The following is a 57671-nucleotide window of genomic DNA, read 5'->3' as shown; positions in this document are numbered from 1 at the left end:
GTCAATACAAAACCAGATGTACGATGCCCTGTTTCGCAAAATATTTTATAAAAATCCGGAATATTTCTTCAATCCATGGTTGATAAATTTTGTATTTTATGACGTTATTTACCTTACTAAAGCATACGCTTTTGTCGTTGCTTATAAATCAATCCCCAGCCCTCATGCCACCGTAGTTTGAAAAAGAGATTAGAGAATTATTAAAATCCTTAGTTTCAGCTTTTGTGTAGCAAATTGAAAAAAATATTCCTACCGTTTGATTTATTCTTGAAACGCAAATACAATCTAATTTAGGATGAATATGAAGGCGTAAAGAAATCAATCATTAATCTTACTATATTCTTTAATGAAAGCATTTCTTCTAATGTATCAGGTAAAATAGAACGCCCAAAAATACTATAGCTGTTGCTCTTTCATGCATTTTTTTAAAGATATCGCTCAATGCACGCCATTCCATTTCACAATGGTACCTGTAAAACGTATAAAAATCCCTGTGAAGTACATAAAATCCTTTTTTCACCACCATTTTAATGTTTATACAGATGACAAACCGACACCGTCATTTTACTTGCCATGTTCTAATATTGAAACAACACTTGAGATGATTCATTAGAAGTATCTTTAATAATTTTTATCCACATATTAATCTACTTGTGACAAGTAAACGCATATTTTTAATTAATTCAATACAAAAATAAATTATTCATATAAACCAATTTATTATCTTTATAATCAGATTATTCTTTCAGTTTAAATGACAGCCACAAACAAGCACAATAACATTTTTTTCAATCTTAGACTTTCAAAGTTATAATTCCAAAAATCATTTCTTGCATATAAAAAACAGAATTGATATGTGAGAAAATAAAAGGCTTAAATATCTCTACTGAACAGCTTCAAGTACCTAGAGCTGTCTCAACATTGGGGGGTGTAATGATGATCGGCTTCCTCCTTCATAAACGTAAAAATGGGGATGTGCACAATGGCTTTATCGTTACACTATTTACGGTCACCGTCGCGAATTAGACTTGGGAGTTTTAAGAGAGATCTCTTTAAAACAAGCGCGTGAATATATAACAGCAATCGTGTTTTTTTGGGCGTTCTATTTTACCTGACACATCAGGGAAATGCTTTCATTAAAAAATGAGAAAAATAAAGGTGTGAGATAATCTCCATTATTTAAAAGATATTGCTTTAGATAGCGTAAAACTGAATTTAAAAATGATTGTAGAAATGGGAACTAGTTTTCATCTTTAAAATTTCATCTTCTTCCCAAAACAGATTGTCTTCTTGTTTTAAAGAATTACAAAAACAGAGATACACAATATCCCTGCCCCGATATTCTTAGCTTATACGTTATATAAATAAGATGCTTCTACCTAATGAGTCTTGTATTATTCTGTTTGCAAATATCATTGTGAGATGAATTTAAGAGACAATAAAAATATCTTGTTCATTACATTACACAAACATGTGTAAGTGGAAACGGATAATTTATCTTCAAAGAGATAGCTCTTAGACAAAAGCAAAAACTTTTATATTTCAGCCATGTTTCATAAAGAATCGAATGATATGAATCTATAATTTGCTGGAATATGACTGCCTTATACAACCATCAATACAATCTATTTTATATGTCTATCATAGCATGTTTCTATTTTTTATGATTTGAATTATTAAAAAACAGGATATTATTGTATTTCGTCCTTGAGGGCGCGGCTTAATAATGTGTTTGCTGCTTCAGTTATGTTTTTACCACAATAGAGAATTTGATAAATTTGTTCTACAATGGGCATTTCTACCCCAATACGCTGCGCCAACGTATGTACTTCCTTGGTATTCAAGTATCCTTCCACAACCTGACCAATTTGTTTTTCCGCTTCTTTTATATCTATTCCTTTACCAAGAAGTATTCCAAAACGACGATTACGTGACTGATTATCAGTACATGTCAAAACCAGATCACCTAAGCCTGTCATTCCCATAAATGTGGAAAGCTCAGCACCCATAGCCCCCCCTAAACGACTGATTTCAGCTAGTCCTCGTGTGATAAGAGCTATTCGTGCATTTGCCCCAAAACCTATGCCATCTGATATTCCTGCACCAATAGCAATAACATTTTTGACTGCTCCCCCTAATTGAACACCAATCATATCTGAACTTTTATAAACTCTAAAACTTTTGTCACAATGAAAAAGTTGCTGCAATTCTTTACCAAACTCAACATCAGAAGCTGCTATCGTCATTGCAGTAGGCCAACCAATAGCTAGTTCTTGAGCAAAAGTTGGTCCAGAAAAAACAGCTAAAGGAATTTTTTCACCTAAAATCTCACGAGCAACCTCTTGTAAGAAACGTCCGGTACCATGTTCTAAACCTTTTGTCGCCCAAATAACGCGTGAATGCTGATCTAAATAAGGCTGAATATTATACAAAACTTGATGAAATACATGGCTTGGAACAGCGATTAATATATTGTGACTTGCTATTATAGCAGTTTCAAGCGAAGCTTCAAGTAATAAATTGTCAGGAAATCGAATATCGGGTAAATATACTTGATTACAACGTTGTTCCTGTAATTCTTTGATATGTTGAGGACTATATCCCCAAAGTAAAACATTATGACCATTACGGGCAAGAGCTATCGCTAATGCAGTACCAAAAGAACCAGCACCTATAACTGTCATTGCAACGGTTTTCATTAAATTTTCTGATTATTCTCTAAATTTTTGATTTCAATTACATATTATTATTACAAATAATTTTAATGCTATCTTTAATATAAATTCTTTAAATCTAAAAATATTACTGCTTCGTAGCTTTTTTATCTCACACAATATAAAAACTTGTTTCGCACATTCTCTTTCTTTGTAGTAAATTTTACAAACATAACTTTTTGTATATTCTACAAATAGCTATTTGTCTCAAAAATTAAAGATTGACTAAATACCCCACGGACTTTCTCTTTTAAATTAAAAGTATATTCAAAATAATGATACTCATTCCACTGATATCTTGTACTTATCTCCTGCTTTATATCCTACGAATTTCTTCTACGAAGCTGATACATGCCGCATCAGAGCTCCGTAGATATTTCTAACAACTACTCCACAGGAAACTGCGTATTTGGATCTTGCTCCATGGGCATTTCTGAACCAGGTGCTTGATCTACAGGAATTTGCGTACCTAGACCCTGCCCCATGGGCATTTCTGAACCAGGTGCCTGATCTACAGGAGTTTGCGTACCTAGACCCTGCCCCATGGGCATTTCTGAACCAGGTGCTTGATCTACAGGAGTTTGCGTACCTAGACCCTGCCCCATAGGCATTTCTGAACTAGGTGCCTGTTCTACAAGAGTTTGCGTACTTGCACCTTGCTCCATCGAAACCTCTGAGCCCTGTATCTTTTCTGGCTGTTTTCTTACGGATATATCTTTGGTTGATAACTGCTCAGACACTGAAGAATCATCTCTACTTGATATTTCCGGTTCAATAACACGTCCTGAACCACCCATCATATTATAATTCAAATGAGAAATAGCCCACCAAGTTCCCCCAATAATAACAAAAACGCAAATAGCAGCAAACCACAACGCGCTTAAATTCCACTTGGCGTCTGGACCAGAATTCAAGTGCAAAAAGAAAACAATTTGTACTATAATCTGAATAATCGCCATCCCAATAAGATACGCAACCTTTGTACTAACTGCCCAACTTTCCATCATTCCATACATCACAGGAATAAAAGAACCCAAAGTGAAAAATACAGCCAGAATAAAACCAACCAAATAGGAACCAGTACTGGGACCATGTGTTTCATTTTGCACGCTCATCACAACGCTCCTAATAGATAAACCATGGTGAAAACACCAATCCATACAATATCAAGTAAATGCCAAAAAATGGAAAGGCATGCTAAACGTGTCTTATTGTTCTGATCCAAGCCATTACGACGAAGATGAAAAAACATCACAACCATCCAAAGAAGGCCAACACTTACGTGAAGTCCATGGGTGCCAACCAAAGCAAAAAATGCTGACCAATAAGCAGAGAGAATTTCCCGTCCAAAAAGCTGTAAACCTGTTGCAGGATCAATACCCGCATAAGCATTTGGATCGAAATAAAAAACCTCACTCAAAAGTTCATGAAATTCGTAAAGTTCCATACCAATGAAGCAACACCCCAATACAAAGGTAATAGCCATCCATAAACGCACACCACTGATGTTATTTTTATGTGCTTGTACCATTGCAAAGCCATAAGTGACGGATGAAAACAACAAGAAAGCAGTCTCAACCAAAACAAACTTTAAATCTATAAACTCACTGCCCGCTTTACCACCACCATAAGAAGCAGAAAATACAGCAAAACTTGAAAACAGTGTCGAAAACAGGATTAAGTCTGAAAGAATATAGACCCAAAAACCAAACGTCATTACCGAGCTACTATCGTGGTGAAGTTCATCTATAGTGCTCGCGTTATTCATTGTTACAGCACTCATACTATTACTCCTCGTTCTTTAAGAACAGCCGTAAAGGCATCTTCAGTTTTTTGCACTTCTTCAGCTGGAATATAGTAACCATGATGATCACCTGTTAATGAATGACACACAAGCGTTGCGATAAAACCAACCAGTCCAACCGCAACAAGCCACCAAATATGCCAAACAAGCGCAAAACCAACAACTAATGAGAAGAAGCCAGCAATAATTCCAGCCGATGTATTCGAAGGCATATGAATTTTTGTAAATCCACTTGTCGGCCGTTGATAACCACTTTTCTTCATATTCCAATAAGCATCATCAGACTGTATCTTTGGAAGGAGGGCAAAATTATAGGAAGGAGGCGGTGAAGAGGTAAACCATTCAAGTGTACGTGCATCACCCCAAGAATCATTTAATGTTACCGGTAAGTGCCCTTTATGCTTAATACCGTACCAAATCGCCAAAACAACCTGTAGCACGAAACAAAGGATACCAAGTAAGATAATACAAGCACCCAATGCAGCAATAATAAACATCGGCTGCCAACTAGGTTCCATGTAATGCTGAAGACGACGCGTCGCCCCCATTAAACCAAGCGCATAAACGGGAAAAAAGGCAAGGTAAAAACCAATAAACCAACACCAAAAAGATGTAATACCTAGTATGCGATTTGGTTTATAACCAAAAACTTTTGGAAACCAAAATGCAATCCCCGCTAAGTACGCAAAAACCACACCTCCAATAATTGTATGATGGAAATGTGCTATCAAAAAGAGCGAATTATGAAACTGCCAATCAGCAGGAACAATAGATAATAAAACACCTGTTAATCCACCACCAACAAATGTAAAGATCATACCCATGCACCAAAGCATAGGAGGCTCAAAGCGAATCCGACCTCTATACATCGTAAGCAGCCAATTAAAAACTTTTACACCGGTTGGAACTGCAATAATCATCGTAGCAATACTAAAAAAGGTATTTACAGCTTCACCCCCACCCATTGTGAAGAAATGATGTCCCCAAACAAGAAGCGAAAGAATCAAAATAACCAACATGGCCCATATCATTGAAGTATAACCAAAGAGGCGTTTTGAAGAAAAAGTTGATACAACTTCAGAAACAATTCCAAAAGCAGGAACAACCAAAACATAAACCTCAGGATGACCAAAAACCCAAACATAGTTAATCCATACCATCGGATTTCCGCCACCAACATTGGTAAAGAAATTCATGTTCAAATAACGATCACATGCCAAGAGTGCAAATGCTACAGCCAAAACAGGATAAATGACTACAATAAGAACATTGCTGACAAAAGCACTCCAACAAAAAATAGGCATTCTCATCATTGTCATTCCAGGAGCACGCATTTTAATCATCGTTGCAATGAAATTCACTGATCCCATTGTTGTTGCAATACCAGAAAGCTGAAGTGACCATAAATAATAATCTACCCCTGTATCTGGACTCGTTTGCAATTCTGTAAAAGGTGGATACATCAACCAACCACCACGACCAAAATTCCCAACACCTAGGGATATGTTAATCAATATCGCCCCTGCAGCCGTAATCCAAAAACCTAGATTATTTGCAAAGGGAAAAGCAACATCACGCGCACCAATTTGAAGTGGTATAAGATAATTAAAAAGACCAAATAAAATAGGCGTGGCCATGAAAAAAATCATGATCGTACCATGCGCCGAAAAAATTTGATCAAAATGCTCAGGGGGCAAATAACCTGCTGTTTCACTCCCAAGAGCTAAAGCTTGATGCGTTCGCATCATAAGTGCGTCCGCAAAACCGCGAACAAGCATAATAATTCCAAGAACGATGTACATAATACCTATGCGTTTATGGTCAACCGTTGTAATCCAATTTCGCCATAGAATCCCCCACCACCCAAGTACTGTTAGAGCAATAACAGCAATTAAACCAACCAAAACAATCGCAATACATGTATACAAAACGATCGGTTCATGTGCAAGCGCATGAAAAGCACCTGCCGTAGGATCTGTAAGTCTTCCAAACATTTCTCAACCCATTTCAAATGAAATTCAAGTTTAAAAGAAACCTTTGTTAAAAGGGCTCTTTACTTTATTGACTCTGTTAAATAACATCAGGATCAAATACTGAACATAGTGCACCCCATAGCGTCTGAACAGCAGCACGTTTCATTAAATCTTCATTACATACCGTCTTTTCATCGACACATCGATTAACAACACGATAGTAAAGCCGCTTCTCAACAGGTGCAAAATAACGAACTTCAGCATCTTTTTCCTTCGCAGCAATATCACCCATACGAGGCGCAATAGAAAGTTGACGATAAGATGAACGATCAAGTACTCGACCATTAGCCCGAGCTTTTACAATCCAATCCTCAAAATCCTGCAAAGACACAGAATGCCACTTAAACCGCATACCCGAAAAACCATCACCACTATAATTTGCTGAGGCTCCTTTGAATACTCCTTGCTCTTCAGCGACCAAATGCAACTTAGCATTCATCTGCGGCATAGCGTAAAGAACAGTACCCAATTTGGGAACCCAAAAAGCATTGACAGAATTCTCTGACGTCAATTGCAATAAAACTTGACGTCCTTCAGGCGCATAAATCTCATTAATCGATGCAACACCGTATTCAGGATAAATAAAAAGCCATTTCCAATCAAGAGCAACAGCATCAATCTGTAATGGCTTTCCTTCACCTACAACTTCCACTGGAAGAGGATTTGTAGGTTCAAGCTTATAGGTATAATAAGCTGTTAATGAACCTAAAACCATTACAATTACAACTGGAATACCCCACATCAATGCTTCAATTTTATTTGAATGTGCCCAATCAGGAGAATAGTCCGCTTTCATATTCGATGCACGATATTTTATAGCTAAAAATACCACACTCACCATAACTGGGATAACAATACAAAGCATCACCACCACACAAACAACGATCAAAATGAGCTGTTGACGTGCAACATAACCTGATGGCTGCATAACATCAATTTTACAACCAGACAAAAGCAGTGCTCCCCCTAAAATCACAAGCATTTCTAATTGTCTAACAAAGCTTTTCATCTCTATTTACCCCCGTCATACGCACTAAAAACTGTCATAAATATATACCTCACATTGTACAGATTTGAAAATAATTATCAAGAGAATTAAATGCCTATATTACTCTTATTAAACGCTTACTCTTTACCTATCACAATTTAATTGTTTTGCTTAATTGTTTTGCAATATACTCAAGTGCAAACCGATATCCATCACCTCCACACCCAGTTATGATAGCGTCTACACCTGCAGATGTATAAGAATGGTGACGAAAAGCTTCACGCTGATAAATATGAGATAAATGAACTTCTACTTTCGGCCCTGAAAACATTTTTAGGGCATCAAGAAGTGCAACAGATGTATGACTGTAAGCCGCTGGGTTAATGATCAATCCAGAACTTGCCTCTATTGCTTCTTGTATCCATGCTACTAATTGCCCTTCACAATTACTTTGATAAAAATTTATTATGATATCATTTTTTTTTGCCCATTCTCTGCATCTTTTTTCAATATCTTCTAGAGTTTCAGTTCCATAAATTTCTGGCTCACGTTGACCTAGAAAATTTAAATTAGGACCATTTAAAATCGTTATTATCTCTGACATAGCAAGCCTTTTCTTTCAGATCTATCACTTATTAAAAAAATATTTAGCATGTTTTTACGGCAATAAAGCGCCATCCTTAATCTCAAAGAATTCTGCGCGTCCTTTTAAGTCATCAAATAAAAGACGATCTGTTCCTGTCATAAATGTTTGTACAGCTAAATCATCAAGAATATCAAATAGAGCAGCACGTCGATGCGAATCAAGATGGGCAGCCATTTCATCAAGAAGAAGAATGGGAGATCTTTCCGACATCATACCTGTTAGACGTGCATGACACAAAACTAAACCTGTTAGCAGCGCTTTTTGTTCACCTGTTGAACAAGATGTTGCTGCTCTATTTTTATCAGCATAAAAAACCTGCAAATCTGCACGATGTGGTCCTTCTAACGTCCGACCAGCAGCACGATCCATTGCGCGATTATGCCGCAATCGATCACAAAATTGTTCTTCAACTTCAGTTGCTGATATTTCACTAAGAGCTGTTTCTAAAAAACCATCAATTTGCAAAAAAGCTCGTGGAAAAGGTATCTGTGAGGGCATTTGTGTAAACATGTCATTTAAAAGACGAATAACATCAACACGCGCCGCAGAAATAGCTGTCGCCAATTCTGCCATTTGCTTTTCTAAAGCATCAAACCAAGCACAATCTTCATTTCCATCTAAAAACAAACGATTACGTGCGCGCATAGCTCTATCATAATCGGCTATGCGGCGCCTATGCAAGGGATCAATCGCCAAAACCATACGGTCCAAAAAACTACGGCGCTCAAGTGAAGGACCTGTAAAAAGACCATCCATAGACGGTGTTAGGACACTAATATGACAATAATCTGTTAGGCAATCACTCGACTCATTCACACCATTAATATGGACCTTTCGACTGTTATCGCTAACCTCAAAAGCTGTACCAATCTTTACTTCACCATAAAGAGCGCATTCAAGACGCGCAAATACAACAAATCCTCCACCACCACCATCTACAAAGCTAACGTCAGAATAAACAGCACGCCGCAAACCACGACCAGGAGAAAGAAAAGATAACGCCTCTAAAAGGTTCGTCTTACCAGCACCATTATGGCCAGTAAAAACCACATGCTGACCAGAAAAATGAATATTGAAAAAAGAATAATTGCGATAACGTAAAAGCTTCAGCTGCCTCACTGCCACTTTGTGCACATGACTGGCCATGCATTGCAAAACAACTGCCCCTAAACGCGAATAGGCATCAGTACATAGAGCACATTCGCATCATCATTATCACGAATCAGAGCTGGTGCTCCAGCCTCAGCCAACATAAAAACCATCTCATCACTTGAAAGCTGCCCAGCAATATCCAAAAGATAACGTGAATTAAATCCTATCTCAAGCGGTTCAGATGCATAAGTTACTGATAATTGATCTTCTGCACTGCCCGAATCTGGGCTATTAACAACAAGCCTTAACTGTCCATGCTCAATCGTTAATTTAACTGCACGCCCCCGATCACTTGAAATCGTTGAAACACGATCAACTGCAGAAGAAAAGTCCTGCCTATTAACAATTAATTCTTTATCATTTCCAAGAGGGATAACACGTTGATAATCTGGAAATGTTCCATCAATTAATTTTGATGTAAAAATCACAGAGCCTATAGAAAAACGAATTTTTGTCTCCGAAAGCTCTATACATACATCGCTATCATTTTCTTCTGAAAGAAGTTTTTGCAATTCTCCTACAGCTTTACGGGGAACAATAACACCAGGCATTCCCTCAACTCCCGAAGGAGCTTCCATCTCAACTTGTGCCAAACGATGACCATCAGTTGCAACCAAACGCAATTTCAAAACACCATCATTAATAATATGGAAATAAATACCATTAAGATAATAACGGGTTTCTTCAGTAGAAATAGCAAATTGTGTACAATCAAGTAAATGTTTTAAGCCTGATGCCGATAGAGAAAAACGATAACCAAATTGCCCAGGAAGCGACTCTGGAAAGTCTGCCTTCGGAAGACATTGAAGCTGAAAATGTGCACAACCCGAAACAACGGACATTGTACCTGCTTGATTCTCATCGAGGGATAATACAACTTCATTGCTATCAGGAAGTTTTCGAATGATATCATAGAGCAAATGTGCCGGAACAGTTGTTGCTCCAGCTTGTTTAACATTAACTGCAAAAGATTCCATAACCTCTAAATCAAGGTCTGTTGCTTTTAACTGTACACGGACATTTTCTGCATCAATCAACACATTCGATAAAATAGGAACAGTATTACGGCGCTCTACCACACGGTGAACCCGACCAAGAGACTTGAGAAATTGACTGCGATCAACTGTAATACGCATAAAAGCCCCGTATGATTTACTAAAAACTATAAGAATTCCTTAGAATTAAAGAATAGATCCCTTTAGAGAATCGCCTGCTAGAGTTTATTAAACCTCTCTTAAAATGGCAAGTCACTCCTGCATAAGAAAAAATAAATCTTTTCATTAAATTCTTTAAAGTCTCTCCAAAGAAAGAAACGATAAACACTATACAGCCTGTTCTCCAATCAACCGCTTAAGCAACTCAAGTTCCTTAGCCAAGGTCTGATCACCACAAACCAAATCTTCAATTTTACGCACAGCGTGTAAAACTGTTGTATGATCACGCCCACCAAAACGGCGCCCAATTTCTGGCAATGAGCGAGGAGTTAATACTTTTGCTAAATACATTGCAACTTGCCGTGGCTTCACAACCGTACGTGTTCGACGATTAGATAACAAGTCCTGTTTAGAAACATTATAATGGCGTGCTACCGTACGCTGAATTTCTTCAATCCGAATACGCTTAGGTTCACCAGGACGTGTCAAGTGACCTAATAACTCATCAATCCGCTCTAAAGATAAATCAGACTCAAAAGATTGACGAAACAAGAGCTGATTAAATGCACCTTCAATATCACGCCCAGACCCTAAAACCGTTTTCGCAATATATTCCAAGATATCATCAGAAATTGATACCATGCCATCATCTTGTTGTGCCACCTTCAACCGCTGGCGCAACATTTGCAAACGCATTTCATAATCTGGTGCTTCAATTTCAAGAGCGACCCCTCCCTGAAGACGAGAGCGAACGCGAAGATCAAGCGATTCTAATTCTGCTGGTGGACGATCTGCAGCGACAACAACCTGTTTTGCACTATCAAGCAACATATTAAGCAAATGGCAAAACTCATGTTGTATCGACTTACCCTGCAAAAACTGCATATCATCAATAATCAAAAGGTCGATATCACGAAGCTGTTCTTTAAAAGAAAGAGCATCATTATCACGAATAGCTGTTGCAAAACGCCACATAAAATATTCAGCAGTTAAATAAATAACGCGCGCAGACGTTAAACGCTTCAATGCAGAAGCAGCAATCGCTTGAAGCAAATGTGTTTTTCCTAAGCCAACAGATGCGTGAATAAAAAGAGGATTAAAACGTAAGGCACTTTTATGCCCTTCTGCAATGGAACGCGCTGCTGCTAAAGCAACACGATTAGAAGCCCCCTCAACAAAACTTTCAAAAGTATAGCGAGAATCAAGTGGAGATCCAAAAACTCCCGTTTGAGAATTCTTAACTGAATGCTCTGCGCAACTTTCAACAAAAGATGAAGTCGCCTGCTCCTCTAGCACAACAGGAGGAACACTTCTTTTACAAACGACATCTCTTGAAACGCGTTCCATACCACGAACAATAACTTCAACACGAAGAATTGCTGAATTCTCTTGTTTCCATAAATGTGTCAGAAGAGAACCATAGTGATTATTAATCCATGAACGTAAAAAAGCAGTAGGAACAGAAAGCTTTACAAGAGTATGACTATATTCAGCAAGCTTCACACGTCCAAACCAACTGGTATAAGCCTCAACACCAACCTGCACCTTTAATTGCGCCATAACACGTATAAAAGCCGCCGCACTTTCCTCCTCTGAAACAATAGAATGCCCTATAGAAGCATTTCTACAAACGTTCTCATCACTTTCCGTCATCCTATTCTTTATTATGTTCTCTGCCGACAGGATATTTACCGAAACCCTTTTAAAGGAACTAGCTTTAGAGTTCAATTTATCCACCATCTTCCATCCTGATAAAAATAAAATTTTGTCCTGCCAAACAACTAAAATAAATCTAGCGAAGGCAAAACGCCCTACCCCAAATAAGATTACTCACCCTCCCCTAGGATAGCCTCATCACAACCCCACTAACAAAGATGACCAATAAGATTTACTTGCACTCATGATATGACCCACCCTTCTAAAATGGTAAACATATCCATTAAGAAAACTAAAAAACCGTCAGAAAACCTCTCCAACACAAAAGTTTCGAAAAGCCTAAATCAAAACATCTTGTATTCAACAAAATACAGAATAATGCGCTGATGTGACCCCTTCATGCTTCTTAGTCTTCATAAGAACCATACAAAACAGCAGAGGTAAAATGCAAGAGGTCAAAATAAAATCAAAAAACCCGAAAAAAATGCTTATATTAATGAGGACTGAAAAAAATATTGATTCAATTCATTTTTTTTCTCTAAATTTACCAATAATTAAAGAATCTCTTCAGATTTAAAAAAAAAAAATAAAATACTTGACAAAAAAGACTCTGTACAAATCCACAAAGCTTGTGGATAACCATACCTCCCCCTATAAACTTTCTCTCCTTTTTCAAGTGGAGAATCATTATCGATTCTTATTTTCAATAGAAACTTTTTGAAATAATAAACAAAAAGCCAGCATCCTCATGGATACTGGCTTTGTTCTCAATTAAAGGAGAAAAGCTTAAACGCTGAGAGCCTTCAAACGTTTAGCTAAACGCGATACTTTCCTCGCAGCAGCATTTTTATGAAAAACCCCTTTAGAAACTGCACGCATAATTTCAGGCTCAAAATTCTTAAATGCAATCTCTGCAGATGCCTTATCGCCACCCGCTAAAGCATCATCAAACTTACGTATAAAAGTACGAACGCGTGAACGGCGGGCCTTATTAACCTGTGTGCGCGCCGCAACCTTGCGCACCGCTTTTCGAGCAGAAGGTGTATTCGCCATAAATATAATCTCTCTTTCAACACCTTGGTAAAATGAGTCTCAATAACAACTCTACCAATATAAATAAATCCAACCCAAGCAAAACTATAAAGCTGCCTATAACTGTGTGGTTTATAGCGCAATCCTAAAGCTAACGTCAATTAGATTTTCAAAGATAGCCATAAAAAAACGAAGCCAAACTCTTTGATCCGCAACTTTATAGCTTAATAATAGATATTCCTTAACAAACAAAAGAATTTAAACGGCTAACTTACGCAAGACATATTGCAAAATTCCACCATGATGCAAATAATCTAGCTCATCTTCAGTATCAACACGGCATAATAATGGAACGGTTTTTACCGTACCATCAGAAAAAGTAATTTTCGCTACAGTCTTTTGACGAGGTTTCAAGTTATGAATCCCTTCAATTGTCACCTTTTCATCTCCCTTTAAGCCTAAAGATTTCCAACTTAGTCCCTCTTCAAAGACAAAAGGGACAATGCCCATACCAACAAGATTAGAGCGATGAATCCTTTCAAAAGACTGCACAATCACTGCTTTGACACCAAGAAGATTGGTCCCCTTGGCAGCCCAATCGCGGGATGATCCATTACCATATTCAATACCTGCAAAAACAACGAGTGGAATACCTTCTTGTTTATACGCCATTGCTGCATCGTAAATGGTTTGTTCTACCGCTGACGGATAATGAACCGTATAACCTCCTTCTCGACCATTTTCCCCTAACATGAAATTACGAATGCGAATATTGGCAAAGGTCCCACGCACCATAACTTCATGATTCCCACGACGCGTTCCATACTGATTAAAATCAGCCACTTTAACACCATGATCCATTAAATATTTTCCGGCAGGAGAAGCTGCTTTAATAGAACCAGCAGGAGAAATATGATCCGTCGTGATTTTATCACCAAATAAACCTAAAATCCGTGCATCTTTAATATCTGGTAAGATATCAGGTGTTTTCTGCATATCATCGAAATAAGGTGGATTGCGTACATAGGTGGATTGCTCATCCCAAGAATAGGTAGAACCCGTAGGAATCTGAACTTTTTGCCAATTTTCATCTCCCTTAAAAACATCTGCATACTTTTCGGCAAAAACCTTCCGCGTGACATTTTTTTCGATAAACTCCTGTATTTCTTGAGAAGTTGGCCAAATATCTCTCAAATAAATGGGGTGGCCATTTGAATCTTCACCTAGAGGCTCCTTGGTTAAATCTTTACACACCGTCCCGATGAGCGCATGTGCAACAACTAACGGTGGTGAAGCTAAATAATTCGCTTGCACATCAGGGGAAACACGCCCTTCAAAATTACGATTTCCTGAAAGAACCGCAGATGCAATTATACCATTGTCATTAATCGTTTTGGAAATAGCTGGATGCAAAGGACCAGAATTCCCAATACATGTTGTGCACCCAAATCCTACTAAGTTAAATCCTAATGCATCTAAATCTTTTTGCAGACCCGAATTTTGAAGGTAAGCTTCAACGACTTGTGAACCAGGTGCAAGAGAAGTTTTTACCCATGGTTTACTCTTAAGACCCTTTGCCACAGCATTTCGTGCCAAAAGACCCGCTGCAATAAGAACACTTGGATTCGATGTATTCGTACACGACGTAATCGCAGCGATCACCACATCACCGTGACCAAGCGTATATTCTTCACCCTCAACCTGATAACGCTTATCTTGTCCAGAAGTCTTCTTATAGTCTTCGACCAATGCCTTCTCAAAACCCTGCCCAACATTTTCCAACGCAATACGTCCTTCAGGACGTTTAGGACCAGCCATAGAAGGGACAACGGTTCCCATATCTAATTCAATTGTATCACTAAAAATGGGATGAGCCACCATTTCATCATGCCACATCCCTTGTGCTTTGGTATAAGCCTCCACTAAGGCAATCCGACTTTCATCACGCCCTGTCATATTGAGATAACGCACTGTCTCCTTATCAATTGGGAAAAAACCACACGTTGCTCCATATTCAGGTGCCATATTTCCAATCGTTGCCCGATCAGCAAGCGTCATATGCTCCAAACCAGGACCAAAAAACTCAACAAATTTACCGACAACACCCTTCCGACGTAGCATTTGGGTCACTGTTAATACGAGATCGGTGGCTGTTACACCTTCCTTAAGTTTACCTGTTAGACGAAAACCAATCACTTCAGGTAACAACATAGAAACAGGTTGGCCTAACATTGCTGCTTCTGCTTCAATACCACCAACACCCCAACCTAAAACCCCTAAACCATTTACCATAGTCGTATGCGAATCAGTTCCCACACAGGTGTCAGGATAAATCGTCTCACAGCCCTCTTCATTCTTCATCCATACACATTGTGCTAAATATTCTAAGTTAACCTGATGACAAATCCCTGTTCCTGGAGGAACAACGCGAAAATTTTGAAAGGCTTGTTGCCCCCATTTAAGGAAACGATAACGTTCACCATTGCGTTCATATTCATGCTCAACGTTTTCCTTAAAAGCCATGGAATTGCCAAAAGCATCAACAATAACTGAGTGATCAATGATGAGATCAACGGGAATGAGAGGATTGATTTTTTCAGCGTTACCGCCAAGTTTAACCATAGCATCACGCATTGCAGAAAGATCAACAACTGCTGGAACACCTGTAAAATCCTGCATAAGAACACGTGCAGGACGGTAAGCAATTTCTGCCCCAGCGCTCCCTTTGTCGTTTAACCACTTAGCAACATTGAAGATATCCTCTTTTTTAACTGTGCGACCATCTTCGAATCGCAATAAATTTTCGAGAATAACTTTCATCGAAAACGGTAAACGAGAAACACCTTCAAGTCCGTTCTTCTCCGCTTCAATCAAGCTATAATAAATATATTCTTTGCCACCAACATTTAATACTCTACGACAATTAAAGCTATCAATTTGAGTCATGACTGTCCACCCTCATACTATAACCACCCAATTTCCAGGAATGAACAACACAAACTACGAGTCAAGGTCGCAGCTTGAGCGCAGACGCAATTACCTCCGCCATCCATTTCCCCTCCACCCTCTAGGCATAATGCGGAAATCAGCGCCAGAAACCATTTTACACCAGATATTGATGTAAGGTATCCCTTATAGAACTATTTCTAGAACTATTCTAGGTACAATTGCATAAAAAATGTGTTTTTTATTCTATAATGCAATAAAGAATATGAAAATAAAAACAAAATAGGCAATCACATGGTGTTATCAGGCAAAGATTTAGCCGCTTACAGAAACGAGGAAATTCTGTTTAAAGGTCTTTCTTTTTGTTTATTTTCACAGCAACTTATGACAATCACCGGTCCTAATGGTATCGGAAAGTCTACATTACTCCGAATCATTGTCGGTCTTCTTGAAGCTGCTGAAGGTCATATAATACTTAAAGACCATGATCAAATATACCCTGTTGCAACTGCTTGTCATTATCTTGGTCCTCAAAATGCTATGAAACCTCTCTTATCTGTCATTGATAATTTGCAATTTTGGGCAGATTTTTACGGTCAACATTTACGTTTTGCGCATGAAGCTCTTGCCGATATTGGTCTTTCTAACCTTGAACATTTACCCTTTAACGCTCTATCAACTGGACAACAAAGACGCGTAGCTATTGCTCGCCTTTTGCTCTCCTATCGTCCTCTTTGGATTTTAGATGAACCAATATCTGGGCTTGATAACCATGCCCAAAAACTCCTTGCCCGTATTTTCCAACGTCATCTCAATCAAGGTGGTATGATTATCGCTGCAACTCATAATTCCATAGGCATTCCAGAAAACCATAACATCGCTCTGGAAAAATTTTTACCTCTCTAGGAGAGAATAAAATGAAAGCACTGTTCTGGCGTGATCTTAAACTATTATTAGCGCTACAAGCCACTTCACTAACAGGATTATTGTTTTTTATCGCTGTTGTTGTCATAACCCCCTTTACCATTGGACCAGATCCCAAAATTCTTGCACAAATAGGACCAGGTATATTGTGGTTTGGAGCCCTTCTTGCAGGACTCCTCAATCTGAACAAACTTTTCCAAATCGATCGTGATGATGGTAATCTCGACCAATTTATCCTTTCAGGAAAAAGACAAAGTTTTACACTAATTGTCTTTACAAAATGTCTTGCCCATTGGGTAGGAACAATGCTTCCTCTTATTTTTGCCACACCTATTTTAGCCCTCATGCTCCATTTAGATATAACAATAACTTTTACAACAATACTTACCCTTTTATGCGGAACACCAGCTATTATTTTTATTGGTGCTATAGGCGCTGCACTCGCAACCTCATTGTTGCACAGTACTTTGCTTATTTTTATCATTATCTTGCCGTGGATCATTCCAATTATGATTTTTGGTGTTTCCGCTGCTACAGCCCCAATAAACCCAAATACCTCTTTTCTCACTTCTCTAGCTCTTCTCAGCGCTTTTTCACTTCTTTTGAGTCTCTTTAGCTCTTTTGTTGCTGCGATAACGCTTAAACTTTTATCAGAATAATAAAAGATGATTGCCGCATAGCAAAACTCTGCCTATTATGAATTTTATGAATAAACTATCTCGTACATATAAAATCAGGTTACTCCCTGCAAGTTTCACCCTTTTCATGAAAATAAGCAGAGTCGTCTTACCTTGGTTGGCCGGCATAACATTGTGTTTCCTTATCTTAGGGCTTATTCTAGTGATGCATTCCCCTGATGACTATCAACAAGGCATTACTGTTAAGATTATGTACCTTCATGTACCCTTTGCGTGGTTGTCTACATTCTGCTATGTAACGATGAGTGCAGCGGCATTAGGAAATCTGATTTGGAAATATCATCTTGCTGATGTAGCACTTAAATGTGGAGCGCCTATTGGGGCAATTTTTACCGCCTTGGCTCTCATGACAGGAGCGCTTTGGGGGCGACCTACATGGGGAACATGGTGGGTTTGGGATGCACGATTAACATCAGTTTTAATTCTGCTTTTTATCTATCTCTCCATTATCCTGCTTGGGCGTGCTTTTGACAACCAAGTAAAAGCCGCTCGCGCTACTGCAATTCTTACACTTGTTGGATTTGTTAATATCCCTGTTATTAAATTTTCCGTTAATTGGTGGAATACATTGCATCAACCAGCATCATTGTTACGTGCTGGAGGATCAACAATCGACAATGCTATGTTATGGCCCCTTATAACAATGCTCTTTTGTTTTATCTTTATGTTTATTGCTCTTTATTTGATGGCTATGCGAAATGAAATCAATAGTCATTATATCCGAATACTTCAGATTAAAAAATCCCGTCGTGTACAACAACAGGACGCTTCATCATGCTCGACCTAAATGGCATCCACGGCGGACTTTTAGGAAATCTATCTCAGAAAATTGATTTTTTCCTGAGCACCCTTAAACACGAGCAAATTGTTGTTTTAAGCTATGTGCTTTCTGCAATATCCCTCTTATGTCTTATTGGATATATTCTTTGCAAAGCCCTATACCAAAAAAAAATTCTCCAACATCTAAACAAAAAAGAGCTGTCACAAAAAGATAAAGTATAATGAAAAACATCCCTCAAAAACTTAAAAAAAATATATCTTTACCTGTTCTGCTTGTTTTTTTGGGACCATTTGTGCTTTTTCTTCTTCTCATGATGTTTTTTTTCAACTTTATGGATAAAAAACACCTTCAAGATTCTTCTCTTCTCCCAAACGCATTGGCTGAAAAACCTGCTCCCAATATTCATCTTCCTCTTCTTGATAAAGAAAGTTATCTCAATTCAAAACAGTTTAAAGGACGTGTCACATTGGTCAATTTTTGGGGCTCTTGGTGTTTGCCCTGTCGCGAAGAGCATCCTATTCTTATGCAAATTGCACAAGATAAACGTTTTGATCTAATTGGTATTAATTATAAAGATAATAAAACAAACGCCCTGCGCTTTTTAAACAGTTTTGGTAATCCTTTTAAATTTATTGGCTTTGATATTTCAGGATATACAGCCATTGATTGGGGAATATATGGCCCCCCAGAAACCTTTCTCTTGAATAAAGAGAGCATCATTATTGCCAAACATGTTGGTCCCTTAACATGGCAAATTTATCAAAAAAAAATTCTACCAAAAATTGAACAAGCGATTATGACAGAAGAAAAATAATGCAGGTGTGTAAAAACATAACGTTTTATCATGCTATGTATGCTATTTTATTTATACGGCCACTTATTCTTCTTAGAAAGATTTGACAAGAGTATTATCATTGTTGATTCAAAAACATGTGTAAAGAAATATCTGTAGAACAAACCTCCAAAATATGACAAAAATTTTAAGTAGTTTTCATTTTTCTTTAGCGATTAAATATCTGTTTGGGAGCTTTATTTTTGATTATTTGGACAAAACAATATTGCTATAGAACCATCGTTAGCTTAGTGACAGCAACCAACTATTGTTTTCAAAATCATATAGTATTTTTTCTCCGCTTTTTTATCTGAAATACACATTGTTATGAGGGGACTTCACCACTATTCTCATCTTTATAAAATAATAAATCTGCTCTTTTGCAGCGTCATTTTTATATTTATTCCCATTACACTTATCTGTTCGTAATAGACTCCATAAAGTCTATATTGAATCTATACATTCTTATTCTCTCGATAATTTCCCTTATGATTATAACTAATAAGCTTTATTAAGTCTTAATAAGATAAATTCGAGTAAGAAAATATGACTACAATCAAAAAGTCTCATTTAACAGAGAAGATAAGTTATGAGTGCATAATCAATTTATCAATGAACATTATAAAAGAATTCATTGTAAGAAATAAACTTTTGAGATGTAAAAAGTACAAAAGAAGCTTTTTCGAGAGGAGAAAATATATTTTACAGAGAACTCTTTTTTAAGCACTCTATGACGTAATTACTGATCTCAACAGAACGATCACTCGTATACATTAAAAAAACTCTAAGACAAGCAATATTCTAGAAGTTCATATGAGATTATGCGTAAACTTTTATGACGCAAATAAAATAGGCTTTTGTTGCAATCATCATTTTTTATGAAAAATATTTGATTATGTTTTTTCTTCTAAAAATTCTTGCGGTGTAAAACAATATGTTTTTGAGCAAAATTCACATGTGACTGAAATATATTTATTTTTAACCATTTTATTGCGTTCATCAATAGAAAAGCCTTCTAGGATTCCTTTAATTTTTTCGTGTGAACAAGAACATTGATCGACAAGAGAAAAAGGGTTAAAAACTCTAATACCTTGTTCATGAAAAAGACGGAACAAGAGCTGTTTACTACCGACTTGGGGATCTGTTAATTCTGAACTTTCAATCGTTGCCATGAGTATTTTAGCTTCCTGCCATTGGTTATCCAATTGGGTATGAGTTTTCGTTTCTTCTCGCTTTTGATGAGGGGCATCTATTTTATGATGAGACGATTCTTGGGGTAAAAGTTGGATCAAAATACCTCCAGCTCGCCAGCTTTTCTGCTGTTTTCCTTGTTGGTCACGATTAATTAATATAGCAACAGCCAGACGGATATCGGTAGGAATTTGTTCTGATTGATCAAAATAAATACGAGAAGCTTCTTGTAAATTTGATCCATCTAATGCAACTATCCCTTGATAGGGTTGCATATGGGGACCTTGATCAATTGTGAAAGCTAAAGTGCCTTTTCCTAAAAGTGTTTCTGAAGAGGTTTGACCATTGTCTATGGCTTGTTTAAGCTGTTCTTTATCAAAACAAGCGTATCCACGTAAACTGGAAGGAGGCAAAAAATCGCACACCAACATATTAACTGGTCCATCGGAATGAGTTTGTAAAATAAATTTTCCCGTAAGTTTTAGAGAAGTTCCAAGCAGAACCGTTAAAAGTAAAGCTTCTGCTAGAAGATAAGAAACCGGTTCAGGGTATTGATGTCTTGTGAGAATAGAATTTAAAGTTTCCCCAAGTTGTACGGTACGTCCACGGATATCAAGTTCTTCAACTTGAAAGGGAATAACACCATCATCTTCATGCAAGAAGTTGTTGTTGAGAGAGGCTTCATCTTTAGCTTGTTCACTCATAGCTTTGCCTTTTTTATATAATTTGTTGTAGGGAGGCTATTGTGGAGAGAAAAACGCATCTTGTAAACACCAAGAAAGAATTGCTTTTTGAGCATGAAGACGATTTTCAGCCTCATCGAAAACAACGGAGTGCGGTCCATCAATCACAGAATCAACCACTTCTTCACCACGATGAGCAGGAAGACAATGCATAAAAAGAGCATCAGATTTTGCTAATTTCATGAGAGATTCATTGACTTGATAAGGCTGAAAAATAGAATGACTGCGAGCACGAAATTCTTGTCCCATGGAGACCCATGTATCGGTCATAATACAATCAGCATCTTGAGCCGCTTTTTGGGGATCATGGGTTAGTGTAAGATGCGCTCCTCGTTCACGTGCCCAATGTATAAATTTCTCCTGTGGTTCACTGCCCTTTGGAGTAGCAATACGCAAATGAAAAACAAAAAGAGCTGCGGCTTCAATTAAGGAATGGAGCACATTATTACCATCCCCCATCCACGCAAATATTTTACCAGAAATAGGCCCCCGATGCTCCTCATAGGTTAAGATATCTGCTAGAATTTGGCAAGGATGTGTATCATCTGTAAGAGCATTAATGACAGGAATTTGTGCATATTGTGCCAATTCGAGCATACGTTGGTGTTTCGTTGTTCGTAATATCACTATATCCACAAAACGGGATAAAACGCGCGCCGTATCAGCTATGGTTTCACTATGACCAAGTTGCATCTCTGAACCCGTGAGCATGATTGTATCTCCGCCAAGCTGGCGCATACTGATATCGAATGAAATACGGGTTCGTGTGGATGGTTTTTCAAAAATCATCGCAAGTGTTTTACCTATAAAAGGTTTTGAATCTTTTCCTGCTTTAAAAGATGCTTTAAGGATCTTTGCATAATCGATCAGTGCACGTGCTATTGCTGGCGTTAAAATGGATAAGTCCGTGAAATGACGAAGAGCATTTGTCATGTGTGTGATATTTGTCTTTCTTTGTTTACTTGCGAAAGATAAGCTATTGCTTTTTCAATACGATGTAAACTTTCATCTATTTCTTCTTCCCTAATGATAAGAGGAGGCAATAAGCGCACAACGTTGTTGTTGGCTGCAACGCTTAAGAGATATTCATTTTCCAAAGCATTAATGACAAGATTTGAAGGTACAATACACTGAATACCCAACATAAGCCCCATCCCCTGAACTGCGCAGATAATATCAGGATAGATATTGAGAATGTACAAAAGTCCACTTTTTAGTTTATCCCCCATACGCTGAACATGGTTGAGAAAACTTGGCTCTAACAAAATATCAAGAACACTATTTCCTACAGCCATTCCAAGAAGATTTCCTCCAAAGGTTGAGCCATGTGTCCCAAGTGTCATGCTTTTTGCAACTTTATCCGTTGCAAGGCAAGCACCTAATGGAAATCCCCCTCCTAATCCTTTTGCGAGGGTAAGAATATCAGGCGTGATATCACTCCATTCATAAGCAAAAAGCTTTCCTGTTCGTCCTATACCCGTTTGGACTTCATCTAAAATCAATAACAGACCATTATCATCGCATATTTTGCGCAAAAATCTTAAATATTCATGAGGAACCGTTCGTATTCCTCCTTCTCCTTGAATAGGTTCAATAAGAATAGCGGCGGTATTTTTATTAATAGTGTTACGCAAAGCGACTTCATCACAAAAAGGTACTTGAATAAATCCACCAGCTTTAGGTCCAAAGCCTTCAAGATATTTTTCATACCCAGTCGCAGCAAGTGCAGCAAGTGTACGTCCATGAAATGCCCCTTCAAAAGTAATTATTTCAATGCGTTCTGAATGACCAGCAGCATAGTAATAATGGCGTGCAGTTTTGAATGCGCACTCCAATGCTTCAGTACCTGAATTGCAGAAAAAAACCTTATCCGCAAAACTATTTGCACAAAGCCGCGTGGCAAAAGATGCTTGTTCAGGAGATTGAAAAATATTAGAAACATGCCAAAGTTTTTCAGCTTGTATTTTGAGCGTATCAACTAATTTTGGATGTGAATACCCTAATGCGTTAACAGCAATACCAGATGTGAAATCAAGATAATGTTCTCCTTTATCGGAAATAAGCCATACACCATGCCCTTGTTCAAAATGCAAATTTCGTCGTGCGAAGCATTCATAAAGTGGTTGTATAGAGACGACATCCATCATAATTCCCTTTATATTTTAGTCTTTTCAATATATATACAAAGCAACACTACAAATAAAACAGCATGGTATATTTCGTTACGGTGCTTTCAACATTTCATTACGATTAGTGATTACACCTATAGAATAGATCATTACACCAATTGAAAAAAAGTCAATGAGGGTTCTACAAATAAGCATTTTGGGAAAAAGCCTTAAACAAAAGTGAAAGTTTAACCTATGATTGATTTGCAAGTTGGGGAAAACATTCTAAATAAACTCTTCAAGAGGTAAAGACTCTTGTCATAGAGTGAGTGCATATTGTAATTTACAATATAATAAGCAAGATGATGTGTTTTGATTTGTAAATCCACAGGTTGGATGATTTTTTTATGCTCACGTAGAGTGTAAAGTTCTTTCATTCAGCGTAATGAAACATTATTTAAACATTTGAAGATGCAACGGGGGAGAGCATCTTAGTGACGTAATCGGAATGGAGTGCTGGTATGGGTTGGACATGTGAACGCGTTGAGCTTCTTAAAAAGCTTTGGAGTGAAGGGTTAAGTGCAAGTCAAATTGCTGCTCAATTAGGTGGGGTCAGTAGAAATGCAGTCATCGGCAAAGTACATCGATTAAAGTTACCAGGACGTGGTAAGACAGCACAAGGAAGCACGCGTGCGCAAAAAACTCCCGTGGGAAGCAGCAGTCCATCATCTCCACGTGTGCGTCGCAACACATCCACGGTATCGCCAATAAACACATCATCTGTAAGTATTGAAGAAACAGCTTTAAAGACAGAATTTGTAGTGGAAGATGTAAAAGAAGTTGATATGTCCACAAAATCCAATGTCGTTGTGCCTATATCACGTCAACTTAATCTTCTACAATTGAGTGAAAATACATGTAGATGGCCGGTTGGCGATCCATTATCAGCAGATTTTCATTTTTGTGGTGCAGATTCTGATGAAAATAGCCCCTATTGTGCCTTTCATGCTAAGCTAGCATTTCAACCAATATCTGAAAGACGTCGGATAAGAGTATAATACCCACGGTAGAATCTCATATTCTACGCCTTCTGCGCTTCGTTATTAAATTTTATTATCGAATTATTATGAGAAAGAAATTTGATGGAGCTTTTAATGAATGAAAAAATTTCTTCATGAAACTATTCAACGAAACTGTATCTTTTGGTGCTATTGCGCAGCTGTGTGTTGTAAAGTTATATTACTGTTTATTTTCATAATTTTCTTTAATTTAGTTGTACTGCTTTTAACACTATCCATAGCAACATCTTTTGAATAAGATCGTTTCTCAATTTCTCATGTTTTTATTCTTCGTGTATTTAATAGAGTAATGCTGTGGTTTATAAAAATAATTTATTGCTTTGCAACCTGAATGAGATCCATCTATATCTCTCTCATTTTAAGTCCTATTATATTGAATCAATCAAAATCTTTCGTTTGGGCGTCACGAGCGAGATGAGAACTGTGGAGAGTTAAAAACACTTAAAGAAAAGCATGCCTCTTATAAATGCTTTCAAGTGCCAAGGACTTAAAGGGTTGTTGCAACATTGGGAGATGGCAAAGTGTATGATGATGCCAGCTTGCTCTTTTATTAAGTATAAAGATAGTGAGTGCTTCATGGATTTATCGTTATACTCTTCACGAATGCCGTCGCAAAATAGGCTTGGGAGCGTTGAGAGATGTTTCTTTAAAACAAGCCTGTGAATATATGCAATTCAATGTCATTCTGTTTTGCGTGAGGGATGTGCCCCGTTAAAGAATGCGAAAAACAAAAGCGTGAAGCAATACGTAGAATGTAAAATAATATCTTTATAATTTTTTATAAAAAATTATAAAGAAGGGAATATTGTATTCAAGGCTCTTACGAAATATACAAAAACAATAAATTATAAGTATAAATAAATATAAAATCTAGAGCGACCACAATAACATCACTTTCCTTCTCCCGACACAAAACGGCGCAACCAAACATAAAGCGCACCTTCTCCGCCATGCTGACGCGCTGCTTGCTCAAACGCGTGGACATAATATCGAAAAGCTGGTGTTGATAACCAATACGGAACAAATCTATACAAAGCTCCATCGCTCCCAACGGATCGTCCTTTTCCTGTAATCACAAGGACATAACGCAATCCTCTCTGCTGAGAGGACTGTAGAAATTTTTTTAATAAAAAATAAGCTTCTTCCTGCATATAACCATGGAGATCAAGACGCGCCTCAAGAGGACAACGACCTTGGGAAATTTTACGATATGCAACATGATCAAAGAAATGAATCTTTTGTGCTTGTGTAACTGACCTCTTTTCTCTTTTAATAATTGTCGAGGATTGTTGATTTTCCTGAGACAATGAGGAGATTTGAGTTACAGGCTGTTTTTTATCATTAATATTTGCAATAGTTTCTGAAGCAGAAGAGAGCATCTTACCGTGAAGCGGTGTTATCGTACGACAAACCATCTCCCATAAAAAACGATCTTGTGGAGCCAATAAATCTATTTTTTGTCTCCATTTACTTGAGGACATTTTAATTTCTCATAAATCATTGAATGCTTATGGAAGAAAAACAAAAAGTATTTTAATTTTCATTTTCTGTAGCAAAAAGCTTCCAGTTGGGATCTGACGATAAACTATTGCGAACAAAAGTCCAAATATCCCTGATTTCTACAATAGCATCAGGATCACCGTCTATACGCTCGCCCTGTTCATTATAAGTAACAGAAATCATCTCACTGACAATACGTATCGTTAAAAGTTCATCTTTTTCTTGTATTGCCGCCGCAACAAATTCGATCTTATTAATTCCAACAAAAGTGAATTCTATTCTTTCTTTATTTTTTTCTCGTTGCTCAATAGCCGTACAAAAGCTCTCAAAAACATCCTGACAAAGCAAGCTTTTAAGTTGATTGCGATCACCTTTGGCAAAAGCTATTACAATCATTTCATACGCAATTTGTGCACCTTTTATAAAAAGTTGAGGAGAAAAATGAGGATCAATTCTATGCAATTCCCGCAAATTTTTATTCAAAACACTCCCCTCCGGTGAAATTTTATCAATTTCACTAAAGTCGTCTTTTTGTGAATTTTTCTGATGAGGGAACGAAACAATATTATCAGCCGTTTCTGCTTCAACTTGTTTTTTAGAACGTCGTGAATAAGGATCAAAGGGTGGCTTTTCAAACCCAATTCGTTTCCCTAATACATTACGGAGTTGCACAAAAATAACAACCATAACAACAAGAGCTATGACAAGTATAACGTCAAATTCCATAGGCGCTGTCAATCTCCAAAGCTTAAGTCTCTAATAAACATTGCAGTCAATACCATTTATCAATAAATATGTAAAATAAGGAATCTTATCATTCAAATATTTTTATAGATTTTGTATTTAAACGGAGTTCTCTTAAGAATTTCTCCCCCTACTCATCCAGAAGGAAACTTTCATGTGATAAAACTTTATTCTATAAATCCTCGTTTTTTTGTTGTTATCTTTCTTTGCATTCTTTTAATCGAGATTGCTGGTTTTATCTTTGTTGGTCAAGAAATTGGTATTTTGGCAACCTTGAGTTTGGTTATTCTCACAACCATAGCTGGGGTTGTTTTATTGCGAATTCAAGGGATTAGCCTTTTAAAAAATATACAAAATGAACTTATCCAAGGACGTACATTAGAGAATAATATTATTAATGATGCTTTCATCATGTTTAGTGCAATTTTACTTATTCTTCCCGGCTTTGTCACTGATCTCTTGGGAATATTACTTCTTATTAAACCAATTCGCTCTGTTGCTTGGCATTTCTTTGCATCATTAAAAAACAAAATGAATCCCAATACTAGAAGAAAAAATAACTCTGAAAAAATAATTGATCTTAAAGCAGAAGATTACACAATTCATGATACGACAGAATCTCCATGGCGCAAAAATGATGATAACCATTGAAATGCCTAAAAAATCTGTAACAAACTAAAAAAATATTCAAGATAAAGAGCGCATTTCTTGCAACCTTTTGCAAGGCGTGATAACCAATCTGGTCTTTAGATCTAAAATAAATATACATATTATAATGAGAGAGGTTTGTCGTATGGCCGAAGGTGAAATGAATAACAGTGGTGGAGAGCCGGTTTTTGCTGTATTAACTCAATATTTAAAAGATTTATCATTCGAAAACCCTGGTGCTCCTCGTTCATTGCGTGCACGTGAAAAATCACCACAAATTGATATCAATATTAACGTCAATGCTAACCCAATTGGTGATGACAATTACGATGTCGTTTTGTCTCTCTCCGTCAAAGCCAATGATGAAACTGAAACCTTGTTTCATGTAGAACTTATTTACGGTGGTGTTTTCCACCTTAAAAACATTCCACAAGAACATGTTATGCCACTGGTCTTTATTGAATGTCCCCGTCTTTTATTTCCATTTGCTCGCCAAATTATATCTGATGCTACTCAAAGTGGTGGTTTTCCACCTTTGTGGATTGATCCTATTGATTTTGCAGCACTCTTCCAAAAGCGTCTTTCTGAAGAACAAAAAGACAATCAAATACAGCCCTCTTAAAAATTTATTTTTTTGCTATCAAAAAGCCCCTTGATATATTATTGGTATATTAGGGGCTTTTTTCCTTTAGACGACTTTTGCGGCATGATAAGCCGCAAGCATTGCAATATTGACAACATCTGTATCGCTTCCACTAAACGGTACAATTTGGACAGATTTTTCCAATCCAATTAAAATAGGACCAATGATGGTTGCTTCACCGAGTTCTTGTAACATTTTGCTTGCAATGGAAGATGCGTGATATCCAGGCATAACCAAAATGTTAGCAGGCTCCGTTAATCCCATAAATGGATATTGCTGCATCAATTTGGAATTGAGTGCCACATCAGCACTCATTTCTCCATCAAACTCAAAATCAACTTTGCGTTCATGCAAAATATTAATCGCATCCTGAATTTGCTGCGTCGTCTTCCCTTTCATATAACCAAATGTAGAAAATGCTAAAAATGCTACCCGTGGTTGATATCCAAATCCTCGCACAAATGAAGCTGCTTGTTCCGCTATATCTGCAAGTTCTTCAGCATTAGGATTTTCATAAACGGCTGTATCCGTAATAAACACAATTCGTCCACGGCAAATAGCCATTGAAATACCAATCAATCGTTCTTTTGGTTTTTCATCAATTGCACGACGTATATCGATCAACGCTGTTTCATAATTGCGTGTCACCCCTGTAACCATTGCATCAGCATCTCCTAGTGCCACCATACACGCAGCAAAATAATTGCGATCATTATTGATACGACGATGACAATCACGCAACAGCCAACCTTGACGCTGCATTTTTTTATAAAGATAATTCGCATAAGCATCTGTACGGCAAGAAAGCTTAGCATTCATAATAGAAATACCTTCACGCTCCAGATCAATTCCAGCGATAACAGCCGCTTCTCTTACTTGCTCTTCACGACCAACCAAAATCGCTTGTCCCAATTTTTGATGAACATAGGAAACGGCTGCCCGCATAACTTGCTCTTCTTCACCTTCTGCAAAGACAATTTGTTTTGGCGCTTGACGAACATGGTTATAAACCCCACGCATCATCGAGGAAGTAGGATCACGTCTCGCATTCAAATCGCGCTCATAGGCCTCTAAATCATCTATGTTCTTTTGCGCAACACCGCTTTCCATTGCTGCTTTTGCTACCGCTATTGAAACAACCGTAAATAAACGCGGATCAAAAGGAACAGGGATGATATAGTTAGGACCAAACTTTAATCGCTTTCCATGATAAGCTTCTGCAACGCTGTCAGGCACTTCTTCATGCGCTAAATTAGCAAGAGCCTTTGCCGCAGCAATCTTCATGTCTTCATTAATAACTCTTGCACGCACATCAAGCGCACCACGAAATATATAAGGAAAACAAAGAACATTATTAATCTGATTTGGATAATCGGAACGTCCTGTTGCGACAATGGCATCATGACGCACTTGCATAACCTCTTCCGGCGTAATTTCTGGATCGGGATTAGCCATAGCAAAAATGATCGGCTGGGGTGCCATGGATCTTACCATTTCAGGAGTAAGAGCACCTTTAGCAGAAACCCCAAAAAATATATCTGCACCTTCCATTGCTTCCATAAGCGTACGTTTATCTGTTTGAATAGCATGCGCAGATTTCCACTGATTCATTCCCTCTTTGCGTCCTTCATAGACCACACCCTTTGTGTCACATAATATGATATTTTCGGAACGAAAGCCCATCGCTTTAATCAATTCAATACAAGCAATCCCTGCAGAACCAGCACCATTACAGACTAACCGCGTATTTTGCATATCGCGCCCTGTTAAAGTCAAAGCATTGAGAACACCCGCAGCAACAATAATCGCTGTACCGTGTTGATCATCGTGAAAAACAGGTATATTCATCATCTCGCGTAGGCGGCTTTCAATCATAAAGCACTCTGGCGCCTTAATGTCTTCAAGATTAATTCCACCAAAAGAAGGTTCTAAATGGCGCACCAAATTGATAAAACTTTCTGTATCGTTTATATCAATTTCTAAATCAATGGAATCAATATCCGCAAAACGCTTAAACAACACTGCTTTGCCTTCCATGACCGGCTTAGAGGCAAGTGCCCCTAAGTTGCCTAACCCTAAAATAGCGGTTCCATTTGAAATAACAGCAACAAGATTACCTTTTGCTGTATAATCATAAGCTAGCGCTGGATTTTGAGCAATTGCCTTAACTGGAACTGCAACACCTGGTGAATAAGCAAGTGCTAAATCATGCTGTGTTGCCATAGACTTTGTTGCAATAATCTCAAGCTTTCCTGGTCGACCACGACTATGAAAATCTAGAGCTTCTCTTTCGCTCGCACTGTAAACAGTTTGAGACATTTTCTGATCCTGCTCGCTCTTTTTCATCTCACTTTATTTTCTCCAAAAACAGTGTAAATTTTGCTTGATAATGCGTATAGTCATTAAATTTGATTCATATATTAGAAATCGCTATTCTTGCCTTAGCAAATCTGATGATGCGTTGCAATTTAGAGATAAATAGATATTGAAGTAAACAAAAAAGAGTAAAAACTTCACTTAAAGGAAACAGGCCTCGTACAAATGGATAAAAAAAACAATCATAAAAATAATTTAATTCCACAGCCTGCCTCCCCATCTGCTTCCTCTCAAGAACGTCTTACACCTATGATGGAGCAGTACATAGAAATCAAAGCCGTCCATCATGATTCCCTTCTCTTTTACCGAATGGGGGATTTTTATGAATTATTTTTTAATGATGCGATTGAAGCTGCTCAGGCTTTAGGAATCACACTCACAACACGCGGAAAACATTTAGGACAAGATATTCCTATGTGCGGTGTTCCCGTTCATGCAGCAGATGATTATTTACAAAAACTGATTGCTTGTGGTTACCGAGTTGCTGTTTGTGAACAAATAGAAGATCCTGCTGAAGCAAAAAAACGTGGCTCAAAATCTGTTGTTCGGCGTGATGTTGTTCGCCTTGTAACCCCTGGAACGATAACAGAAGAAAAACTCCTTGATCCAACACGCGCAAATTATTTTATGACACTTTCCCGTATAAAAACTAGCGATGGAGAGGAATTTGCTCTTTCTTGGATTGATATCTCAACAGGCATATTTCGTGTAACAGAGAGCCGCCAAGAAAAACTTTTAGCAGATATTATGCGTGTGGATCCACAAGAAATCATTGTTTCTGATTCATTTTTTCATGATAAATCTCACAAGTCACTTTTTAGTGTTCTTGATCGTATCGTTTCACCTCAACCTGCTTGTCTCTTTGATGCACTCACCGCTGAACGCGATATTTGCAATTATTTTAAACTCTCAACTCTTGAAGGCGTTGCCGATTATTCACGCTGTGAACTCTCTGCAATTGTAGCTGCTATTCGTTATATCGAAAAAACACAAATCACGCATCGCCCTCCCCTCATGCAGCCTGAGCGCCAAAATGAAAGTGCAACTCTTTTTATTGATGCTGCAACCAGACTAAGCCTTGAACTTATTCGAACGACATCAGGTCAACGGGATGGAAGTTTATTAAAAGCTATTGATCGCACTGTAACAGGAGGAGGATCACGCCTTCTTATTGACCGCCTTATTGCTCCCCTCACAACTCCTTCAGCTATTGATACGCGTTTGGATTCTATCGATTTTTTTCTACATAATCCTTCTCTTGCGGAAGCGATAAAACTTATTTTAAAGGGGGGACCAGATATGCCCCGCGCCGTTTCACGTTTGGCTCTTGGACGAGGAGGTCCCCGTGATATGGCGACAATCCAGCGCGGCTTTGAAATCATTCGTGAATTGCATCAACTTCTTAATAATGAGCTTCTGCCTCAAGAAATAAGTGATGTACAACAGGTGTTCTCAAACTTACCTACAGCGTTGTACTTTCATTTAGAACAAACATTAGCTGATGATCTCCCACTCCTTAAACGTGATGGTGGTTTTATTCGTTCAAATTATCATAAAGAGCTCGATGAAATGCGTGCTTTACGTGATGAATCGCGCCGTGTCATTGCTGAACTTCAAGCGCAATATGCCCAAGAAACAGATATTAAGACTCTTAAAATAAAGCATAATAATATTCTAGGTTATTTCATTGAAGTAACCAGCACACAAGCATCTGCCCTTACAAATAATCCACAAGCTAAAGCACGTTTTATTCATCGGCAAACAATGGCAAACGCTATGCGTTTTACGACAACAGAGCTTGCTGACCTTGAAAGCCGTATTGCCCACGCTGCCAATCACGCATTGACACTTGAACTAGAGATTTTTGATATTCTCGTTCAGGAAATTACCGAACAAGTTGATTTTATTCGTAAAGCCTCTGAAGCACTTGCTATTTTAGATGTCTCTGTCGCTTTAGCATATCTTGCTGAAGAACAAGGATATTGCCGCCCTAAAATTGATCTTTCACTTACCTTTCATATTACAGCAGGACGCCATCCTGTCGTCGAGCAAGCACTCCGCAAACAAGCAGCAGAACCTTTTATTGCCAATAATTGTGATCTCTCTGTACAAGAAAATCAGCAATATGCAGCAATCTGGCTGTTGACAGGGCCTAATATGGGAGGAAAATCAACTTTTTTGCGGCAAAATGCTCTCATTGCTATTATGGCGCAAATGGGGTCCTTCGTTCCAGCAACTTCAGCACATATTGGTATCGTTGATCGCCTATTTAGTCGCGTTGGGGCTTCCGATGATCTTGCACGGGGGCGCTCAACCTTTATGATGGAAATGGTTGAAACAGCAACGATTCTCAATCATGCTAGCCATCATTCCCTTGTTATTCTTGATGAAATAGGGCGTGGGACATCAACTTTTGATGGACTTTCTATTGCTTGGGCTGCTGTTGAATATCTCCATGAAGTTAACCATTGTCGTGCTATTCTCGCTACCCATTTTCATGAAATGACTGCACTTACCGAAAAACTTGACAGACTGCATAATGTAACCATGAAAGTCAAAAATTGGGATGGTGATGTAGTTTTTCTTCATGAAATCACACCAGGAGCTGCTGACCGTTCCTATGGTGTACAAGTCGCAAAGCTTGCTGGACTTCCCCCAGCCGTTATTACACGAGCAACAGATGTACTCCATCAATTAGAACAAGGTGAAATGGCTGGAAAAGGACATAAACTCATTGATGATTTACCACTCTTTTCTCTTAAAGCAACATCTCCCGTCAATGAAGCAAGAAACAAACATTGTGTACTTCACGAAGCTTTAAAAAATATCCATCCCGATGAACTCTCCCCTAAACAAGCTTTAGAAGCAATTTACCACCTCAAACAGCTTGAAAAGAGTAACCCTTTATAGAAAACAAATGTTATTTTTTATTAAAAAGCTTTCTTAATAGGAGATAAAGTATCCCTTTTTGATATGCCACAGCACAAACTGTTGTTTACCGTATTCCCATCTCTTTTCTACACAATATATTTTGATAAGTGTAATGCATATAGAGGCAAAATCCTATGCATTATATTTCATATTTCCTTAGATCAACATTGGCCCGTATACAAAAAATTGGTCAATATCGACTATTTTTACAAGATAGTCGTTTTTTGCAAAGATTGTCATGAAATCTCCTCCACCTTGCAAATACGCAACATTTAATGAATTATGCTTTTTCACAATCAATATTATTGTTATCATAGCAACAGTTTTAGTTTAAAGCTGTCGGTGTTGGGATGCCTCCCCATTTTTCATAATAAATTCATGGATAATGGATCTCGCATTTTCTTCACATTTTAAGTTATGCTTCACATTTTAAGTTATAAAGAGCTCTTTTACTGTTTTCATATGAAACATATAATCAGATATATCACAGCAGTACTTTATTTTCATAAACATCCTTGAACTCCTTCCCGCACCTCAAAGGATAAGGATTTTCATTCGAATCAAGTCTGCAAACAGTCCAGATTCTAAGGGATTTACCTTAACTTCCTAGTCATGTAATTCACTTAAACTCAAAGTTTGATAAACAAGTCTAAGAATATTCACCACACACTAAATATATTAAGTAGGATGCCGTATATCACAGCTCTAAATGACAGTGTTTTTACGGTACAACAAGATAATGCCACCAGTACAATAAATATCTTTCATAAATATAAGAACAGGAAATCGTAATTTCGTATAAAATTGAAATATGATATGAAACGTAATCATACCATATCTATCTTTATCTGTCTTACATAGCTGCTAAAATAAGCAATCCGCAGCAGCTTTTAGTTGTATTGATAGCTTTTTAATCATACTGATCATGACTCGAAATATTCTGATAAGCTCATAAAATAATTAGCTTAGAATATCGTGTAAAAGATGCAAAAAATCAGAATACTATCTCTCTTTTATAAGACGCATCATTCATCTCATCAAATATTACGTACTGCACCCTTTGCAGCAGATGTGGTCATCGCTGCATAGGCTTTGAGAGCCTTTGAAACTTTACGCTGACGCTTCTCAATCGGTTGCCAAGCGCCTTTTCCTTTTGCTTCCATCTTAGAACGGCGCTGCTTCATCTCAACGTTATCCACCAACATATGAATTCTACGATTTGGAATATCAATTTCTATGATATCCCCCTCCTCCACCAACGCAATTTCTCCTCCTTCAGCAGCTTCTGGTGAAATATGTCCTATCGAGAGCCCTGAACTTCCCCCTGAAAAACGTCCATCCGTAACAAGTGCACAAACCTTGCCCAATCCTTTAGATTTGAGATAACTTGTTGGATAAAGCATTTCTTGCATTCCAGGTCCACCACGTGGACCTTCATAACGGATTAAAACAATTTCACCTGTTTTAATCTTATCAGTTAATATAGCTGAAACAGCTGAATCTTGGCTTTCAAAAATTCTTGCCGGACCTTTAAAAGTTAAAATTGATTGATCAACGCCTGCTGTTTTTACAATGCAGCCATCTTTTGCAAGATTTCCATAAAGAACTGCCAATCCTCCATCTTGTGAATATGCGTGTTCCCTATCGCGAATCACACCTTTTTCACGATCAAGGTCAAGGCTCTCATAGCGACAAGATTGACTAAAAGCTGTCTGTGTTGGAATACCACCAGGAGCGGCACGATAAAATGCATGAACTGTTGGCTCATTAGTTTGCTTTACATCCCAACGGTAAAGAGCTTCTTTCATTGTTTTTGCGTGAACCGTATAAGTTGATGTATCAATGAGTCCCGCCGCATCCAGTTCGCCTAAAAGCCCCATAATACCACCAGCGCGATGAACATCTTCCATATGTACATTTGCAACAGCAGGAGCAACCTTACATAAAACAGGAACACGACGTGAAAGATGATCAATATCCGTCATGGTAAAATCCACCTCACCTTCTTGCGCCGCGGCTAAAAGATGCAGTACTGTATTGGTTGATCCCCCCATGGCAATATCAACGGTCATTGCATTTTCAAAAGCCTTGCGTGAAGCAATAGAGCGCGGCAAGACTGTTTCATCATCTTTTTCATAATAACGTTTAACCAATGCAACAATCTGTTTTCCAGCTTCTTCAAAAAGCATCCGTCGATCTGCATGTGTTGCTAACATTGATCCATTTCCGGGAAGCGAAAGCCCCAATGCTTCCGTTAAGCAATTCATGGAGTTGGCTGTAAACATTCCTGAACAAGAACCACATGTAGGACAAGCAGCACGCTCCATTTCAGCCACTTCTTCTTCTGAATTCTGTTCTGAAGCTGCTGCAACCATGGCATCGACCAAATCAACCGTTAGATCTTGATCCTTCCATTTAATCTTACCTGCTTCCATAGGACCGCCTGAAACAAAGATTGTCGGAATATTCAACCGTAAAGCAGCCATTAACATACCAGGCGTAATTTTGTCACAATTAGAAATACAGACAAGTGCATCTGCACAATGTGCATTAACCATATACTCTACAGAATCAGCAATGATTTCACGTGAGGGCAACGAATAGAGCATTCCATCGTGCCCCATCGCAATTCCATCATCTACAGCAATGGTATTAAATTCTTTCGCAACACCACCGGCAACTGCTATCTGTTGTGCGACTAATTGCCCAAGATCTTTTAAATGAACATGCCCTGGTACAAATTGTGTAAAAGAATTCGCAATCGCAATAATGGGTTTACCAAAATCAGTATCTTTCATCCCTGTTGCACGCCAAAGTCCGCGGGCTCCTGCCATATTACGCCCGTGGGTTGATATTCTTGAACGGTAAGAAGGCATTATTTTTTTCCCCTCAAATAATTCCATTTTGCTTTTTGTGCTGTAACTTCATTATAAAAACAAGAGCTTTAATATTCAAAAGAGAAAAATACCTTGTACTGCGGCATTTGAAGCACAAAATTAAAAGCTCTGCATAAACTTTTTCATAAAGCCTTTGTTTTTTATTACCTGTTAATCAACATCTAATCCTTGTGCAAGTCCACGTTTGAGACAAATATCAAAACGCTTCAGTGTGACATGAACAGTTCCAGATTTTTGTATGCCAGATTTGGTTAGTATATTGCATCTATCTGTTTGCGTAATCTCTGGAATTGGAAAGAATATAAAGAAATCGTGGTAAAAATCTATTATCTCCTTACAATTCAGCTTTACACCTTTCAAACGCATTCATAAAAATATCTTTTAAATAATGATGACGCATTATCTCATGCTTTTGTTTTTACACTCTTCAATAGAGCTACTCCCCTCAGGAAGAACAAAACACACCAAACAAAATACACTTGTATAGCCTTTATGTACTCATTTTAAAGAGACATCTTTCAATGCACTCGAGCCCATTTCACGATAGCGCCTATGAATGGTATAACAGCCCCCGTGAATAATATAAATCTATAAGGGACATCTTCACACTTATGAAGAAGATAACTGACACCATCATACATTTTTCTCATCCCCAATATTGCGAACATCCTTGGTAATTAAGACAATTAACAAGAGATATTTTTATTCCTTCCTTCAAGCGTTTTTATCTACACGGCCTTCCCTGCGTGTGACATACAAGCAAGTGACTTTAATTGTTTTAATACAAGAGGATCTAAAATGAGAGAACCTTATGATATTCGGGACTCTCATTCCAGTTGTAAAAAATTAATTATGAATATAAACCAATACTTATCTCATTATAACTCACATTACACCCTTTACGAAAAAACAGATAGAATTTACAAAGAGTACAGCGTTTTCTCGTAAGGTAATCTAGTGCAGAGTTACAATTTGTAGTTCATGCTCATTGGCTCCAGCAAGAGCGATAGAACGCTCATCGGATAAAATGATAGGATAACCTGTTTCACCAAAGAGAGCCCATATCGTAATGCCTGGGGTCATCGGTGGAAGATCTGGAAAGTTTTTAGCCAGATCATCTGTACAAACTTTTTTTAAATAGGCAATCTGTCCCGCATCAGAGTAGGATGTGTTCTGAAACGACAAGTTTTGTTTGTGTTCTCCCATTTCACTGTTCCTTTACGCCTTAACTTTTATGACTCACCACTACTGACTTTAATTGGAATCTGTTTTATTTCTTTTTTTAATTTTGGTTGATACAGATTAATTGATAAAAGACCATTTTTCAACTCTGCATTTGTAACATGCATCCCTTCCGCGAGAACAAAGGTTCGCTGGAATTGTCGCGCAGCTATACCGCGATATAAATATTGATGATTTTGGTTGTCTGTTTGTTTACCATGAATAACCAATTGATTATCATCGAGTAAAATATTAAGATGGTTAATCTTAAATCCAGCAACAGCCAAAGTTATCCGGATATGATTTGCATCATCACTTTTATGCAAACGTTCAATATTATAGGCTGGGTAAGCCTCATCAGCTTTACCGATACGTTGCAATATTTTTTCTACGGTTTCAAACCCTAAAAGAAAAGGATTGGAGAAAGGCGTCACATGTGTCATTCATGAGTATCCTCTTTAAAACGGCTTTACTTGACCAAACTCTATAAAAGTGTTCGCTGCACTCCTCTCATATGGCGAGCGTGAATGATAACTTCAAGAGAGAAGATTTAAGAGAGTTCAATGCCTCAAAGTAACATAAAATTATCAAAGGTGCGAAATTTATCTAGTATATTGTATAATAAAGATGAAATTGCGGAAATATTTCGCCGTTTTTCTGTGCAACGCCCAACACCTAAGAGTGATCTTAACTATATAAATACTTTTACACTTTTAGTTGCCGTTGTGCTTTCGGCTCAAGCGACAGATGTAAGCGTTAATAAAGCGACAAAAGAATTATTTTGCCTTGCTGATCAACCGGAAAAAATGGTTGCATTAGGGGAAGAAGAAATAGCAAATCATATCCGTTCAATTGGCCTTTGGCGTGCAAAAGCACGTAATGTTTATGCGCTTTGCAACTGTTTAATTGATTATTATGGCGGTCAAGTACCCGATACGCGTGAAGCACTCATGGCCCTTCCTGGAGTGGGGCGCAAAACGGCTAATGTGGTCTTGAATGTTGCTTTTGGTCAGCCTACATTGGCAGTAGATACACATATTTTTCGCTTAAGCAATCGTCTTGGTTTGGCGCCTGGCAAAACACCAGAAATTGTTGAGAAAAAATTATTAAAGATTATACCGGTTCATTATATTCGCCATGCGCATCATTGGCTAATTTTACATGGTCGCTATATTTGTCAAGCCCGTAAACCACAATGTACGCAATGCATTATTGCCGATTTATGTAAAGCAGCCATCAAAACAAATGCAATTCCAGCACCTTTGGTTGAGCTTCAAGGCAATGGAGCGCCGATTTTTTTGTAATACGGTCTTGCTATTTTGTGTATACTAGCTTATGAAAACGTCTTTAAGAGCCGCCCGGCAGGGCATGCCGTGGCTGTTTAAATGCTTGTTCAAGCGTTGGTCCGCTTGAGTGAATAAAATGTTTGATTGAATAAATTAATGTACGGAGTAGCAAAATGCCCAAGATGAAGACCAAATCATCCGCTAAAAAGCGGTTTAAAATCACTGCGTCAGGCAAAATTAAAGTAGCAGCTGCCGGTAAGCGCCACGGCATGATTAAGCGTTCGAATAAATTTATTCGCGATGCACGTGGAACAATGGTTTTGTGTGAACAAGATGCTAAAAAAGTCATTCAGCATTATTTGCCGAATGGTATTTAAACCTTACGCTTTTGATTTTGAGGAGATTATAATATGGCTCGTGTGAAAAGAGGTGTGACAGCACACGCTAAGCACAAAAAAGTTCTTAAACAGGCTGAAGGTTTTTACGGTCGTCGTAAAAATACCATTCGTGCAGCTAAAGCAGCGGTTGATCGTTCAAAGCAATACGCTTATCGTGATCGCAAAAATAGGAAACGTACTTTCCGTGCTTTGTGGATTCAGAGAATTAATGCGGCTGTTCGCGCAGAAGGTTTAACTTATGGACGTTTTATTGATGGCTTATCAAAAGCCGGTATTGAGGTTGATCGTAAGGTTCTTTCAGATATAGCAATCCATGAGGCAGAAGCATTTTCTGCTTTAGTAGCTTCGGCAAAAAAAGCTTTAGAATATTTAAAAGATACGACACCTAATGCTTTCGAAGGCGCTGTCAAATAAGCCAGTCGTGTTCTCTTAAAGCATTCATTTATTCGAGGTCCCGTGCTGGCTATTGCGAGTGCGGGTTTTTCTTTATTAAAAAATAGGCAAAAATATGAATGATATTGAGCATCTGGAACAAGAAATTTGTTTAGCCTTAGAGGCAGCAGGTGATGAACAAGCACTTGAAGAAGTGCGTATTGCAGCATTGGGTAAAAAAGGTAGTATCTCTGAAAAATTAAAAGAATTAGGAAAAATGGATGCTGGCGAGCGCCATAAAGTTGGACCAGTTCTTAATGGATTAAAAAATCGCATTTTAGAATTATGGGCACAAAAGCGTGATCTTTTGAAAAGACAGGCAATGGATGCCCGTCTTTCTCGTGAAACAGTTGATGTTACCTTGCCTGTTCGCTCTTCACCTATAGAACGGGGACGCATTCATCCTATTTCACAAGTGATTGAGGAAATTATTGCCATTTATACAAAGTTGGGTTTTTCTCTTGCAGAGGGACCTGATATTGAAACAGATTATTATAATTTTACGGCATTGAATTTTCCTGAAGGGCATCCAGCGCGTGAAATGCATGATACCTTCTTTTTTGATGTTGATAAAATGGGAGAACGAAAATTATTGCGAACCCATACATCACCCGTACAAATTCGTACACTAGAAAAACAAAAAGCACCGATACGAATCATTATTCCTGGAAAAACTTACCGCATGGATTCGGATGCAACACATTCTCCCATGTTCCATCAGGTAGAAGGTCTTGTCATCGATAAAACCTCCACCATTGCCCATATGATGTGGCTACATGAAACCTTTTGTAAAGAATTTTTTGAAGTTCCCTCTGTAAAAATGCGTTTTCGTCCCTCTTTTTTCCCTTTTACCGAACCATCTATGGAAGTGGATATTCAATGTGATCGTTCTGGTTCAGAAGTAAAGTTCGGAGAAGGACAGGATTGGTTGGAAATTTTAGGATGCGGAATGGTGCATCCCCAGGTGTTGAAAAATGTTGGTTTAGATCCCGATGAATATCAAGGTTTTGCATGGGGCATGGGCATTGATCGTATTGCCATGTTGAAATACGGTATGCCTGATTTGCGGGCTTTTTTTGATGCTGACCTGCGTTGGTTAGACCATTATGGCTTTCGTTGCTTTGATATGCCTGCTTTTTTTCCTAATAAAAACGTGTGATCTTAGTCATCGCTTTCATGTGAGGTTTTAAAATGAAGTTTACATTGTCGTGGTTAAAAGATCACTTAGAAACAAATGCATCTTTGAATGAAATTTGTGAAAAATTAACCGCTATCGGTCTTGAGGTTGATCACGTTGATGATCGGTCTTCTTTAAAAGGTTTTATGATTGCAAAAGTTTTAATAGCAATAAAACATCCTGATGCCGATAAACTTCAAATTTTATCAGTGGATACAGGAACTGCTACACCTGTTCAAGTTGTCTGTGGAGCACCAAATGCACGAGCAGGTCTTGTAGGTGTTCTGGCACTACCAGGCACTTATATCCCAGGACTTGATGTGACATTATCTGTAGGAAAAATCCGCGGGGTTGAAAGTTTTGGGATGATGTGTTCGCAAGCGGAGCTTGAATTATCAAATGAACATGAGGGAATTATCGAACTTCCAGAAGATGCACCTATTGGAGATTCATTTGCAGCTTATGCTGGTTTAGATGATCCGATCATTGATATTGGTTTGACCCCCAATCGTTCCGATTGTACAGGTGTTCGCGGTATTGCTCGTGATCTTTCTGCCGCTGGAATGGGAAAATTAAAAGAATTATCTTTGTCAAAATTTGAGCCTTCTTTTGAAACACCTCTCGATGTTTCATTAGATTTTTCGCAAGGTTCATCATTATGTTTAGGTTTCGCTTGGCGTGAAGTACGCAATGTTCAAAATGGCGAATCACCACAGTGGATGCAACAGCGTTTGAATGCAATTGGTTTGAGACCGATTAATGCGCTTGTTGATATGACCAATTACATCAGTTTTGACCTTGGTCGTCCACTCCATGTTTTTGATGCAGATAAAATTAAAGGTAATTTGTGTGTACGTTGCGCGCGTGAGGGAGAGCAGCTTCAAGCACTGAACGGAAAAATCTATCATCTGGGCGCTAAGAATTGTGTCATTGCAGATGATGAGGGGGTTGTTTCGATTGCCGGTATCATGGGCGGTGAAAGAACGAGTTGTGATGAAACAACACATCGCGTTATTATTGAATCGGCGCTTTGGGATGCGCGAAGCATTGCACAAACAGGAAGAGCATTAGGTCTTATCAGTGATGCACGTTATCGATTTGAACGAGGTGTTGACCCGGCTTTTATAGAAACAGGACTTGAGATTGCAACAGAATTGGTCTTACGTCTTTGTGGTGGTGAAGTATCTAAAAAGAGGATCGTTGGCTATCAGCAACAAGAAATCAAACAGATCGCTTTTCCTTTTTCTGAAATTAAACGTTTAACAAATTTGGAAATAGAGCCTGAAAAAGTCATCTCTATTTTAACAAAACTTGGATTTTTTGTTGAAGGAAAAGGAGATGTTATTACGGTAAAAGTACCATCATGGCGCCCTGATATTATGAGTAAAGCCGATTTGGTGGAAGAGGTTATGAGAATTTATGGGTTAGATAAAATTAAACTTATTCCTTTGGAAAACTTTGCAGAAGGAAAAGATCAAATTTTAACATGCGCACAAATTCGTTCACGTGCTACACGTTTGGCTCTAGTGCAACGTGGTATGAAAGAAGCGGTAACATGGTCTTTTATTTCTGAAAATCAAGCTCTTGCTTTTGGAGGAGGTCAAGAAGAGCTTAAATTAGTTAATCCTATTGCTGCTGATATGTCAATGATGCGTCCTTCCCTTTTACCTAGTTTGATTATAGCGGCACAAAGAAATGCTGATCGTGGTTTTTTCGATCTTGCTTTGTTTGAAGTTTCAAGTATTTATGAGGGCGACACCCCTGATAAACAACACCGTGTTGTTAGTGGAATTCGTCGCGGAACAGAGCAATTTAAAGGGGCTGGGCGTTTTTGGAATGGAAATGCAACCGTCGTTGATGTTTTTGATGCCAAAGCAGATGCTTTAGCTATTTTAGAAGCATGCGATATGGATGTTGGGAAAGTGCAGATTGAAGTTGGAGCACCTGATTGGTATCACCCTGGTCGTTCAGGTGTCATAAAACTTGGATCAAAGATTATTCTTGGTTTTTTTGGTGTTTTTCATCCTGCTACATTAGAAAAGTTAGATGTCAGTGGACCTTTATGCGGCTTTGAAATTTTTCTAGACCGAATTCCAGAATCAAAGAAAAAAACGACCAAAAGCCGCCCTCCTTTGAAACTCTCACCTTTTCAAATGGTGCGGCGTGATTTTGCCTTTATAGCGGATAAAACTGTTGCCTCTTCTCTTATTATTCGGGCGGCAAGTGGAGCCGATAAAAAACTTATTCATTCAGTGCAGGTTTTTGATATTTTTGAAGATTTAAGCTTTGGTGAAGATAAAAAATCTGTTGCAATTGAAGTAACTATTCAGCCCATAGAACGGACTCTAACAGATGAAGATTTAGAAAAGCTTGCCTCAAAGATCGTGGATAATGTTACCAAAATGACAGGTGCATATTTACGCTACTGAGTATTCTCATTTTTTATGAGATATTTTACATGAAGTGGGAGCATTTTTGAGTGCTCCCTTTTTGTTTGGCATTCAAGAGCTATAGAACTTCTTGAAAGGGAACCTCCTTACCAAAACAAGCTGCTTAAATCATCAATTTTTTCAATATGAAAAAACTGTTTTTAAACATCTTGAAAAGTTATTTTTTCTCTTAATCCTTCATTGCAAATGTAAAAGATAACTGCTATTGCTAAATGATAATGCAAATTATTTGCAATAAAAAGAAGGCATATAAAGGAAAGAGAGAATCAATGAACGTAAGAACGTTTTTCACCATAGTTTTTGGAAGTGTTATTTTTTTTACACCCAATTTTGCTTTGTGTGCTGGTAAATTTAAAGCTGTTACGACATTCACTATCATTGCTGATATGGCACGCAATGTAGCAGGTGATGCCGCTGATGTTGAATCCATTACAAAACCAGGTGCGGAAATTCATGAATACCAACCCACCCCACGCGATCTTATGCGTGCTCAGGGAGCTAACCTTGTATTGTGGAATGGTTTAGAGTTAGAGCTTTGGTTTGAAAAGTTTTTTCAAAATATCAAGGATGTTCCAAGTGTTGTTGTTTCAAAAGGTATTATACCCATTAAAATTGGTGAGGGACCCTTTAGCGGTAAACCCAATCCTCATGCGTGGATGTCACCGACCTCTGCTTTGATTTACGTTGATAATATTCGCGATGCTTTTGTAAAATATGATCCTGAACATGCTGAAATTTATAAACAGAATGCTGAAATTTATAAACAGAAAATTCGTGCAACGATTGATCCAATTAGGGCTGAATTAGAAGCTGTACCGCAAGATAAACGTTGGCTTGTGACCAGTGAGGGGGCTTTTAGCTATTTGGCGCGTGATTTTGATCTAAAAGAACTTTATTTATGGCCCATCAATGCTGACCAACAAGGAACACCACAGCAGGTCAAGCATGTTATCGATATGGTTCGCAAATACAATATTCATGCAGTTTTTTCTGAAAGCACTATTTCCCCTGCGCCTGCCAAGCAGGTTGCCAGAGAAACAGGGGCTAAATACGGTGGTGTTCTTTATGTTGATTCTTTAAGTGAGAAAAATGGTGAGGTACCCACTTATATTGATTTATTACGTGTCACGAGTGGACGTATTAGCAATGCTTTAGTAGAGGGAGTAAAAAACCAATGACGGAATGTGGAATTTTTGCCCAAGGAGTAACGGTAACATATCGTAATGGACATACAGCTTTACGCGAAGTGAATTTTGAAAGTCCAAAGGGTTCTATTACGGCATTGGTTGGTGTTAATGGATCCGGTAAGTCAACGTTATTTAAAGCGATTATGGGGTTTGTACGCCCCTCAAAGGGAAAAATTCGTATGTTTGATTTGCCCGTTGATATAGCTTTGAAAAAAAATCTTATTGCTTATGTTCCTCAAAGTGAAGATGTTGATTGGAATTTTCCTGTCTTGGTTGAAGATGTTGTATTGATGGGGCGGTATGGTCATATGAATTTCTTTCGCTATGCCCGTACACAAGATTATGAAGCCGTTCGTATTGCCTTAGAACGCGTTGATATGTTGGCTTTTGCCAAGCGCCAAATTGGAGAACTTTCTGGTGGACAGAAAAAGCGTGTTTTTCTAGCGCGCGCTCTTGCACAGAAAGCAAAAGCTATTTTATTAGATGAGCCGTTTACAGGGGTTGACGTTACAACAGAAGATAAAATCATTGCTTTGTTACAAGATCTCCGTAAAGAAGGAGCAGTGATCTTGGTTTCAACTCACAATTTGGGTTCTGTTCGCGAATTTTGTGATCATACAGTTTTAATAAAAGGTACTGTTTTAGCTTCTGGGTTAACAGAAAAAATCTTTACAAAGGAAAATCTGGAGAAAACTTTTGGAGGGTCTTTGCACCACCATATTTTTGATCTTCAAACCACAAAAAAAAATGATGTTTTCATGGGAAGAAAGCAGTCTGCAGTTTGTGAAGATATTGAAAGAGTGGAGCACGTTGCATGATTTCTTGGTTGCTTGAGCCACTGAGCTATCAATATATGGTGAATGCAATGTGGGTTTCTGGGTTAGTTGGGTGTGTTTGTGCCTTTCTTTCAGCTTTTTTGATGTTAAAAGGTTGGTCATTGATTGGTGATGCACTTTCCCATTCGATTGTTCCTGGTGTAGCAGGAGCTTACCTTTTAGGGTTACCTTTTTCACTCGGCGCTTTTTTTTCTGGTGGTCTTGCAGCAGCAGCAATGCTCTTTTTTAACCACCGGACAAAGCTTAAAGAAGATACCATTATTGGGCTCATTTTTTCTTCCTTTTTTGCCTTTGGGTTGTTTCTCAAATCATTAAAACCAATGGCTGTTAATATTGATACGATTGTTTTGGGAAATATTTTAGCAGTGAGTTCAACAGATATTCTACAATTGGCTTTTATCGGCTTTGTTTCGTTGCTTATATTGCTTTTGAAATGGAAAGATCTTCTTGTGTCATTATTTGATGAAACGCATGCGCATGCCATTGGATTAAACGTAAAATTTTTAAAGATTCTCTTTTTCACATTGCTTGCCGCTTGTACTGTTGCTGCGATGCAAACCGTTGGAGCATTCTTAGTCATTTGTCTTGTTGTGACACCTGGGGCAACGGCCTATCTTTTAAGTGATCGTTTCGTGAACATCTTGGTTATTGCAGTTGTAATTGGAACCTTCACAAGTGTCTTGGGTGTTTATGTGAGTTATTTTTTGAATGCACAAACAGGGGGGGTTGTAGTGCTTTTTCAAGCATCTTTATTTGTTTTGGCTTTTATTTTTGCTCCTAAACATGGGTTTATTGCTGCGCGCTTACGCATAAATGCGGCAAAAAAGGGTGTAATATTATCATGATTGATCAATTACTGCTTCCGTTTCAGTTTTCTTTTATGCTTAAGGGTATGCTTATTGTCATGATTCTTTCTATTCCCATGGCGATGCTTTCCTGTTTTCTTATTTTGAAAGGATGGGCGCTGTTAGGCGATGCCATTTCTCATGCAGTTTTTCCAGGTGTTGTTGTTGGTTATATGACAACACCATGGGTAATCGCATTTTTAACTTCTTTGCCATTTGCTTGGTTTCAGCATATGCGTCCAGAGAATATTACAATGACTTTGATTACTTGCGGTGCTTTTGTTGCAGGAATGGTGTGTGCACTATTAACGGGTTTTTTAGGGAGCAATAGCCGTATCAAACAGGACACGGTGATGGGTGTGGTCTTTTCTTCAATGTTTGGTTTGGGGCTTGTTTTAGCCACGTCTATTTATAGTAGCTTAGATTTGAATCATATTCTATTTGGTAATCTCTTGGGTGTTAACTGGCTTGATATAACGCAGACGGCAATCATTTCCGCTGTTGTCACTTTTATTTTAGCAGCAAAATGGCGCGACTTTATGCTGTATATTTTTGACACAGTTCAAGGACGTGCAATGGGGTTACCAATATCTCTACTCCACTATACCCTGCTAACGATGATTTCTCTTACAATTGTTGCAGCTTTGAAAGCTGTAGGTATCGTACTCGTTATTTCTTTACTGATAGCACCAGGAGCAATTGCCTATCTTGTCACAAAGCGGTTTTCTTTTATGTTAATGATCGCGATACTTGTTGCAGCTTTTTCTGGTTTTTTAGGGATTTATCTCAGCTTATTTATCGGCTCTGATTCTGCTTCCACAATTGTGTTGATCTTGACGTTGATTTTTATGGCTATTTTCATGATGATTTTCTTTCGTCGAAACACAGTTCAAGAGACTTGAAAGTGTTAAAATTCATGCATATCAGCCATGCATTTTTATATATTGTTTCTCATTTTTATTTTAATTAGAGTCCGGGGTGCTAGGTTATTTTTCCTCCTAATATCTAGCAGGTGAATGCAGTAAATTTTCTCCCCCCCCAAAACTGCATTCTTAATTAAGAGGCTGCATTGATTTCTTCTGCAGCCTTTTTATTTTTTTGTTTTTCTAAAATCTCTCCTCTTTTCTTGAAATCATTTAAAATGATTATAATATTGTGTAAGCTATTCGGTATTTTCAAGGAACTTATAACAGCAAAGACACTTACACATGAAGGGATAGAGCGTAATTGTGCACTCAGACATGTAAACAGAAAAAAACAGATACAATGTTTTTGTATAGGGTTTTGCGTAGAGGAAAATAGTACGAGAAAATGAAAAAAGATTTGAAGATATCGCACCCTTTACGTATCTGCTATTATATAGCAGGGTGGGCGATGGTTATATTAGGTATTATCGGTGTCGTATTACCTATTATGCCAACTGTGCCTTTTTTATTGGTTGCCTCATGGTGTTTTACGCGTTCTTCTCCACGTTTTCATCAATGGTTGAATAATCATCGTATTTTGGGTCCCCCTATTAAGCGATGGGAAGAAAAAAAAGCAATCTCTCCATTTGTTAAAGTTTTTGCAATGATGAGTATGACAGGAGGATTTTTATCCTTTTTTGTAATGCTACACCCTCCTTTGTGGATTTCTTTACTTGTTGCGGTTATATTATTGCTGATTGCCATTTATATTGTAACACGTCCATCTTCCTAATGATAAAAAAGGCTTTATGGGATACTCTTTTTAGCTTCGGCTTATTTGTAAAAACTATGAGAACTTTTAAGTTTTGAATATAAGCTCTCCATTTCCAAAATGCATATGAAATAGCAAGCTTTTTGAACGCAATTAATTAATAATATGTTTGTGAAATAATTTTTATGAACAAAGAAAATTGTTTATGAACACTCAAAATGTTCTCTCTTGGTAAACAATGATAAATCACATTCATGGAAGAGAGTCTTTATTTCTGTAAAGCATGTTTGTATGAATCTCTACATATACATCATTAAAAAGTCATTGATATGATAGTCATTTCTTTCTAAAAGACATTTCGTTTTTTTCATATTTCTTAATGAGGATATAATACAAAGCTTACTAAACACCATCATTTTTATACTTATACAGTTAAGAAGCCGGTCTATTATATCAATCTTTAATGTTACATCTGTTATTAACTTAATAATAATTCATAAGAAACAACAGAGTTTTTCAAATGGTTTTATATATACACGCATTCTTATTATAATATGCGAATAAATAATTTTTCTGTCTTTGTATAAAGCTTATTCGAAATAAAAATATTATTGCATTCTTTGTTTTTTAATGAAGTCATGCCCCTCAAGTAAAACAAAAGGTCTCCCAAATCATGTTATTTACACATTTATTTTTAATGAAACATTTCTCAACGCTTTACTCATTTCATAATAGCAGACTATACATGGATAAAGTAAAATCTCCTGTAACATGTATAAAATCTATTTGAGCACCATCATCCTTGCCTTGCAAAATACACACCGACAGTCACCATGCTATTTGTCATCCTCCAATGTTGCCTTAGTAATTCCTAATGCTACAATTATAGCTTGTCATCTGGTTTTGTATATTTTGACACTAAATTTTGTACCAATTTATTTTTTTCAAAGAGTTTAAAGATGTTCTCAAAGGGTTTTGAAAGCCTTTTCTCATTTTTACTTATGGAAACGCACTTTTTTCTGATTTTCGGTAATTTTTGCAATTTTAGGTGTCAAAATCTATTTTGATAAAACGCGCATTTAATGGTCAAAATTGTACATAAAAACAACAAATTACCACGTATTCCTACTTAATCCAACCTCTTCCTACTTAGTATAAAACCTACTGTCAAACTACAACAATAACCCTTAGAACTTGAAAACCTTCATACATGCAAGGAGATGAGTGTGCTTGATTTAACAGGGTTAAAATGAGAAAATCTCCTTGGCTAAACTTCCTTGGCACGTTAAGTGTTTTTTTAATGCGTCGTAAATACTTTTAAGTCTTATCTATCGCGCCTTATGTAAGTGAAGCGTATGCGTGGTAGGCCAAGTAGAATCTGCTCAAAAACAGCCGAACTGTTTACAGACCAGCAAAGGTTAAGAATCCTCATCCTTAGGGTAGAACAAAAATCAATCTTATAAACAATATGATGAGTCAATATACTTGTTTTAAAGAACTGGAAACTATGTCTTTATAGGTCTAGCAATTCGCTTTTTATTACCAAAAAAATTGAGATAACGTTGTACTTCTTTTGAATCACCAATCGTTTTTTCAGGATTATCTGAAAGTTTTACAGCTGGTCGACCATTGGCATAGGTCACCTTACAAACAAGGGAAAGAGCATCAAGAGTTTTGATTTCCTGAGGTGCACAGCCTGTAAAATCATTGGTAAGATCCGTGCCCCATCCAAAACTCATGCGCACTCTACCATGGAAATGATGATAGGTTTTTTCAATTGTATTGACATCAAGAGCATCAGAAAAAATTAAAAGTTTTTTGCGTGGATCTTTTCCTTTTTCTTTCCACCATTGAATAATACGTTCGCCACCTTCAATAGGGGGCGCACTATCGGGTCTGAAACCCGTCCAATCAGCAACCCAATCTGGTGCATTGCGTAAAAATTCTTCTGTACCAAAGGTATCAGGTAAAACAATGAGAAGATTTCCACCATAATAACGATTCCAATCTTGCAAGACTTGATACGGAGCTCTGCGTAATTCATCATCGTTGTTGCTGAGAGCCGCAATAACCATAGGCAATTCGTGTGCATTGGTTCCAAGAGCTTCTAAATCCGTATCCATGGCAAGAAGAACATTAGAAGTTCCAGTAAAAGAATGACCAATGCCTTCTTTTAATGCTTCCACACACCAGCGCTGCCATAAAAAAGAATGGCGGCGCCTTGTCCCAAAGTCAGATATTTTAATATCAGGCAATTTTTTGAGACGTTCAACTTTACTCCACATTTTTGCTTTAGCACGCGCATAAAGTACATCAAGAGCAAAACGATCTAGTTTTTTGAGAGCAGCACGTGAACGTAATTCACTAATAATAGCAAGGGCAGGAATTTCCCACATGGAACTATGGGCCCAGGGTCCATGAAAATGAAGGATATATTGGCCATCTTTGCGGGTGAGTTCATATTCTGGGAGTTGAAAATTCTCAAGCCACTGAAGAAAATCCGGTTCAAAAATTTGTTTGCGTCCATAAAATGTATTACCAGCAAGCCAGATCATTTCTTTTTTTGTAAAGCGCAAACTAAGAGCATGATCAAGTTGAGCACGTAATTCACTCTCATCAATATCATCGGCAAGACGTATTGTTTTAGAGCGACTTATGAGGGAAAAAGTAACATTAACATTAGGGTATAACCCCCAAATCATCTGCACCATAAGAAGCTTATAAAAATCCGTATCAAGAAGTGACCGAATAATGGGATCAAGCTTCCAAGTGTGATTGTAAACACGTCTAGCAATATCCGGATGATTCATAACCTTTTTCTTTCATTTTCATAAAATCTAAAATATTATGCACCAACACGGCTAATATAGACGGTGCAATATAACAACTCTACAGTTTTGGGCAAGAATAAAAAGCCTGCTCTCTTTTTTCATCTTTAAGATTTGACAATACGCATAATTTCATGCTGACCTGTTTTTTGTAACTTTATCCCTATATGAACTTCGGTATATTCTTTGCTATTAACATAGAGCATATTTTTAGGTCCCCATTTTACTTTAATGCGATAAACGGCATCATAAAACTTCATTGTTGCTTCATATTTTGGCCAAATAGAGGGTAAATGTGGCTGCAAAAACAATAGGTCTCCCTGACGCTGTATTCCAAGAATAGCTTGTGTTGCGGCGCGATAAAACCAACCGGCTGAACCTGTATACCAAGTCCAACCGCCTTGACCACATCGTGGTTCAACAGCATAAATATCTGCGGCCATCACATAAGGTTCAACACGATAAATTTCAGGATCTTGTCCATGGGTAATTGGGTTTATCATAGAAAATAAAGCATAAGCTTTATCGTTTTGTTCCATTTCAGCCAACGCAAAAATACTCCAAATGGCACCATGCGTGTATTGACCACCATTTTCTCGAATTCCTGGAGGATAACCTTTTATATAACCAGGCTCGAGCGTACTTTTATCAAAAGGCGGCCAAAAAAGGCGAATGAGTCCGCCTTTTTTATCATAGAGCTGTTCCAACATTGATTTCATCGCTTGTTTTTGACGTTCAGGCGATGCCATTTGAGAAATGACAGCCCAAGATTGAGCAATGGTATCAATTTGACATTCATCATTGATTTTAGAGCCAAGAGGTGTTCCATCATCAAAATAACCACGTCGATACCAAGCACCATCCCAACCGTTTTTCTCTAGGGATTTTGTTAAATGTTCAAGGTACGTACTCCATATTTGCATATGGCTATTATCACCACGTTTTTGGGCTAAAGAGATAAATGCTTGTAATGTGTACCCAAGAAACCATCCTAACCAAATGCTTTCGCCTTTTCCTTCCACACCAACCAAATTCATACCATCATTCCAATCCCCACCTAAAATAAGAGGGAGACCATGTGGTCCGCAGCGTTTAATGGCAAGGTCTAAAGCTAAAGCACAATGTTCATAAACTGTTGCAACCTTTGAGGATTGGGTGGGTTGAAAATAAGCATCCTGTTGCCCACTTTTGAGAACATCACCTTCAATAAAAGGAATGAGCGTATCAAGAAAAGCGTCATCACCAGTGGTAGTGACATAAAGAGCTGTTGCATATGCAAGCCAAACGATATCATCAGAAATGTATGTACGAACACCAGCATTTGTGTCAGGCAACCACCAATGTTGCACATCACCTTCAAGAAATTGGTGCGCTGCTGCATTTAACAATTGTTCACGTGCTAATTGTGGTTCCAGCAATAACAAAGACAAGCTATCTTGTAACTGGTCACGAAAACCAAATGCACCACTCGCTTGGTAAAAGCCTGCGCGTGCCATGATGCGGCATGCGTAGATTTGATAAGGAAGCCAATGGTTGACCATAAGATTAAAAGAAGCATCAGGTGTTTTGACTTGGAAAGGAGAAACAAAATCACTCCATTGCTGTTTTTGTTTTGTGAGCTGAATTTCAAAATCACTTGCACGTACTTGATTGAGTAATTTTTCAGCTTCTTGCCTATTTTCAGCACTACCAAGATAGAATATGATTTCTTTTGTTTGCCCTGGTTGAAGATCAATATCATAAGCGAATGCTGAACAAGGATCACATCCTGCTTCAATGGTATTCGAAAGAGCACCGGCTTTACGGATCGCATTTGGACGTGTTACGGTTCCCGTTGCACCAATAAATTCAGCGCGATTGGTCGTAGTGCTGGTTGGCATTTCGGATGCTGATAAAAATGTAACTTGTTGAGATTTCTCGATGTGATAGGGATTTTGAATAAAATGTGCACCCCATCTGTCCTCATAAGAGGAAACAATAAAGGGGGCATATTTTGTACGGACATTTCCCAAAACCCATTCAACATAATTATAAAGGCGTAAACTGCGTGGTTTTTTCCCTTCATTCGTAAGGATAAGACGTGAAAAGCGAATAGGTTTTTCGGGATCAAGTGTATGAGTCAGTTCTAATGCGATTTCTGAATGTGTTGATTTAAAAGTTGAGAATCCAAACCCATGACAAGCCTCATAGACAATATTTTCGTCACATTCAACAGTAGAAACGGGTGAGAAACGTTTTAAAGACTGGCGATCAACCAGATAAAGAGCTTCTCCTGGTCGGTTAGACGTTGGATCATTCGCCCAAGGAGTTAGTTGATAATCGCGGCTATTGTTAGCCCAAGTAAAAATTGCACCTTCAGCAGAGACATGAAAACCAAATCTGTGATTAGCAATGACATTAATCCACGGATGCGGTGTAGTGGTACGTCCATGAAGACGTATTACATAATGATTGTGCTGATTAAAACCACCGTAACCATTCCAATATCTTAGATCTTCTCCATTTGGGAGAAAAGAGGATGGTTTTTGTTGGCTAATAAGACCAATGGAAGAAAAAAGATTTTGTTCAGTTTGTGTTGTAAATTGCTGTCCTTCGTTATATCTTGGCAAGTTTAATTGATCATAAGATTCTTGATAATTTTTACGAACTGTGAGATTAAAATCATTCTCATCAAGTCGTTTAAGTTGTTCAGATAAAGAGCCATTTTGGGCATCAAGAACGATACGCGCTGATGCAAGAAGCGTTTTAAAACTATTTTCACTCATTTGATCGCGTCGAAGCATGAAAATATGTTGGCGTTCATCTGCTTTTTGCGTGTGGTGATAATAAGATTCACAGACCCACTCAAGAGCGCGTTGTGTATTTTGTATGTAGGAAAATGTTTGTTCATTAAGAATGACCAAATCAACAATGAGTCCGCGCATACGCCAATATTCATGTGCTTTAAGGAGCTCGCGCAGTACAGTTATATTTCCCTCGTTATTTAATCTAAGAAGACAGAGTGGATTGTCTCCTGAGATAGACATAGGCCAAAGATTAGACTGTTTTCCTATCGTTTTTGCTAATATTTCAGAAGGAAGACGCCACGTTCTTTCTGGATAAATAAGCGGTGTTGCATATTTTTGATAGATAATAGCTTCTTTAAGCTGGGTTCCGCTCTGATACAGTGCGACTTGTGAGCGCGTCCATGCCATTGAAAGTTCTTTTTGAAACATATCAGGTTGTCGATAATGTTTAATATGATTATTTAGCGCTTCTTTTGTATGAGCAGCAAAAGTCCAAAAAATAAGTTCTGCTTTTTCATGGGCTGAAATTTTTATACGGCATCGCAATGACATAACAGGGTCAAGAACACAACCTTGACTATTACTGAAACGAGCATTTTGGTCAAATGCAGTGGGCCGATGAATGGATCGCCCCCGACCAATAAACAGAGAGCGATCTGTTTCAGCTTCTGTCTCTTGGAGAATATCTGTTGTACTAGAAACAAAATGGGCAACATAGATTTCAGGATCACTAGGCGAGCGTTTGCGCCTTTTGGCAAAAATTGTTTTACCTTCTTCAGTAATTTCTGTCTCTATAAACATACGGGAAAAAACAGGATGAACTTGGTCTGTATCCATCGTTGCAAGCGCTAATTCACCATAAGAAGTCACTTCAATGAGTCGGTCTTTATTTGTCGTATTCATCAATTGAATACGTCTCCCTTCGCCACATCCTTCAGATGTAATAAGACATTCAAGTGTTGATTTAATACCATCAACCATTTTTGTATATTCAGCCTTTTCATCTGTAAAAATGCTGACAGCTTCTTCTTCAATAACACGTGTTGGCTCACCAGTAACAGACCACCACCGTCCACTATGCGTATCACGTAAGAAGAATAAAGTACCTTGTTGATCTTCTGTTGCATCAGGAATAAAGCGCGTAATCGCATAATCGTGCCAACGGCTGTAACCAGAACCATTCGCTGTTAACATGGTAGAATAAAAGCCATTAGACAAAAGTAAAGTTGCTCGTGGTTTGAGTAACGGGTTTGTAATAATGCGCAAAGGGGCTGCGTCAAATGCTTGAGACTTATTGCGCATACGATTAACAGCTTTGGTATGAATAATAGGAATGAGATGAGGCGCTCTTTCCTGTAAGAGCAATTGTGTTGCTTCAATAACGGGATCACGGTGAAAACGATCACGCATTCGCCCTTGAAAAATAACATTGTTAAGAGCAAGAATAGACATACCATGATGGTGCGCATAATAATTGCGTACAATGGCGTATTTTTCCCCTGTTTTCACGCGTGTTGGAGTAAAATCAACAGAGTCATAATAACCATATGTTCCTAAAGCTCCAAGATCACGGAGTCGTTTTAAATTAGCGACAGCGCAAGCAGGAGCATATTGTGCCGCTAGAAGGCTGGCATAGGGAGCAATGACAGCATTGCGTGAAAGACCACGTTGGAGTCCGAGGTTTGGAACACCAAAATGAGCGTATTGGTAATTCATTAAATGATCGCGAGCATTAAATGCGGCTTCTGAAATACCCCATGGCAATTCCCGTTTATGGGCATATTGTATTTGACAACGAATAATCAATCGATTTGTTTGATCTAAGAGAGACCCTAAAGGTTCATGCATTACGAGAGATGGCATAAGATATTCGAACATTGATCCAGACCATGATAGGAGTGCACCTTTCCCACCTATGGGTACGAGAAGTCGACCAAGACGAAACCAATGTTTAAGTTTTATATCTCCTTTTGCGATGGCAAAAAAGCTTGCAAGACGTGCTTCTGAAGCAAGTAGGTCATAACAATTTTCATCGAGTTTGTTTTCTTGAACACGATATCCAATGGATAAGAGATGCCGTTTAGGCTGTTCTAAAAAGTCAAATTTCATATCAAAGGCTATTTGCCGTGCCATTATAGCCAGCCTGTTTAGGTTTTTACGTAATTTTTCAGTATCACAATGAGCAGTCGCATCATGATGATGAGCGTTACAGGTGTCGATAAGGCATTTAGCCCAAGAAAGCGCACGAGCAGATTCTATCGTTTGAATTTTGTGGTCAAGTTCACCGACTAAGTGCACAATATCGTGGGCTGCAAGTGAAAGATCTATGATGTGAGAAGGGACCGTATTTTCTTGTTCTAAAAAAGTGAAGACAGAGTCATGAAAACGAGTGATGTTTTCTTCGATTTTTTGGCGTAAAGAGCGTAAACTGGGTTGATGATCTGGAACTTCTCTGACAGTTTCTTCAAGAATAGCAAGAACATCCGATAAGCCTTCTCGATCACTTTGGAAAAAAAGAGGCGGTTTTTCAGCCCATTCACTTAAAGCAGAAGAGAGTGTTACCAAATGACCGGCAAGATTTCCTGAATCAACGGTTGATACATAAGTAGGCAAAAGAGGCCTGAGTGTCTCCGTTTCATACCAATTATAGAGATGACCACGAAACTTTTCCATTTTTGTAAGAGAGCGTAATGTACATTCAATACGGGTGATGGTCTCTTCAAAACCAATCCAGCCAAAATCACGTGCTGCAATAATAGAAAGGAGATAAACGCCAATATTCGTAGGCGATGTACGTTGAGCAACAAGAGGTTCAGGATCTTCTTGAAAATTATCGGGAGGCAGATGGTTGTTTTGTGCATTGACAAAGGTTGTATAATAAAGCCATGTCCGCCGTGCAATAGAGCGAAGTTTTTTTTCATCTTTTGAAGAAAGATCAAGGCTATCTTGAAAGGTTGAAGGTTGACTCACAATCCAAGCAATAAAGGGTGAAAAAAACCATGCTATCCCAAAAGGCAAAGCAACCAAGCTTGCAAAACTATCAGAAAAAAGAGGGAGTGCTATAGTAAGAATACCAATAAGCGATGCTGGTGCCATTGTAAAAACATAGACACGCAAACTATTGGGCATTGATTTTGTTGCGGCAGAAGTTTTCCATTCAAGAAGATGCTGGTTTGAAATCGTCATACGATAGAGTGTACGAATAATCGCATCGGTCATAAAATACGCCGAATGAGCAAGAAACGTCGTTTTAAGAAATATATCAGCGCTTGTAAGAGCAATTTTGTTCCAAATTAATTGAAAATGTCCACGCAAAGAATGATCTATATTGGATGAGACAAGCGTTTTTAATACACATAGAATGGGTGAAATGAAGGAGCTAAACAACAAGAATAGTTGCCAGACGATTGCACTCTTTAAAGACAAAAAAGCCCATCCTGCAAATGCTGCGATTAACCACATAAGTGGAGTGAGAGAACGACGTAAATTATCCTGCATTTTCCAACGCGTCACGGAACTTATTTGACGGTGGGAAAAAAGATAAGGCAAAAGCTGCCAATCACCGCGGACCCAACGATGATAACGCATAACATCAATATTGTAAGCGGTTGGATAGTCTTCAATGACTTCTATGCTACTTACCAGAGCAGTACGAGCATAACCTCCTTCTAAGAGATCATGACTAAGAGTAGTATTTTCTTTAATTTTGCCATCAAGCGCTTGTTCAAATGCATCAATATTATAAAGACCTTTACCGATAAAGGTGCCTTCTCCTAAAAGATCTTGATAAGTATCAGAAACAGCAAAAACATAAGGATCAATGCCACGGTTTATAGAAAAAACCCGTTGGAGAATTGATGTTTTTTTTCCTGTTGTAAGAGAAGGAATAATGCGTGGTTGTAAAATGCTATAGCCCTTTACAACCTTTCCACTTTGTAGATCAAAAACGGGATGATTGAGTGGATGGTTAAGCTTTCCAACAAGTTTCGCGACGCTCTCTGGAGTAAGACGTGTATCACAATCCAGCGTCATAACAAAACGGCAATCCATAGGAAGACGTGGATTGGGAGGATAAAAGCTTGTATTTTTATCGCCTCTTAAGAGTCGATTAAGTTCATGAAGTTTTCCTCGCTTTCGTTCCCATCCCATCCAACATTTTTCGCTTGTATTATAAAGGCGTCGGCGATGTAAAAGGAAAAAAAGCGGAAGTTCATCACGATGATAACGATTATTGAGTTTATCAATATTCTTTTGCGCATAGTGCAATAAATCAAGATCATCTTGCGTTTCTCTCAATGGAGCATCCACCCAATCTGTAATGAGTGCAA

The 57671-nt window shown here is 38.1% G+C and carries 40 protein-coding genes and 1 pseudogene (1 of these 41 cut by a window edge); 19 read left to right on the top strand and 22 right to left on the bottom strand.

Annotation, left to right across the window (positions count from 1 at the left end):
• Positions 1 to 1691: 1691 nt before the first annotated feature.
• The 11 genes from gpsA to acnA form a co-directional block, all read right to left on the bottom strand.
• Positions 1692 to 2699, bottom strand: a complete 1008-nt coding sequence (gpsA, locus tag ACFIL7_RS06295) for an NAD(P)H-dependent glycerol-3-phosphate dehydrogenase (RefSeq protein ID WP_375634019.1) — start codon at positions 2697 to 2699, stop codon at positions 1692 to 1694.
• Between the two features lie 401 nt (positions 2700 to 3100).
• The gene (gene cyoD, locus ACFIL7_RS06290; protein WP_375634911.1) at positions 3101 to 3829 is read right to left on the bottom strand and encodes a cytochrome o ubiquinol oxidase subunit IV; all 729 of its coding nucleotides are present in this window, start codon (positions 3827 to 3829) and stop codon (positions 3101 to 3103) included.
• Positions 3829 to 4497, bottom strand: coding sequence for a cytochrome (ubi)quinol oxidase subunit III (locus tag ACFIL7_RS06285; protein WP_375617543.1), 669 nt, complete (start codon positions 4495 to 4497; stop codon positions 3829 to 3831). The genes cyoD and ACFIL7_RS06285 overlap by 1 nt, the downstream gene beginning before the upstream one ends.
• Positions 4494 to 6512 (bottom strand): cytochrome o ubiquinol oxidase subunit I, encoded by a 2019-nt coding sequence (gene cyoB / locus ACFIL7_RS06280; protein WP_375617542.1) that lies wholly within the window; start codon positions 6510 to 6512, stop codon positions 4494 to 4496. The genes ACFIL7_RS06285 and cyoB overlap by 4 nt, the downstream gene beginning before the upstream one ends.
• 76 nt (positions 6513 to 6588) lie before the next feature.
• On the bottom strand, positions 6589 to 7560 hold the full coding sequence (cyoA, locus tag ACFIL7_RS06275; RefSeq protein WP_375634015.1) for a ubiquinol oxidase subunit II: 972 nt from the start codon (positions 7558 to 7560) through the stop codon (positions 6589 to 6591).
• Between the two features lie 130 nt (positions 7561 to 7690).
• A complete protein-coding gene (gene aroQ, locus ACFIL7_RS06270; RefSeq protein WP_375632160.1) occupies positions 7691 to 8143 on the bottom strand; it encodes a type II 3-dehydroquinate dehydratase in 453 nt (150 codons plus the stop codon).
• Between the two features lie 54 nt (positions 8144 to 8197).
• Positions 8198 to 9331, bottom strand: coding sequence for a DNA replication/repair protein RecF (recF, locus tag ACFIL7_RS06265; RefSeq protein ID WP_375611469.1), 1134 nt, complete (start codon positions 9329 to 9331; stop codon positions 8198 to 8200).
• A 20-nt stretch (positions 9332 to 9351) separates the two neighbouring features.
• Complete coding sequence (dnaN, locus tag ACFIL7_RS06260) at positions 9352 to 10473, bottom strand: DNA polymerase III subunit beta (protein ID WP_375633700.1); 1122 nt, start codon at positions 10471 to 10473, stop codon at positions 9352 to 9354.
• 186 nt (positions 10474 to 10659) lie between these two features.
• Positions 10660 to 12231: a chromosomal replication initiator protein DnaA gene (gene dnaA / locus ACFIL7_RS06255; protein ID WP_375611430.1), complete on the bottom strand. Its 1572-nt coding sequence runs from the start codon at positions 12229 to 12231 to the stop codon at positions 10660 to 10662.
• A gap of 702 nt (positions 12232 to 12933) precedes the next feature.
• A complete protein-coding gene (gene rpsT, locus ACFIL7_RS06250; protein WP_273790272.1) occupies positions 12934 to 13200 on the bottom strand; it encodes a 30S ribosomal protein S20 in 267 nt (88 codons plus the stop codon).
• A 237-nt stretch (positions 13201 to 13437) separates the two neighbouring features.
• On the bottom strand, positions 13438 to 16125 hold the full coding sequence (gene acnA, locus ACFIL7_RS06245; RefSeq protein ID WP_375636339.1) for an aconitate hydratase AcnA: 2688 nt from the start codon (positions 16123 to 16125) through the stop codon (positions 13438 to 13440).
• A 294-nt stretch (positions 16126 to 16419) separates the two neighbouring features.
• Between acnA and ccmA the strand changes: the two genes are divergently transcribed.
• From ccmA to ACFIL7_RS06220, 5 genes and pseudogenes are all read left to right on the top strand, one after another.
• The gene (ccmA, locus tag ACFIL7_RS06240; RefSeq protein ID WP_375617535.1) at positions 16420 to 17031 is read left to right on the top strand and encodes a heme ABC exporter ATP-binding protein CcmA; all 612 of its coding nucleotides are present in this window, start codon (positions 16420 to 16422) and stop codon (positions 17029 to 17031) included.
• 11 nt (positions 17032 to 17042) lie between these two features.
• Entirely contained in the window at positions 17043 to 17708 is a 666-nt protein-coding gene (ccmB, locus tag ACFIL7_RS06235) for a heme exporter protein CcmB (protein WP_375617534.1), read from the top strand.
• Between the two features lie 46 nt (positions 17709 to 17754).
• A complete protein-coding gene (locus ACFIL7_RS06230; RefSeq protein ID WP_375633698.1) occupies positions 17755 to 18534 on the top strand; it encodes a heme ABC transporter permease in 780 nt (259 codons plus the stop codon).
• Positions 18522 to 18774: pseudogene (locus ACFIL7_RS06225) on the top strand (hypothetical protein). Before ACFIL7_RS06230 ends, ACFIL7_RS06225 begins: the two are co-directional and overlap by 13 nt.
• Entirely contained in the window at positions 18749 to 19342 is a 594-nt protein-coding gene (locus ACFIL7_RS06220) for a DsbE family thiol:disulfide interchange protein (protein WP_375683446.1), read from the top strand. Before ACFIL7_RS06225 ends, ACFIL7_RS06220 begins: the two are co-directional and overlap by 26 nt.
• A 911-nt stretch (positions 19343 to 20253) precedes the next feature.
• On the opposite strand, the gene ACFIL7_RS06215 is transcribed toward ACFIL7_RS06220, so the two are convergent.
• Genes ACFIL7_RS06215 through ACFIL7_RS06205 form a run of 3 tightly spaced genes read right to left on the bottom strand, consistent with a single transcriptional unit; the run spans position 20254 to position 23438 of the window.
• The gene (locus tag ACFIL7_RS06215) at positions 20254 to 21255 is read right to left on the bottom strand and encodes an Hsp33 family molecular chaperone (protein WP_375617532.1); all 1002 of its coding nucleotides are present in this window, start codon (positions 21253 to 21255) and stop codon (positions 20254 to 20256) included.
• Positions 21256 to 21291: 36 nt separating this feature from the next.
• The gene (gene argF / locus ACFIL7_RS06210; RefSeq protein WP_375683445.1) at positions 21292 to 22227 is read right to left on the bottom strand and encodes an ornithine carbamoyltransferase; all 936 of its coding nucleotides are present in this window, start codon (positions 22225 to 22227) and stop codon (positions 21292 to 21294) included.
• Entirely contained in the window at positions 22224 to 23438 is a 1215-nt protein-coding gene (locus tag ACFIL7_RS06205) for an aspartate aminotransferase family protein (protein WP_375634057.1), read from the bottom strand. The genes argF and ACFIL7_RS06205 overlap by 4 nt, the downstream gene beginning before the upstream one ends.
• Positions 23439 to 23923: 485 nt before the next feature.
• Here ACFIL7_RS06205 and ACFIL7_RS06200 point away from each other — a divergent pair, with 485 nt between their 5' ends.
• The gene (locus ACFIL7_RS06200) at positions 23924 to 24460 is read left to right on the top strand and encodes a GcrA family cell cycle regulator (RefSeq protein ID WP_375617530.1); all 537 of its coding nucleotides are present in this window, start codon (positions 23924 to 23926) and stop codon (positions 24458 to 24460) included.
• A 911-nt stretch (positions 24461 to 25371) separates the two neighbouring features.
• On the opposite strand, the gene ACFIL7_RS06195 is transcribed toward ACFIL7_RS06200, so the two are convergent.
• A complete protein-coding gene (locus tag ACFIL7_RS06195; protein ID WP_375617529.1) occupies positions 25372 to 25962 on the bottom strand; it encodes a Smr/MutS family protein in 591 nt (196 codons plus the stop codon).
• A 52-nt stretch (positions 25963 to 26014) separates the two neighbouring features.
• On the bottom strand, positions 26015 to 26707 hold the full coding sequence (locus ACFIL7_RS06190) for a Tim44/TimA family putative adaptor protein (RefSeq protein WP_375617567.1): 693 nt from the start codon (positions 26705 to 26707) through the stop codon (positions 26015 to 26017).
• A gap of 174 nt (positions 26708 to 26881) precedes the next feature.
• Here ACFIL7_RS06190 and ACFIL7_RS06185 point away from each other — a divergent pair, with 174 nt between their 5' ends.
• Positions 26882 to 27376: an FxsA family protein gene (locus ACFIL7_RS06185; protein ID WP_375633695.1), complete on the top strand. Its 495-nt coding sequence runs from the start codon at positions 26882 to 26884 to the stop codon at positions 27374 to 27376.
• Positions 27377 to 27518: 142 nt separating this feature from the next.
• Positions 27519 to 27995 (top strand): protein-export chaperone SecB, encoded by a 477-nt coding sequence (secB, locus tag ACFIL7_RS06180; protein ID WP_375617527.1) that lies wholly within the window; start codon positions 27519 to 27521, stop codon positions 27993 to 27995.
• Positions 27996 to 28061: 66 nt separating this feature from the next.
• Here secB and ACFIL7_RS06175 read toward each other — a convergent pair whose 3' ends face one another.
• Positions 28062 to 30362 (bottom strand): NADP-dependent malic enzyme, encoded by a 2301-nt coding sequence (locus tag ACFIL7_RS06175; RefSeq protein ID WP_375633693.1) that lies wholly within the window; start codon positions 30360 to 30362, stop codon positions 28062 to 28064.
• Between the two features lie 195 nt (positions 30363 to 30557).
• On the opposite strand from ACFIL7_RS06175, the gene mutS reads away from it, so the two are divergent.
• Complete coding sequence (gene mutS, locus ACFIL7_RS06170; protein ID WP_375633692.1) at positions 30558 to 33302, top strand: DNA mismatch repair protein MutS; 2745 nt, start codon at positions 30558 to 30560, stop codon at positions 33300 to 33302.
• A 1058-nt stretch (positions 33303 to 34360) separates the two neighbouring features.
• Here the strand turns inward: mutS and ilvD are convergent.
• The 3 genes from ilvD to ACFIL7_RS06155 form a co-directional block, all read right to left on the bottom strand.
• Positions 34361 to 36199, bottom strand: coding sequence for a dihydroxy-acid dehydratase (gene ilvD, locus ACFIL7_RS06165; RefSeq protein ID WP_375617524.1), 1839 nt, complete (start codon positions 36197 to 36199; stop codon positions 34361 to 34363).
• 975 nt (positions 36200 to 37174) lie between these two features.
• On the bottom strand, positions 37175 to 37426 hold the full coding sequence (locus tag ACFIL7_RS06160; protein WP_012754519.1) for a DUF1150 domain-containing protein: 252 nt from the start codon (positions 37424 to 37426) through the stop codon (positions 37175 to 37177).
• A gap of 26 nt (positions 37427 to 37452) precedes the next feature.
• Positions 37453 to 37884, bottom strand: coding sequence for an Hsp20 family protein (locus tag ACFIL7_RS06155; protein WP_375612819.1), 432 nt, complete (start codon positions 37882 to 37884; stop codon positions 37453 to 37455).
• A 120-nt stretch (positions 37885 to 38004) separates the two neighbouring features.
• Here ACFIL7_RS06155 and nth point away from each other — a divergent pair, with 120 nt between their 5' ends.
• The 10 genes from nth (at position 38005) to ACFIL7_RS06105 (ending at position 47750) form a co-directional block, all read left to right on the top strand.
• Positions 38005 to 38745: an endonuclease III gene (gene nth / locus ACFIL7_RS06150; RefSeq protein ID WP_375612818.1), complete on the top strand. Its 741-nt coding sequence runs from the start codon at positions 38005 to 38007 to the stop codon at positions 38743 to 38745.
• A gap of 155 nt (positions 38746 to 38900) precedes the next feature.
• Positions 38901 to 39104 carry a 50S ribosomal protein L35 gene (gene rpmI, locus ACFIL7_RS06145; protein WP_183193590.1) on the top strand — a complete coding sequence of 68 codons (204 nt, stop codon included), beginning with the start codon at positions 38901 to 38903 and terminating at the stop codon, positions 39102 to 39104.
• 33 nt (positions 39105 to 39137) lie between these two features.
• Entirely contained in the window at positions 39138 to 39539 is a 402-nt protein-coding gene (rplT, locus tag ACFIL7_RS06140) for a 50S ribosomal protein L20 (RefSeq protein ID WP_012754515.1), read from the top strand.
• A gap of 94 nt (positions 39540 to 39633) precedes the next feature.
• Positions 39634 to 40716 (top strand): phenylalanine--tRNA ligase subunit alpha, encoded by a 1083-nt coding sequence (pheS, locus tag ACFIL7_RS06135; RefSeq protein ID WP_375633688.1) that lies wholly within the window; start codon positions 39634 to 39636, stop codon positions 40714 to 40716.
• A 32-nt stretch (positions 40717 to 40748) separates the two neighbouring features.
• Positions 40749 to 43163, top strand: a complete 2415-nt coding sequence (gene pheT / locus ACFIL7_RS06130) for a phenylalanine--tRNA ligase subunit beta (protein WP_375683444.1) — start codon at positions 40749 to 40751, stop codon at positions 43161 to 43163.
• Positions 43164 to 43453: 290 nt separating this feature from the next.
• Complete coding sequence (locus ACFIL7_RS06125; RefSeq protein WP_375620851.1) at positions 43454 to 44362, top strand: metal ABC transporter substrate-binding protein; 909 nt, start codon at positions 43454 to 43456, stop codon at positions 44360 to 44362.
• On the top strand, positions 44359 to 45189 hold the full coding sequence (locus ACFIL7_RS06120; protein WP_273790252.1) for a manganese/iron ABC transporter ATP-binding protein: 831 nt from the start codon (positions 44359 to 44361) through the stop codon (positions 45187 to 45189). Before ACFIL7_RS06125 ends, ACFIL7_RS06120 begins: the two co-directional genes overlap by 4 nt.
• Positions 45186 to 46052 carry a metal ABC transporter permease gene (locus ACFIL7_RS06115; RefSeq protein WP_375611406.1) on the top strand — a complete coding sequence of 289 codons (867 nt, stop codon included), beginning with the start codon at positions 45186 to 45188 and terminating at the stop codon, positions 46050 to 46052. Before ACFIL7_RS06120 ends, ACFIL7_RS06115 begins: the two co-directional genes overlap by 4 nt.
• Positions 46049 to 46954, top strand: a complete 906-nt coding sequence (locus ACFIL7_RS06110; protein WP_273790250.1) for a metal ABC transporter permease — start codon at positions 46049 to 46051, stop codon at positions 46952 to 46954. The genes ACFIL7_RS06115 and ACFIL7_RS06110 overlap by 4 nt, the downstream gene beginning before the upstream one ends.
• A gap of 409 nt (positions 46955 to 47363) precedes the next feature.
• On the top strand, positions 47364 to 47750 hold the full coding sequence (locus tag ACFIL7_RS06105; protein WP_375633686.1) for a YbaN family protein: 387 nt from the start codon (positions 47364 to 47366) through the stop codon (positions 47748 to 47750).
• Positions 47751 to 49234: 1484 nt separating this feature from the next.
• Here the strand turns inward: ACFIL7_RS06105 and pncB are convergent.
• Together pncB and ACFIL7_RS06095 are read right to left on the bottom strand one after the other, a co-directional pair.
• A complete protein-coding gene (gene pncB, locus ACFIL7_RS06100) occupies positions 49235 to 50539 on the bottom strand; it encodes a nicotinate phosphoribosyltransferase (protein WP_375633685.1) in 1305 nt (434 codons plus the stop codon).
• 125 nt (positions 50540 to 50664) lie between these two features.
• Positions 50665 to 57671: the 3' portion of a GH36-type glycosyl hydrolase domain-containing protein gene (locus ACFIL7_RS06095; protein WP_375634002.1), read on the bottom strand. The gene runs 1564 nt beyond the window's last position; 7007 of the gene's 8571 nt are visible here — the last part of the coding sequence; its start codon lies off the right edge, out of view; it ends in the stop codon at positions 50665 to 50667.

This window comes from Bartonella sp. AP3QHHD (genome assembly GCF_042195765.1).
Classification (GTDB): domain Bacteria; phylum Pseudomonadota; class Alphaproteobacteria; order Rhizobiales; family Rhizobiaceae; genus Bartonella.
Note: the sequence above shows the minus strand (reverse complement) of the source record. Positions and strands in the feature narration are given on the sequence as shown.

Excerpts from the sequence above, each read along its gene's own strand:
- ACFIL7_RS06220 (WP_375683446.1), top strand. The coding sequence starts at position 18,749 with ATGAAAAACATCCCTCAAAAACTTAAAAAAAATATATCTTTACCTGTT.
- recF (WP_375611469.1), bottom strand. The coding sequence starts at position 9,331 with ATGGCCAGTCATGTGCACAAAGTGGCAGTGAGGCAGCTGAAGCTTTTA.
- ACFIL7_RS06125 (WP_375620851.1), top strand. The coding sequence starts at position 43,454 with ATGAACGTAAGAACGTTTTTCACCATAGTTTTTGGAAGTGTTATTTTT.
- ACFIL7_RS06195 (WP_375617529.1), bottom strand. The coding sequence starts at position 25,962 with ATGTCCTCAAGTAAATGGAGACAAAAAATAGATTTATTGGCTCCACAA.
- ACFIL7_RS06160 (WP_012754519.1), bottom strand. The coding sequence starts at position 37,426 with ATGGGAGAACACAAACAAAACTTGTCGTTTCAGAACACATCCTACTCT.
- mutS (WP_375633692.1), top strand. The coding sequence starts at position 30,558 with ATGGATAAAAAAAACAATCATAAAAATAATTTAATTCCACAGCCTGCC.
- ACFIL7_RS06200 (WP_375617530.1), top strand. The coding sequence starts at position 23,924 with ATGGGTTGGACATGTGAACGCGTTGAGCTTCTTAAAAAGCTTTGGAGT.
- ACFIL7_RS06110 (WP_273790250.1), top strand. The coding sequence starts at position 46,049 with ATGATTGATCAATTACTGCTTCCGTTTCAGTTTTCTTTTATGCTTAAG.
- aroQ (WP_375632160.1), bottom strand. The coding sequence starts at position 8,143 with ATGTCAGAGATAATAACGATTTTAAATGGTCCTAATTTAAATTTTCTA.
- nth (WP_375612818.1), top strand. The coding sequence starts at position 38,005 with ATGCCTCAAAGTAACATAAAATTATCAAAGGTGCGAAATTTATCTAGT.
- dnaA (WP_375611430.1), bottom strand. The coding sequence starts at position 12,231 with ATGGTGGATAAATTGAACTCTAAAGCTAGTTCCTTTAAAAGGGTTTCG.
- ACFIL7_RS06120 (WP_273790252.1), top strand. The coding sequence starts at position 44,359 with ATGACGGAATGTGGAATTTTTGCCCAAGGAGTAACGGTAACATATCGT.
- pncB (WP_375633685.1), bottom strand. The coding sequence starts at position 50,539 with ATGAATCATCCGGATATTGCTAGACGTGTTTACAATCACACTTGGAAG.
- ACFIL7_RS06285 (WP_375617543.1), bottom strand. The coding sequence starts at position 4,497 with ATGAGTGCTGTAACAATGAATAACGCGAGCACTATAGATGAACTTCAC.
- cyoD (WP_375634911.1), bottom strand. The coding sequence starts at position 3,829 with ATGAGCGTGCAAAATGAAACACATGGTCCCAGTACTGGTTCCTATTTG.
- ACFIL7_RS06115 (WP_375611406.1), top strand. The coding sequence starts at position 45,186 with ATGATTTCTTGGTTGCTTGAGCCACTGAGCTATCAATATATGGTGAAT.
- acnA (WP_375636339.1), bottom strand. The coding sequence starts at position 16,125 with ATGACTCAAATTGATAGCTTTAATTGTCGTAGAGTATTAAATGTTGGT.
- argF (WP_375683445.1), bottom strand. The coding sequence starts at position 22,227 with ATGACAAATGCTCTTCGTCATTTCACGGACTTATCCATTTTAACGCCA.
- dnaN (WP_375633700.1), bottom strand. The coding sequence starts at position 10,473 with ATGCGTATTACAGTTGATCGCAGTCAATTTCTCAAGTCTCTTGGTCGG.
- ACFIL7_RS06155 (WP_375612819.1), bottom strand. The coding sequence starts at position 37,884 with ATGACACATGTGACGCCTTTCTCCAATCCTTTTCTTTTAGGGTTTGAA.
- pheS (WP_375633688.1), top strand. The coding sequence starts at position 39,634 with ATGAATGATATTGAGCATCTGGAACAAGAAATTTGTTTAGCCTTAGAG.
- ilvD (WP_375617524.1), bottom strand. The coding sequence starts at position 36,199 with ATGCCTTCTTACCGTTCAAGAATATCAACCCACGGGCGTAATATGGCA.
- ccmA (WP_375617535.1), top strand. The coding sequence starts at position 16,420 with ATGGTGTTATCAGGCAAAGATTTAGCCGCTTACAGAAACGAGGAAATT.
- secB (WP_375617527.1), top strand. The coding sequence starts at position 27,519 with ATGGCCGAAGGTGAAATGAATAACAGTGGTGGAGAGCCGGTTTTTGCT.
- pheT (WP_375683444.1), top strand. The coding sequence starts at position 40,749 with ATGAAGTTTACATTGTCGTGGTTAAAAGATCACTTAGAAACAAATGCA.
- ACFIL7_RS06175 (WP_375633693.1), bottom strand. The coding sequence starts at position 30,362 with ATGAAAAAGAGCGAGCAGGATCAGAAAATGTCTCAAACTGTTTACAGT.
- ACFIL7_RS06190 (WP_375617567.1), bottom strand. The coding sequence starts at position 26,707 with ATGGAATTTGACGTTATACTTGTCATAGCTCTTGTTGTTATGGTTGTT.
- ACFIL7_RS06215 (WP_375617532.1), bottom strand. The coding sequence starts at position 21,255 with ATGAGTGAACAAGCTAAAGATGAAGCCTCTCTCAACAACAACTTCTTG.
- ccmB (WP_375617534.1), top strand. The coding sequence starts at position 17,043 with ATGAAAGCACTGTTCTGGCGTGATCTTAAACTATTATTAGCGCTACAA.
- cyoB (WP_375617542.1), bottom strand. The coding sequence starts at position 6,512 with ATGTTTGGAAGACTTACAGATCCTACGGCAGGTGCTTTTCATGCGCTT.
- gpsA (WP_375634019.1), bottom strand. The coding sequence starts at position 2,699 with ATGAAAACCGTTGCAATGACAGTTATAGGTGCTGGTTCTTTTGGTACT.
- cyoA (WP_375634015.1), bottom strand. The coding sequence starts at position 7,560 with ATGAAAAGCTTTGTTAGACAATTAGAAATGCTTGTGATTTTAGGGGGA.
- ACFIL7_RS06230 (WP_375633698.1), top strand. The coding sequence starts at position 17,755 with ATGAATAAACTATCTCGTACATATAAAATCAGGTTACTCCCTGCAAGT.
- rpsT (WP_273790272.1), bottom strand. The coding sequence starts at position 13,200 with ATGGCGAATACACCTTCTGCTCGAAAAGCGGTGCGCAAGGTTGCGGCG.
- ACFIL7_RS06205 (WP_375634057.1), bottom strand. The coding sequence starts at position 23,438 with ATGGATGTCGTCTCTATACAACCACTTTATGAATGCTTCGCACGACGA.
- rplT (WP_012754515.1), top strand. The coding sequence starts at position 39,138 with ATGGCTCGTGTGAAAAGAGGTGTGACAGCACACGCTAAGCACAAAAAA.
- rpmI (WP_183193590.1), top strand. The coding sequence starts at position 38,901 with ATGCCCAAGATGAAGACCAAATCATCCGCTAAAAAGCGGTTTAAAATC.
- ACFIL7_RS06105 (WP_375633686.1), top strand. The coding sequence starts at position 47,364 with ATGAAAAAAGATTTGAAGATATCGCACCCTTTACGTATCTGCTATTAT.